Below are 56,145 nucleotides of genomic sequence, written 5' to 3'. Positions count from 1 at the left end.
ACCGCGAAGGCCTTCCCGAGCTGATCGGCTTTGCCGGACGGGCTCGGCGCGCTCACGCCAACATGATCGAGAACATGGTTCTGTTCGCCGCGCTGGTGTTGATCGCCGCGGTGGCGGGCAAAGCCAACACGACGACCGCACTGGGTGCGCTCATCTTCTTCTGGGGGCGTGTGGCTCATGCGATCATCTACTGGATCGGCATTCCGCGACTGCGCACCCTCGCCTGGCTGGTGTCCGTGGTCGGGATGATCGTCATCGCCACCCAGCTCTTCTGATCGACGCGCTGCCGCGGCGGGCGATGGTTCGCCGCCGCCGCAGTGCTTGGGCATTTTGTCCAATTTAATCTCCTGACCCTCCTCTCGACATTGCGCTCGCATCGAGCGGGGAGGGAGAGTGAGAGCGTTAGTACGTTGGCTGTGTGCCGAGCCGGTTCGAGGCACCGTTCTGAATGTCCTGATGCTGGTGCTGCTGCTGGCCCTTGTCGGTAGCCCGGTAATCTTTGCCGCGACGGGTGCGGCCACGGTCATTCTCTTCGCGCTGTACGGATTGGTGAATGCCGGCAAGGCGGCCTTGTCACGGCGAGGCCGCGGCAGCCGCTTGCTCGAGCAATTGCTGACCTGGCTTCCGGGAGCCGTGGCGCTCTGTCTTGCCATCCTGGGACTGGATCTGGTTGTCACCAGCGGCGAGGGAAGTCCGCTGCAACGGCTTGGATTGCTGCTGTTCGCCTTCGAACTGGTGGCGCTAGCCGTCGTTACGGCGGACCTTTCCGGCCTGGCGCGCGGGCGTGCCTACGGCGGAGCGCTGTAGATGGACTTCCCCGTCTTTCATCTCGATATCTTCGGCAATCGTGGCCTGATCGCGATGATCGCGATCCTGCACGTCTTGATCAATCACGGACTGGCGGTCGGCATGATGCCGCTGTTGGCTTGCTTCGAATGGTACGGTGTCAGGAAAGGGGACAAGAGGTGGGACGAGCTGGCCTATAAGATCCTGTTCGTCAGCTTCATCATCACGACCACCATCGGCGCGTTGAGCGGCGTTGGCATCTGGCTTTCGGTTTCCCTGGTCAATCCCTATTCGATCGGCAGCCTGATCCGCGTCTTCTTCTGGGCCTGGTTCGTCGAATGGCTGGTGTTCATCACCGAGGTCTGCCTGATCGTTGCCTACACGCTGACCTGGAAGAAGTGGCGCGACGGCGAGGCCAAGCGCCGGCATGTCAGATTGGGATTCGCTCTCGGCCTGTTCTCCTGGATCACGATGGCGATCATCGTCTCGATCCTTGGATTCATGATGGACCCAGGCAACTGGCTTGCCGACAGCACGCTCTGGTCCGGGTTTACCAACCCGATCTATCTGCCGCAGCTCGCGTTCCGCACGCCGCTGGCCGCGACGATGGCCGGCATCATCGCCCTGTTCCTGGTGCCGTTCTTCGTGCCCCGCATCGACCCGTTCCGCCACCAAGCCATGCGCGCCATCGCTCTCTGGACGCTCTTCTTCGCGCCGTTGGTCGCTGCTGGAGGCTGGTGGTACTACAGCGTCGTCCCCTCGCTCATGAAGGACAACCTCGCGGTTTCGGCGCTCACCCTGGCCTTCAGCGGCTGGCTCGACGAACTTCTGTGGATCGCCGTCTTCACGGTGGTCGCTGTCGTCGCGGTGGTGCAGGTGGCGATCTCACGGCCCAATCTGCTGCCGCGCGTCGCCCTGATCTTCCCCTTGGTGGCGATCCTCTGGATGACCGGGCACTTCGAGCGCGTCCGCGAGTTCATCCGCAAGCCTTATGTCATCGGACGATACATGTACGCCAATGGCGTGCGGGTCGATGACTACGCGCTGCTCCAGCGCGATGGCGTGCTGGCCTATGCGACCTATTCCACGCCCCTCACGGAGGCGGAGAAGGCATCGGTCCCGAGCCGCCTCGACGCCGCGGAGCGCGACGCTGCGCTGGATCGGCTGCAGAAGGGCAAGGACGTCTTCATGGATACCTGCTCGCGCTGCCACACCACGCACGGCGTGAACGCGGTCGCCGCGCATCTGCAGCGCCTGTTCGGCAACCAGCCCTGGAAGCCGGATCTGACGCTGGGCTACCTCGAGAATATGCACAACGCCCAACCCTTCATGCCTCCCTTCCCGGGAACGTCGCAGGAGCTCAGCTTGCTCGCCCTCTACCTCGAACAGCTTCAACACAACACGACGCCAACGAGCGGTGCGCAGCAGGTCGGCATTGTCGTCAATGCGGCAGGGGCACAACGTCAGGCCGCCGGCGACAAGGGCCAGGGTGTCGGGCGATGAACCAGATCCCCATTCCTCGCGACATACCGCTGCCGCTGCCGACGCCGGAACCCGTTCTCGTGATCGTGCTGGTGGTCTTCTTTCTGATGCACATCGCCTTCGTCAACTTCATGGTGGGCGGTGCGCTGCTGGCCTTCTATTACGAACTGCGCGGCCTGAAGGAGAAGCGCTACGATACGTTGGCCTACGAGATCGCCTCGACGATCACGGCCAACAAGAGCATTGCCGTCGTTCTCGGCGTCGGGCCGCTGCTCGCCATCAACACGCTGTATACGGTTTATTTCTATACGGCCAATGCGCTGACGGGAACGTTCTGGATCTCGATCATCCCCCTCGTGGTAACGGCCTTCCTGCTCACCTATGCGCACAAATACCTCTGGAAACGGATGGCGCGGAGGAAGCTGCTCCACCTGGCCCTTGCCTTCGCTGCCTGCCTGATCTTCCTGTTCATTCCGCTGATCTTCCTCGCCAACATCAACCTCATGCTGTTTCCGGAGAAGTGGGGAACCGTTCAGGGGTTCCTGTCGGCGCTCACCTTGCCGAACGTTTTCCCGCGCTATGCGCATTTCCTGCTTGCCTGTCCGGCGATGACCGGCTTGCTGCTGGTATGGCTGTTCCGCCGCAAGACCATGGAGGAAGCCAATGTCATTGGGTTCGAGCGCGCCGAGCTTATACGCAAGGGCTATTCCTGGGCATTCTGGCCGACCGTGGGACAGTTCGTCGTCGGACCCGTCGCCCTGCTGACGTTGCCGCATGTCAGCGGTTCGACCGGTCCGACCACGGCGGTCTTCGGGCTCTCGCTCCTCGCCTCGCTGTGGATGGCCCTCTTGATCTTTGTCGAGGTCGGACGGCCGGCGGAACGCATCGGCCGAAGCTTCGCGAGCATTTGCCTGCTCATGCTCTCGGTTCTGGTGCTCATGGGCGCAGGGCGCCACCTTTACCGCGAGGCATCGATTGCGCCCCATCGTGAGCTGGTGAAGGCCAAGACTGAGGATTACGTGCGGCGCGTCGGAGAAGCGAACCGGATGGCTCATCCGGCAGGAGATCAGCGGCGGCCATAGCGGGGGACGTCGCGATGTCCCCGATGCTGCGACATCGCCCGATCTGACAGACCTGTGTCCAATTCTGGCAAGATCGCACGACAAACGGAGGTTGGCCGATTTCGATTCAGGATGCGACGAACAAGAAAAACCTGCTGCTCCTGATCCAGCTCCGCTGGGTCGCGGTGGTAGGTCAGATCGCGACCATTCTGGTGGCGCAATTTGCGCTTGGTGTCGAGCTTCCGATTCCGGCCATGGCCTTTGTCGTGCTGTGCCTGGTCGGGCTGAACATCTTTGATCATTTCAGGCTGTGGCTTCAACCGGCGGTCACCAAGACGGAGATTTTCTTCGAACTCCTTCTGGATGTCGGCGCCTTGACCGTACAGCTCTACCTCAGCGGCGGTGCGGCGAACCCTTTCATCTCCCTTTATCTGCTGCAGGTCATCCTGGGGGCTGTTCTGCTCGAGACCTGGGCGACATGGACACTCGTTGCCGTCACCTCGGCCTGCTTCGTGTTCCTGACGGCCGTCAATGTCGAGCTTGCCGTCCCGCATCAGCATGAGATGAACTTCCTGAACCTGCACATCCAGGGGATGTTCATCTGTTTCGTCCTGGCCGCCATTCTGCTGGTCTTCTTCGTCACCCGCATCAACCGCAATCTCGTTGCCCGTGACACCGGCCTCGCAGCGCTCCGCCAGCAGTCGGCGGAAGAGGAACTCGTGGTCAGGATGGGGCTCCTCGCCTCCGGCGCGGCGCACGAACTGGGCACGCCGCTGACGACCGTGTCGGTGATCCTGAACGACTGGCAGAGGATGCCCGAGCTGCAGGCCAACCCGGAGATCTGCGAGGATATCGAGGAGATGCAGGGCCAGGTTCTGCGATGCAAGGAGATCCTGTCCAAGATCCTCGCTTCTTCGGGGGAGGCGAGGGGCGAGAGCGCCGCACCAACGACGGTGGTTCGCTTTTTCGATGGCATGGTGGCCGAATGGCAGGCGAATAGGATGCCGCCGGCAGTGAGCTACGCCAACGAGTTCGCCCCCGATCACGCCATCGCCTCGGACATCGTGCTGAAGCAGAGCCTCGTCAACGTGTTGGACAACGCAGCGGACGCCTCGCCGCACTGGGTCGGAATTACGGTTCGGCGGGACCAGGACGACATGGTCCTGATCGTCGACGATCGCGGCCCCGGCTTTCCCGAGGTGATGCTCGCGGTCGTTGGCAAGCCCTATCAGACGACGAAGACAGGGCCGGGTTCGGGGCTGGGGTTGTTTCTTCTGGCAAATGTGGTCCGCAAGCTGGGTGGCAGCGTCGCCGCGCGTAACCGAGCCGAAGGCGGTGCGAGTGTCATGGTCAGGTTGCCGATCGCGAGGCTGTCGGTGGAGCCGATCCGTGTCGGCTAGTCCGTATCTGCTGATCGTGGACGACGACGCGTCTTTCGTGCGGGCGATGCGCCGATCATTCGAGCGGCGCGGCTACGAGGTCGCGGTCTGCGGTCTCGTGAGCGCGGTGCCCGGGCTGTTGCAGGCCGTGTCCCCCCAGTTCGCCATCGTCGACCTGAAGCTGGGCGGAGAGTCCGGCCTGAACTGCGTGCGGCTCCTGAAAGAGCACGATCAGCTGATGCGTATCGTCGTCCTCACCGGTTTCGCAAGCATCGCGACGGCCGTCGAGGCGATCAAGCTCGGCGCCTGCCACTATCTCGCCAAGCCCGCAAACGCCGACGATATCGAGGCAGCCTTCGGCAAGACAGCCGGAGATGTCTCCGTGCCGCTTACCACGCGCAGGACGACGCTCAAGACTCTGGAGTGGGAGCGAATCCACGAGATGCTCGTGGAAACGGAATTCAATGTCTCCGAGACAGCGCGGCGCCTCGGAATGCACCGCCGCACCCTCGCGCGAAAGCTGGCGAAGCGGCAGGTCGTGTAGGGGCGCGTGAGATCCCGTCAACGCCCGAGGCCGGCACTGTCCTCCTCGTTCAGGGTCACCAACAGGGCGAGCACCAAGGCGATGAGCCCCACGCCGATCGCCAGCGGCGAGAAGGAAAGGCCGATCTGGTCGATCATGATGACGAGCAGAGCGGCGAGATTGGCCAACCCGAGGGGTGTCGCGATGACGCGGTACAGGTCGTCGAGCAGCAGGGCTAAGTAGTCCAGCACGATCGATCCGACGACCAGCGCCAGCACGGCAGGACCGTGCAGAAGCCGGGCGAGTTCGACAAACGGCGCGCTGATCGCCCGCAGCACGGGCGTCGCCGCGGAAATCGCCGCGTGGCCGATTTCCCGGGCGACGAAGCGAGGCAGGCCATCCGGTCGCGTGAGCCAACGGCCCACGCGATCGGCCAGGAAGGGCAGGAGTGCAATCGCGAGTCCCGCGACACATCCCGCTTGCAGGCCACGGAGTCCGGCAAGCAAGCTGCCCAGGGCAGCCGCCAGCAGGGCCATGCCGGCCAGAACGATTATCGAAGGAAAGATGGTCTGGCGCTCTTCCTTCATCGTGCCCTCCCGAGATCAGTGACCGGAGTGCATGGCGCCCATGCCCTCGACGGCGAGTTCGACATCGATCGAACCAGCCTTCTCGAACACCAGCGTTACCGGCACGTGCGTATCCTGCTTGAGGGGAGCTTTGAGTCCCATCAGCATCAGGTGGAATCCGCCCGGCGCCAGGGTCACGGTTGCTCCAGGCGCAATCTCGAGCCCGTGTTCGACCTCGCGCATCCGCATAACGTTGCCATCCATCTTCATTTCATGGATCTGCACCGTTTCGGCGGCCGGGCTACGGGCGGCGACGAGACGATCGGGCGTGGTTCCGGTGTTGGTGATGGTCAGGAAACCGCCGCCAGCGGGCGCGGTCGGAGCGGTCGCGCGAGACCATGGATGCCCGATGGTCAAAGCGCCGAGCTTGTAGTCGTGGGCGAGGGCTAGGCCCGGAAGCAGAGCCATAAGGACGGCGATCGCTGTCAGACGTAGAAAACGCATGTTGTCACCTCGTGGGTTGGGTAGGGATCAGGGCCGTGAGCTTGGATTGCTCATCCAGCCAGGCGCGGACTTTCGAAAGGTCGGCCACGCCTGGAAGAACATTGATGGTGCCGTTGCGGCCGATCATCACGGTCCGCGGCAACTCGCCGGACCAGGTCGGATCGATCTCGTAACGCAGCCGCTCGTAGAAGCGGTCGGTGAAGCTCCAGCTTTCGGCCGTGCCGAGGCCGGCTCGTCCGAGCGTGTTCTCGACCTGCTCGGGCGGCTGTGGCAACGGATCGGCCGCCAGCAGCACCAGGCGGAGGTCATTGCGTTCTGCCAAAAGCTTGCCCCAGTTCGGCAGCTCGACCAGGCAGGGGCCGCAGGTGAGCCCCCAGAAATGCACGATCGTCGGTTGGCCCGCATGAGCCGCGCGTAGTTTCGCCCAACTGCCACGCACGAACGGCAAGGGCTCGTTGGCATGCGCCGGGCCCGGCAAAACGAGGCCCATCAGCAGCGCGATCAGAACTGTCCGTCTCATGGCGCGTCCTCCAGTGGAATGAGGCGATATCCCTCGGTCTTGGTGAGCCAGGAGAGATAGGCTCGATCCTTGTAGGCGATAAGAAGGGGATGGTCGGAGGCGTCATCGGTGTCGGCGATCGAGTGCGCCGAACTCCAGGACCGGCCGCTATCGTGCGAGGCCTGGCCCAGGATGCGGGTCCGGTTGCCGTCGAATTCCTTCCAGACCAGATGGATGGTGTTCCCGATCGCCAGCAGGTAAGGCCGCGCCGGCTGCCGGTCAGGCGCCGAGAGAGCGCGCGGCTCGCTGAAGGCCGACGAGGCATCGTCGGCACGCGCATAGAATACGCCCTGCCGGGCATCGCCTCCGGTGAACCAGGCCGCATGGTAGGAACCGTCGGCAGCGATGGCGAGGCTGGGGCCATGATGGGGACAGGCATCGATGTTCCAATTGTCGACGCTCACCCGCCGTAACGGTCCGGGTGTGACCGCGTCTTTGAAGGTGACGACAGCATGGTCGCGCGTCGTGCCGCCGAAGACGTTGCGAAAGAGCACGGCGGGGCGTCCCGGGCCAGCGAACGCGATGCCCAGTCGGCAGCATTCGCAGGTATTGTCGAAGGCGACGGTGGTGTCACCGAAAGATCTGCCGTCGCTCGACCAGGCGAAGGCCAGGGCGGCACCGGGATAAGGTTTGCCGGCCGCGCGCGCGGCGGCCGCACCGCGCTTGTCGATCCAGGCGGCGAATACCCGACCATCCGGGTCGAGCGCCGTTTGCTGGAAGCGCTGGCTCGAGTTGTCCGCGGTGATGGAGCGGGGCTCGGCAAACGAAGCACCCTTGTCGTCCGAATAGGTGGCAAAGACGCGGCCGTTGAACTGCTTGTCCTTGAAGATGGCGTAGGTGACCACCAGCCTGCCAGAGGGAGTGACGAGGATCTGGGGACGCGAATCCGGCCCCCAATCCATGTTTATCGGCTCGGCTGTTACAGAAACCTGAGGGCCGAAGCTCTTGCCAAAGTCGGCCGACCGGGAGACGAGCACCCGGTCGGCCGTGCCGCGGACCACCCACAATGTCCCATCCGCGGCGAAAGTCGGCGTCGCCGTGAAGGCTTCGCGCGCATCCGCCGCGAAGGCTGTCATCGCCGGCATGTTGTGCTGTTGATGCTGGGCGACAGCGACCCCACCAGACAGAAGGGCGGCAACGCCAAGCAGAAGGGCTCGTCGCATGGTCTTGCCTCCGTGGGGTCCTGTCGTCATCAGAAGCGCGCCCTCAATCCGGCCGAAACAGTAAGCGGCATTCCCATAGCGGGAATCGAGGTGGCGCTGACGGTCGAGCCCTGGAACGAGGTCAAGGTATAGCCCTGCGCCAGGTACTGGGCGTTGGTGAGGTTCTGGATCATGCCGTAGAGCTCGACGGCTTCCTTCAAGCGGTAGGACGCGCCGAGATCGATCAGGGTGGTGCCCTCATTCAACTGGGTATGGCCAGTGTCGTTCCAGTAGGCCGGAAACGACTTCAGGTTGATGTTGAGGGCGAGTTCCGGCAGCGGTCGCCACTCGGCGCCGAGATTCAGCATCCATTGCGGCACCTGTCCGAGCTGAACCCCCGTACGCTCGAGGGTCGGATAGTACGAACTGGTCAGGACGGCATTGGTATACGTGAAGGACGCGGTGAACCTCACGGAATCGACCACCTGCCATCCGCCGATGAGCTCGAAGCCGTTGAAGTTGGCGTTGCCGACGTTGTTGTACTGCCTGACGCTCGTGAAGGACGAGCTGAGGCCCGCTGCGGCTATGTAGGGCGCCGCGCAGGTCGGGTTCGTGTTGCAGATCGTCACGTAGTCGATGAAGTTCTGCATGTTGTTGTTGAAGTAAGTGGCGGAGAAGTTGGCCCGCTTGCCGTTGATCTCGAAGCCGATCTCCTCGCCGGTGTTCGTCATCGGCTGCAGATTGGGGTTTGTCGCCGTATAGCTCGTGCCGCTGGCGAAGCTTCGGTACATCTGGTTCATGCCCGGCTCCGAGAAGTTGCGGTAGATCGCGCCGCGCACCGTCACTTCGTCGGTGACGTAGTACTTGAACCCGACGCGCGGATCGAAGCTGCCGGAACTCGAATTCGGAACGATATTGTTCGTATTCGAGTTTACCGTCAGCACGCTGGCATTCATCGCCTGATAGAAATCGCCGCGCAGGCCGACCGTCACATCGAGCGGAACGACATCGAACTTGAAGGTGCCTTGCGCGAACGCACCCTCCAGCCGGTGCTCGCCTTGCGAGATGAAGGACGTAGGCGCCGCGGAGGAACTCGCGAAGAGGTTGATGTAGTCGGTGATCTGCGTGCGTCGCAGGTCGAAGCCGACCTTGATGTCCTTCACGTGATCGGTGTCGAGCTGGTAGAAGACCGACCCGCCCTCGTTGTTGTTGGGCGCGGTCTCGCGCTGGCTGACATATTGGTTCAGCGCATAGATGTTATTCAGCGAGTAGGATCCGCTGCCGGCATTGATGGTGCTGAACACGCCACCGCCGGCCCAGGCGCTGAAATTGATCGACGACTTGTCGGCGAACTCGTAGGTCCCGCCCATCAGCAGCCGGTATGAGGACCAGCCGTTGTGCGCCAGAGACCAGACGAGGCCATCCTCATAGGCCTGATGGTAGTAGGCTTTGATGAAGAGCTTCAGCCTGTCATTCGGTTCGAGGTAGGTCGACAAGCCGATATTGTTTACTTGGGAAGCCGTCGGAACCAGGTTCGAGTTCTGATATTGTGCCGGCGTCAGGTTGTAGCCGGAACTCTGCTGGTGGCTGTAATTGACGCCTACCTTGAAGCGCGGTCCAGTGACCACCGAACCGTCCACATCGACCCCGGCAGTGTTGTAACTTCCGTAATTAGCGTCGATTCCGCCGCCCGTCCGTGTCGGCTGTTTGGTGATGATATTGATCACGCCGCCCATCGCCATGTTGCCCCACAGGCTGGTCGCGCCGCCGCCTCGAATGACCTCGATGCGGTCGATGGACGCTTTGGAGATGGTGCTCCAGTCGACGGTCCGGAAGTAGGGATCGTTTATGGGCACGCCATCGACCATGACCAGCGTGTTGATGGTGGTGCTGCTGCCGAAGCCGCGAATATTGACGGGTTGCCCGGTCGGATGGAGTTCGCCCGTCGGTATGGTCAGACTCCAGACGCCGGGGATCCGGTTGACGATCTGATCGATGCCGGTTTCCGGCATGGCCTGGATCTCCTTCTGCGTCATCACCGTCGTGCTGACATCGAGCTTTTCGATGTCGGAGCCACGCGCGGCCGTCACCGTTACCGGCGGCAGGTTGATCGGCGACTGCGCATTCGATGGATCGGATGATTGAGAGGGCGCGTTGGTAGCAGGAGCCGTCGATTGCGTATTTTGCGCATGAAGGACGGCCGGCGCGAACGCCAGGCCCGTAAAGGCGGCGATGGTCGCCGCTCGAACTGACAACATGAATTTCTCCCCACACAGACAGACGAACGCCACGCGCGACAGGGCGCGTGGCGGTTTCAAACGTCAGGTGAGGGAAGGAGGACCGCGCGGTCGGCTCGGTCCGTCACGAATGCCGACGGAGCCGGGATGATCAGAAGAAGGTAGGGGTGCCGCCTCGGCAACCACCAATCTTACGGCGACGAAGGTCGTCGGCGGAGGAACGATCGTGACGGCGTGGGCCAGCCCGAGACAGCATTCGTGGCTGTCGACCGCCATCGGAGCGGAATTCTTTTCGCCATCCGGATCAGCCGCCGAGGCATTGCAGAAGACCGTCCACAGACTGGACGGAGCGCCGTCGCGCAGGAGCATGCCATGGGCAAGCGGCTGCAGGAAATTGAGCGTGATCGCAAACAGCGCGACGGCAAGGGCCGACGCGCGCCAACCGGACTGATGGCGACTGCGATCCATGCGCAAACTATGCACCTGCGCCTTGTGTATCGAAAGCGTCAGCTTGTCGCTGAGCCTATGACGATTTCTCAGACCGCGGTCCAGCCGCCGTCGACCACCAGTTCTGCACCGGTCACGTAGGACGATTCGTCCGAGGCGAGGAACAGGATGGCGTAGGCGACCTCGTCGACCTCCCCGGCCCGTCCCAATGGCACGCCCTTGAGGGTCTTGGCGCGCATTTCCGGATCGGCCGTGCGCCCGGAGGTCCGCATCGGGGGCATCAGGCCGGGATGCACCGAATTGACGCGGATGCGGTCCTTTCCATGCTGGGCGGCGCCGGCCTTGGTGATGAGCCGCACGGCGCCTTTCGAGGCGTTGTAGCCGACATGGATATAGCCTTGGCCGGTGATGCCGGAGATCGACGATAGGTTGATCACGGAGCCGCCGCGCCCCGTCTTCTTCATCGCGGCGATTCCGTACTTCATGCCGAGGAAGACGCCGGTGGCATTGACCCCCATCAGCCGGTTCCAGGCTGCCGTATCGTAGAGGTCCTGCTCCGCGGAGCCACTGATGCCGGCGTTGTTCACGAGGACATCGAGGCCGCCCGCACCGGCTTCGACAGCGTCGATGGCTGCCTTCCACTGCGACTCGTTCGTGACATCGAGGGGCAGGAACGTCGCCTTGCCACCGTCCCGCCGGATCTCCTCGACGATGCCCGTGCCCTCCTTCTCTAGCAGATCGGCGACGAACACCTCCTTTGTTCCTTCCCGGGCAAAGAGCCGCGCCGTAGCGGCGCCCATGCCGCTGGCGCCCCCGCTGATCAGAGCGACCTTGTCCTTCAGGCGCATTCGTTCCTCCCTAGGCGAGCTTCAGTCCGATGATGCCGGCAACGACGAGGCCGATGGAGACAATGCGCAGCGCCGATGCCGAATCACCGAAGGCGAGGATGCCGATTATGAACGCACCGAAGGCGCCGATCCCGGTCCAAACGGCATAGGCGGTCCCCATCGGAATCGTCCGCTGTGCCCATAAAAGGAGCGCGCCGCTGGCAGCCATGGCGATCACGGCAAAGGCAATCCAGGCGGGACGTGGGCCAGCATCCGTCCAGCCGAGCTTCAATCCCACCGGCCAGCCGATCTCGCAAATGCCTGCCAAAAGAAGAGCGATCCACGCCATGCAATTTCTCCCCATCGAATGTGACTGGCGTTGACGATGTCCGCTTGGACGGTTCAGATTGAGCATTGCACGCATCTTGCAAGATAGCGAGAGCGTGGTCTGGGAAGGCTGAAGGATGGGGTGTTCAATGAACGAAGGTGAACTGCGGCGTTTGCTTGCCGAGGTGAAGGCGGGTGGGCTGTCGCGCCGCGTCTTCCTGCGCAGGATGGCGGCGGTGGGTCTGACGGCGCCGATGGCCACGCAGCTGCTGGCCTATTCCGGGGTCGCGATGGCGCAAAGCGCTTCGACCTACAAGCCGACCAAGCGCGGCGGCGGCGGTCTATTGAAAATCCTCTGGTGGCAGGGACCGACGCTTCTCAATCCGCATTTCGCCGTTGGCACGAAGGATCAGGACGGCAGCCGTATCTTCTACGAGCCGCTGGCAGGGTGGGACCCGGAGGGCAATCTCCAGCCGGTATTGGCGGCGGAAATCCCGAGTCGGGAAAACGGTGGCTTGGCCGCGGATGGCAAATCGGTCGTCTGGAAGCTCAAGCAAGGCGTGACCTGGCACGACGGTAAGCCATTCACCGCCGACGACGTCGTCTTCAACTGGCAGTACGCGACCGATCCCGCAACTGCCGCCGTCACGATCGGCTCGTACAAGGACGTCAAGGTCGAGAAGGTCGACGACTATACGGTCAAGCTGTTGTTCGACAAGCCGACGCCGTTCTGGGCCAATGCGTTCGTAGGCGCTCAGGGAATGATCATTCCCAAGCATCTGTTCGAACCCTATATCGGCGCCAAGTCCCGCGAGGCGCCGACCAATCTCAAGCCCGTCGGCACCGGTCCTTACAAGTTCAAGGACTTCAAGCCGGGCGATACGGTCTCGGGCGAGATCAATCCCAACTATCACATGCCGAACCGGCCCTATTTCGACGCGATCGAGATGAAGGGCGGAGGCGATGCCGTTTCCGCTGCCCGCGCCGTTCTGCAGACCGGTGAGTATGATTTCGCGTGGAATCTCCAGGTCGAGGATGAGGTCCTGAGCCGGCTGGAGAAGACCGGCAAGGGCAAGGTGGTGATCGCCGAGAGCGGCAATATCGAGCATATCCAGCTCAATTCGTGCGATCCCTGGACGGAGGTCGATGGCGAGCGCGCCAGCCTCAAGACGAAGCATCCGATCCTGTCCGATCCGGCGGTTCGCCAGGCGCTTGCCCTGCTCGTGGACAAGGGCTCGGTCGAGAAGTTCATCTACGGACGGACGGGCCCGGCCACGCCGAATTTCGTGAACAATCCCAAACGCTTCCGCTCGAGCAACATCAAGGATGAGTTCAACGTCGACAAGGCGGCTGAGCTGCTCGAGAAGGCCGGCTGGAAGAAGGGCGGCGACGGCATTCGCGAAAAGGATGGCAAGAAGCTGAAGTTTGTATTTCAGACGTCCATCAATCAGCCGCGCCAGAAGACGCAGGCCATCGTCAAGCAGGCCTGCCAGAAGGCCGGCATCGATATCGAGCTCAAGGCTGTCACGGCGTCCGTCTTCTTCTCCTCCGACGTTGCCAATCCCGATACCTATCCGCATTTCTATTGCGATCTGCAGATGTACACGACGACCCAGGGGCAGCCCGATCCAGGGTTGTTCATGAACCAGTTCTGCTCCTGGGAAGCGGCCACCAAGGCCAATAAGTGGCAAGGCCGCAACATCACGCGCTGGCAAAACGAGGAGTACGACAAGGTCTATCGCGAATCAGAGAACGAACTGGATCCCGTGAAGCGGGCGGCGCTCCTGATAAGGACGAACGATCTCGTGGTCAGCAATCAGGTAGTGATTCCAGTCGTGATGAGACCGGTCGTGGTGGCCCGGGCGAACAAGCTGCAAGCCTCCGTCAGCGGCTGGGACAACAATACGTGGGACCTGCAGAATTGGTTCAAAGAAGCCTGAGCTACCCGATCATGGTGGGCTGTAGCCGCGGGAATAGGGCATGTCCCGGCAGTATCTGATTCGTCGTCTGTTGATCGCGATCCCGAGCTTGCTCGGGATCAGCGTGGTGCTGTTCTGCGTCTTGGCGCTGGCCCCGGGCGACCCGTTTGGCGAACTGGTGACCAACCCCGCGATCCCGCCCGAGGTCGCGGCGGCGCTGCGGGCGAAGTTCGGTCTCGATGATCCGGTGTGGACGCGGTACGTCCATTGGCTGATGGCCATGTTGCAGGGTGACTGGGGCTTCTCCTTCGTCAGCCGCATGAACGTGGACAAGCTGATCCTGCAGCGGTTGCCGACGACCCTGGTTGTCATCGGCGCCGCGCAACTCCTCGCCATCGTCGTGGCGCTGCCGGTCGGCGTGCTGGCGGCAACCCGCCCTTATTCGGTTTTCGATCAGGTCGCCAATACGCTGGCGTTCATCGGCTTCTCGCTGCCGACCTTCTTCACGGGCTTGCTGTTGATCCTTGTGTTCAGCATCAAGCTGGATTGGCTGCCCTTCGTCTTTCGCGATGATATCAACGCCACCGGCCTGCAGTGGCTGTGGGAGCAGGTGAAGCAGTCCATCATGCCGGTCACGGTGCTTGGCCTGTTTCAGGGCGCATCGCTGGTGCGGTTCGTGCGGTCGGCCGTGCTCGACGTGGTGCGGCTCGACTATGTCACCACGGCGCGCTCCAAGGGGATCGGCGAAGGCAAGGTGGTGGTGAAGCACGTGGTGCGCACGGCGCTCATTCCGGTCGTGACCTTGGTGGCGCTACAGATGCCGATCGTGTTCGGCGGCGCCATCGTTACCGAGCAGATCTTTCGAATTCCAGGTATCGGATCGCTGCTGATTTCGTCGATCCTGGCCAACGATACCCCCGTGGTGATGGGGGTGACCTTCGTCTTCGCCTGCCTCGTCGTTCTCTTCAACCTCATTGCCGACGTCCTTTATGCCTGGCTCGACCCCCGCATCGCTTTCCGCTGAACTGCCGACGAGACCGGCAACGGCCGCTCCGGCCAAGACGCCGCGCTTCTCGCCGGGTCTCGAGGCGTGGCGGCGCTTCCGTCGCCACAAGCTCGCCGTCGCCAGCGCCGTCATTCTCCTGGTCATGATCGTGGCGATCGCGTTCGGGCCACTCGTGTGGCGCGTGCCCATCAACGAGATCGACTTCACCGCCAAGCTCGAAGGGCCGACGCTCGCCCATCCTTTCGGCACCGACGATCTCGGGCAGGATGTGTTGGCGCGATTGCTCTACGGCGGACGGATCTCGATGGCCGTGGGGCTGTGCGCCATGCTAGTGGCGGCCCTGGTCGGCGTCCTGGTAGGGGCCGTTGCCGGCATGTCGCGCGGCACGGTCGATGCGATCCTGATGTGGCTCGCGGATCTGTTCCTGTCGCTGCCTCAGCTGCCGTTGCTCCTGCTGGTCATCTATCTGTTCCGCGATGCGCTCAAGGCCGTGTTCGGACCCGAAGGCGGCATCTTCATCATGATCGTCATCGTGATCGGGGGACTGCGCTGGATGCCGGTGGCACGCCTGGTGCGAGCCCAGATTCTGTCGCTGCGGGAGAAGGAATTCGTCGAGGCGGCCCGAGCCTTGGGGGCCTCCAAGATGCGCCAGGTAGTGCGCCACATCCTGCCGAATGCGCTGGGACCGGTGATCGTCGCCGGAACGATCGATGTTGCCGCCGCGATCATTTCTGAATCCACCCTGTCGTTCCTGGGGCTCGGCTTCCCACCCGATGTTCCGACCTGGGGCCGCGTCCTGTTCGATGCCAAGGACTATCTCGACATTGCGCCGCACTGGGCGATGTTTCCGGGCGCCGCAATCTTTCTTGCCGTCCTTTCCATCAATTTTATCGGTGACGGCCTGCGCGATGCGCTCGATCCCCGCCGCGTGCTGTAGGTTTTGCGATGTCGGAAGCCCTTCTCGATATTCGTGACCTGAAGACCTGGTTCGCCACGGACGGTGGCGTCGTGCGAGCGGTCGATGGTGTGGATCTTCGGATCGAGCGCGGCGAGACGGTTGGTGTGGTTGGCGAATCCGGCTGCGGCAAGACCGTCACGGCGCGTTCGGTGTTGAAGCTGATCGACATGCCGCCCGGGCGCTTCGCCGGCGGGCAGATCCTGTGGCAGGGGCGCGACCTGATCCCGCTGCCGGCGACGGAGATGGACAAGATCCGCTCCAAGGAGATCGCCATCGTCTTCCAGGAGCCGATGACATCGCTGAACCCGGTGTACACGGTGGGAGACCAGATCGCCGAGGTACTGCGCGAGCATGAGAATCTCTCGCGCCGTCAGGCGATCGAGCGCGCGGTGGAGATGCTGGCGCTCGTGCACATCCCCAATCCGAAGAAGCGGGTGCACGATTATCCGCACCAGTTTTCGGGCGGCATGCGCCAGCGCGTGATGATCGCCATGGCCCTGTCCTGCCGGCCCAAGCTCCTGATCGCCGACGAGCCGACCACCGCGCTCGACGTCACCATCCAGGCGCAGATTCTCGAGCTGATGCAGGAGATGAAGGACAAGTTCGGCATGGCGATCATGCTGATCACCCACGCCATGGGCGTCGTGGCAGAGACGTGCCAGCGGGTCGTTGTCATGTATGCCGGCAAGGTGGTGGAAGAAGCGCCGGTGGAAGCGCTGTTCGGCAATCCGCGCCACCCCTATACGCAAGGGCTGATCCGCTCGATTCCGCGCGTCGATCGCGCCGCGGCGCACAAGGAGCGTCTGGAAGCGATTCCGGGGACTGTGCCGAGTCTCCTCGATCCCCCGCCGGGCTGTCGCTTCGCCCAGCGCTGCAAGTCGGCGCGGGACATCTGCACGCAGGGCATTCCCCCTCTCAAGGAGGTCACTCCCGGCCACTTCGTGCGGTGCGTGCTGTGAGCGCGGATACTCTCCTTTCGGTCAACAAGCTCCGCAAGCACTTCGCCGTCAAAGGGGGCGTCTTTTCGCGTGAAGTCGAGCGGGTGCATGCCGTCGACGGTGTCAGTTTCGATATCGGCAAGGGCGAGACGCTCGGCCTGGTCGGCGAATCGGGTTGCGGCAAGTCCACGACCGGCCGCTGCATCCTGCGGCTGATCGAGCCCAGCTCGGGCGAGGTCCTGTTCCAGGGCAAGGATGTCACCCGGCTCGGCCACGATGCATTGCGGGCGCTGCGGCGCGATATGCAGATCATCTTCCAGGATCCGTTTGCCTCGCTCAATCCGCGGCTGACCGTCGGAGCGATCATCGGCGAGGCCCTGCAGATCCATAAGCTCACCCGGTCGCGGCGCGAGCTCGAGGAGCGGGTGGTGGAGCTGCTGGAGACGGTTGGTCTGCGAGCCGACCACATGCGCCGTTTCCCGCATGAGTTCTCCGGCGGACAGAGACAGCGCATCGGTATCGCGCGCGCCCTCGCGGTCGAGCCGAAGCTCGTCATATGCGACGAGCCAGTCTCCGCGCTCGATGTGTCGATTCAGGCCCAAGTGGTCAATCTCCTGGAGGACCTGCAGGAGAAATTCGGGCTCACCTATCTCTTCATCGCGCACGATCTCAGCGTGGTGGAGCACATTTCCGACCGTGTCGCCGTGATGTATCTCGGCCGCGTAGTGGAGATCGCTCCGTCACGCGACCTCTACGACACGCCACTGCACCCCTATACCGAGGCGCTGCTATCGGCGGTGCCAATCCCCGACCCGACCGTGAAGCGCAAGCGCATCATGCTGCAGGGTGATGTCCCCAATCCCATTCATCCGCCCTCGGGCTGTCACTTCCATACGCGTTGCCCGATCGCTCGGCCTGACTGCTCGCAGCGCGATCCCGAGCTGCGACAAAGCCAGCCAGGCCATTGGGTCGCCTGCCACTATCGCGGTTAGGGACGTCGAGCTGAAACCGATCGGATGGATGTCGGGCGAAGCTCGTCCGCGGTTCAGATCTTCGGCGTGTACTGGCTCAGATCGTTGATGCCGATCTTCTTCTCGATCTGCTCGATCTTCTTGGCCGCCTTTTCGAAACCGTCACCGCCGAACTTGGCATTCTCTTCCTGTTCGAACGTCTCACCCAGGGCGTCGAACTGATTGGGCGTCACGAGGTGACGCAGGGTGGGGAACAGATCGGTGTCTTCGCGGGCGGCATGCGGACGGTACAGGACGATCGATGCCTGCATCGCCTCGATCATCGCCTTGCGTTGATCGCTGTTGTTCGGCGCCGTCGGGGCGAGTTGCAGGATGCGGTCCGTCAGTTTGCGGCCCGCCGCGTGCTGCGTCAGCAGCACATCGACAAGCTGCACCATCCGACCGGCCTTCTTGAAGATCGGGAAAAGGTGATCTTCTTCGAGCTTCTCATGGTAGTTGTGAATGAAGTCACGCATCGTCTCGGCGGTCTGGACGAAGACGATCGACTCCATGTCTTCGCCCTGTCCCAACCGTCGCGCGCCCGCTTCGTAGATCAGCAGGATCCGGCGCAGCACGCCATGCTCGCGCATCAGATCCTCGGTCGGCGTCACCGGAGCTTCGGCCTCGGCCTTCGTGCCCTTGCCCTGGGGGCGCTCGTCGGCCATGGCGAGAGGGGCCAGAGCAAGAGGACCGGGAACCAGGCCGCAAACGGCAGCCGCGCCGATCAACGATCGGCGGCCTAAAACGATACTCTTGCTCATGCTCGCTCCTTCGCCGGATGTCGCGACGGCGCTAGCAGACAAACGCGGACCTCGGTGGAGGGTTGCGAGGTCTGGCGGGCACTCCTTGCCAGCAGGAACCGACACGACCTCTGCGGATGTCCCTCCGCAGGATGGTGCCCCCGGCCGGACTCGAACCGGCACGATCCTTACGGATCAAGGGATTTTAAGGACCGTTGCCGTGGTGCCCCCGGCCGGACTCGAACCGGCACAGATCGTTGAAATCTCTGAGGTTTTAAGCCTCATGCGTCTACCATTTCCGCCACGGGGGCTAGGCGTTTGGTGCCTTTCGGGCACCGTCTCGGGCACCGTTTTACCGGCCCTTATTGTCCTCCAGGTACTTGTCCAGCTTGCTCGCCACGTTGTTACTCAGGATGCCGGCGAGGTGGGCGTAGCGCCACGTCTGCTTGGGCGTTGTATGGCCCGCCCAGTCCATCACCTCCGGCATCGTGTTCCCAGCGATGAATAGGCGAGTAAGGCAGGTGTGACGAAGGGAGTAGGGTACGAAGTCGGGATGATTGACCTTTAGCGTGAGGTTCATCCGTTGCCAGATATCGTAGATGTAATACTTATTGAGAGGGGTGCCGTGGAATAGCGTCTTGTCTTCCGGGACATAACGCTTGCGCCTCTCTATGATAGCTTTTGAGCGCTCCGTGAGGGAGATGAACCGCCCCTTGGTCGTCTTGGTTCTGCGATCAGCACGGAATATCGACACGTTAGGGGCCAACTCCAACACGCGTCCTCGAATGACTAGTTGGCGGCCCGTAACGTCAACATGGGGGTAGACGTGCAAGGTCTCAGAGTAGACACGCATTCCCGTATCGATGCAGAGCGTAAACCAGTCGAGCATTTCGGGGGAGCCGGCCCGGGCAGTGTCAGGGCAGAACCGGCCTAACCATTCAGCGCACCTTGCTTCAATCTCAGGAGAGAGGATGTATTCGCGGCCTTCAGCTTCGGGCTTCCGTCCGTACTGAGGCTTGTTCTCACCCTGTATCTTTCCCTGCTCGATAGCCAGTTTGAGCGCCTTACTTACCAGTGACGCCTTGCGGTTGATCGTACCACCCGAGTTCCCCCGGGCTAAACACGCAGCCTCCAAAGCCCTGTAGCCCTCTGCTCCTAACAGCTCGACGGCCGGATAGTTGGCCCCGAGATCAGCCACAAGGATTTTCATGTTCTTAAGCATCGTGTCCGCGCTAGGCATCTTCGCCCAGTGCTCCGTGTAGGCCCAATCAAGCAAGTCCTTCAGTCCCCATTCCGTGCTTTCCTCTTCGGATGGCATCGGAGGAAGCGGCTTGCCGACAAGGTGATTAGCCTTGGCTTGATATTCCCATGCCTTCGCGGCGGCCTCGGTGCGGAACCCTGAGGGGCGAAGGCGTTTACCGTCTAAGGTAACGTCAGCCTGAAAGCCGGAGTGACGAGGCTTAGCCATGGTGTGTGTCTCCCCGCGTTTTACTTGCCACCAAGGAGCTGGGCCATGTCCATCGCGACACGGCGACCCTTGGCGGTTAGACGGACGAGATGCCCTCGTGCGTCTTCGGCATCATCGTAGAGTTGCACTAAACCGAGTGGTGAGCCCCACCGCAGCGCGCGAGCCGCATCACCGTCGAGTTTCCCGAGCATTGTTGAAATGAACGTGCGGGTTCCGTTCGGATGGGTTTCTGTGAAGTCTCGCACAAGGTCCTTTTGAGGGACCGCCCCGGGATACGAAGCGATAGCGAGGAAGACTTCAATCGTGCCCAAACTCGCTTTCGGGTCCTCTTCCCGGAACCGCTGAATAGCGTGGCTCATGCGCACCAGTAGGTTCATCTGCGGGGGAACGTTCGGCACTGCCCTCAAATCGGGCTTGTCCTTGTCGGCCATAATCTGTCTCCCAAGTTATCTCTAGTCTACCCAACTGGAGCGAACCAATATCATAACGAAACTTAGAGATCACTAGCGAGCCGTACAGCCATTCACAGTGAAGATGAAACCCCAGGATATTAATGCGAAATATGTTTAACACCGTTCTCTCCGATAGTTTTTTAGTTTTCCCCAAGTCTTCATTCCCATTGCAACCGTATACAATCCCTCCCCACCACTGCAAGATAATCCGTGATCTATTACCAAATTTAATTACGCATACCTAAACTACCAGTAGGGGAATGCCCAAACCGCCCGCAATCAATGAGCGACAGAGGCATTCCCCGCTAAGTCATCCGGTCAAAAGCCGCCTTTAGGCACACATCGGGGCGCGAGGTATTCACCCCCGAGGGAGAAACCGAAGTACATCGCCTCTTGTTCCTGGGCTATCCGCAGGCGGTTCCGGCGGTCCCATTCGATGTATCGGGAGACGATGGAAGCATCGCCGGAGGTGGCCGCCGAGGTGAAAGCGTAGGTATCGACCTTGATAGGTGTTGCGATGGTCATGGTGGAATGTCCGGGTGCTAGTGGGTGATGATGCACGGGTGGCTATCGATCACCGTAAAGGTGATGGACGACGCACCAAGCCCGAGACTGGTGAGCAGCGGCCGGACAACCGCCCGGATGCTTTCGACGGATGAGAAATCGGCGGCGGGAATGTCACCGATGAGAGACGGCCCAGAGGCCGCCGCGAGGATCACCGGAACACGGCCCGGCTTGGTGAAGGCCCGGACAATCTCGGGGATAGTCGTTTGGGTTACTGGGGCGGTCATGGCTTAAGGCTCTCCATATCTGGTCCGATGGTGATGGTTAGGAGCTTGCGGTCGCGGAGGGCCGTGAGCAGGGTGTGGTGATCCTTGAGGAGATGTTCGAGAGCATCCGCCGGGACCTTGACCGTGGTGGACGACGCGCGCTTCCCGTGGTGCGTGGCCCACAGTCCGGATAGCTCAGTATCCGTTGTGAGGAGGGGCGAGGTGGTCACGGCTTTTCCTCCGTCACGCTTCCCGGGATCAGTTCAAAGAACCCCTTGGGAAGATCGAAGGTAGGGGGAGGGATCAGAGGAGCGAGGTAGCGGTCAAACGTGGGAACGGGCTTGGCGTCCATTTCACGGCGGACCTTATCCATCAGGGAAGCGGTAGCCGCGTCCACTTCTTTGGCGGGAGCTTCAGCGTTGTCGTCATCCTCCCGGTTCCAGCCGTAGAGTTCGCCCTCACACACAACGTTGTGGGCCAACACAGGGACACCAAATCTCCCTTGGTCAAAGCTGCCACGACTGCGGTCCGCGTACAGGAAGACCGCGCGGCATCGGGGCTCGGTGTCATACTGCTTTCCGGACCTGTAAGTGGCGTCAATCTTCCCCGTGATGTACCGAATGGTGTTCCCCGTTGCGATCAAGTCATCAAGGATCACGTAGTCCTGAAGTTCGCCATAGCCCGAGATGCACCCGGCATGGCTCTGCTCGCCTTCCTTGCGAACGACGCATACAGGTAGCCCAAGCTTGTAGCTGACGGGCCACGCGACGGCCTGCCCGGAGACGCCCGAGCAAACAATGTGTGTGATGCTTTCCTTGTTCGCCGCGATCCATGAGGCGATGTGCTCGGCGGTGTCGTCCACCACGCGGCGGAGGAAATCCGGTCGGACCCCCTGTGATAATCCTGTGCGAGCTTCAACTTGTGCCTGTCCTTTCCGATGAACTCCAGCCCGAAGAGCGCTGGCCTAGGCCCACCTCACCGAGACGAGTGTGGCGAAGCGGGCTAAGGTCAAGGCTCGATGGTGGGTGATCCCTAACAATCAAGACACACGAGTGGCGGTAGGAGAGATCGCGTCTTCCTCCGCTCGCTTGGCTTTCACGTAATCGACCAGCGCCGCAACGTGATCCAGTTCGGGAGCCTCGATTGCGCCAGCTTGGCGGGCAGCCCAGCGGATCGCGAAGTGGGGGACGTTATGGCAGCCGGCTTGAACCCAGCCAGCGGCCGATACACTGTCGATCCGGAAGTGACCAAGCCGCACCGTGCGGCCTACCCCGGAGAGTGTGGGAGCGTAAGCGATGGCCCGACCCTCTCTTACGGCGCGATCAATGAAGGGTAGAGCCTTCAATCCATGTTCCAAGGGGAAGTCAGCGCCGCGCGAGGTTTCCACCGTGGCGCCGTTGACGCGGAGCAGCGTAGGTGGAAGACCAAGCGGGCCGCCGGTTCTATATTGCAGTTCAATCGGATATCCGGCGCGCGTGTTTCCCAGCCAGTATGCGCCCAAGGCAATCTCGCCAAACGCATTAGCGAGGTTCCGCCACATCAGCTTTGGAGCATCGAAGTAGGCTCTGAAGAAGGCCCGAATGTTATCAAAGATAGCTTCGCCTTCAGAGGCTTTGAGAAGCCGCGAGAGGACTTCCGAGGGTTCTCCCGTGGGAAGCCCATAAGCTTTAGCCCATGTTTCGCCGGCCATGGCGTAGTGTGTGGCTTGGTTTAGCCACCAAGCGCGGTTAGAGCGAGCGCGCGCTGCTTTCTCCTTAGCCTCTTTGGCAGCGTTCATGATGAGTTCGAGGATAACCGCCGGCTTTTCGTTGGTGCCGAACCTCCATCCCCTGTTTGGGAGGTCCAAACTCACCTCAACGAACTCGGTCCCGTGCAATGCGCGGCGGCGGGCGTTGTAGTGCTTTGATGTGGTCGTGATCGAATAGCTATGAGTGGAGCAGATCACGAACCGCGTTCCGTCCGGAGCCGGCGGGAGAAACCGCGCAATCTCCGTCGAATAGGAGTAGAGCGACGGCCCCGCGAAGCTAAAGTTGCCGTTGCTTGAACGGGCCGAAGACTGGTCCGTGGTGCCCCTCGCGTGGGCAACCCAAAGGTGGGCAACTTGGGAGTTGGTGAGAGACATGGTGTTAGCCCTCCACACTCAGCGGCTTCGCGTTGGAGTACAACTCTTCAGCCCTCTCGGGGTCAGCTCCGGGAAGGTGCCAACCGAACATGGAGCCGACTTGCATAGCCGTCCGCATGGCAGGCGTTACGTTAAACAGTCCGTTGCGGCGTTCGGCTTCCTCAACGGTCATCCCATGTTCGGGCCAGTATCCTTCCTCGCCGCGCTTGATGAGTATTACCGCGCGTTTACGTCCCGGCAGGATCGCGTAACAGAATTCAGGATGTGCCTTAGTGGTCATGTCGTGTCACTCCTTTGCGTCGAAGTCGGTGCGCACTGTGAGCGATCACTAACAACCTGTCAACAACAAAATGTGAGTGATCACACATTTTATCCTCCCGGGCGCACCAAGGCGAACCCCACGGGACCATCTCGGCGGCCCCTGTGCGGCGAGCCCGAATAGAGACAGGCGGAGGCGAGCGGGGAGGCTTTAGGGGATAGCGTGGGATGTGGCGTGGTGGATCGCGGTGGGTTCGTCGTGGTGAGCCCGAGAGGCGCGCTAGGTCCTAGTGTGAGATGTGCTGGTGCTCAAAAGCACAGATTCCTAGCTTTATATTCGAGTGGGAATAACGCCGAAAAAAGGAGCCCTCACCCTCCCGGGCACCCCTCGGGACCAGCTCAGCCACCAACTAAGGGACGTGTAATCCCATTGCAGGCGAGCAAGTTCAATGGGTTAGCTCGGGACGGTGCCCGGAGGCGTGCCCGATGGCCCCGGGGTGGTGGGGTGGTGACCATCCAATAGGCGCGGCCGGGGGTAGAGGGGGGTCCGGCCACGCGGGAGGGGTCGCCAAGGGGCTTGAGAATATCCTAGGCTAACATTCTGACCCTGGAGGGGATTGGGTAGGGTAAGGATATAAGCCACATCTGACACTAGGATCGGAGGGGCTAGATGTAGGGTTGGGCTCTAGGTAATGATTAAACTTCGGGAGCCTCTAGGGATAGTGCCATAGAGCTGCCTCATTACATCTGACACTTCCTCTAGATAACCTCTAGGGAACACCAGGGGAGGCTCTCGGTGGTCCCCCGGATATAATATGCTGGAATCTGTAAGCTATTGTTATCATTGATGAATACCCTTAAAACCATCCTTATCCCATAACCATCCTTTAGTAGCCCTCATCCCCTAGTCCCCCTCCCATCAGGGGAAGCTCCCGAGGGAACACTTGAATACCCCACATAGAAAGCCATCAGGAGCCCGCTGAGAGGCTTCGAGAGGCCCAGATAGGTCACCCTACCTGAAAGCCCCCCGATCCTCTGTACGGCCAGATAAACCGGCCTAGCGAACGAATTGGTCAGTGATCCCTTATCAGAAGCCTTGGGTCATTGTGAGTGATCAGCAACTACCCAAACAGGAGAAGTTCCCGAGGAGGCCCGTGCCGAACTTGGAGCGGACTTCCTGGATGGCCTCCCAGTCAGCCCGGGAGACCCTATGGCCGGCGGGAGGGAACCATGCCTGCGTCTGCTCATCAAATCGATAGCCCTGGTACTTCCTTAGCCAGATCACGGCGCAGTCCACCGAGGTCATCATCAGGTATTTCTCAAAAGAAGAAAGGGCCGCAGGAGACTACCCCACGGCCCTCTCAAAGGTTGTTGGTTTGGCTTCTCTGTTACTGCTGCACGCACGTCACTTGCGGGGTGAACTGGGAAGCCGCACTGGAGCCCTTTAGGACCACCTGACGAGCCGCCTCACAAGCCTGCTGGGAGGTGAACTCAGGAACGCCAGTGACGTGGTATCCGCCCCCGACGCTTCCCGTGGACACCCACGCCACAACGATCAAAACCCACTTCATGGTTAATCCCCTCGGTTGCCCCTAGGGACGGATTCTAGAACTAGCCTTCCTCATCCTCAAGCTGGATTGCCTCACCATACCCTTCCCAGTTGAACACCCCGGCGGCTTCCAGACACCTCAACCGCTTCCGCGAACGGAGCAGCCGCTCATACTCAGCTTTGGTGATCTCGACAGTCTCGGGCTCGCCTTTGTTGCGCTCAATGATAGCCTCTAGGTGCATCATCGGATGCCTCCCGTGGTGGTAGTGGTGTAACTGTCGTTCCAGTTGGTGCTTGTGGGCCGATCCAGGCCAATGCTCTGAAGTCGCTCCACCGCCTCATCGAACTCCCGATCCCGGCGGTTGCTGTCCACGTCCTCACTGATCTTATCGAGCCAGTAGGCGGTAGACCCAGCAACCGTCTCGATGCGGTCGTCGTGCTTCAGAGAGTTGCGCTCCTTGGTGAGCCGCGTCATCTGGTAGAAGAGACGATAGAGGTGCTGCTTGTCCGGGGAGCGATCCATCACGCTCTCGTAGTCCTTCGTCACGAGGGCATCGTGCACCACGAGGCGATGCTGGTTCATAATCGGCTCAAGCGTATCGATGATCCTCTTTTCCTTCTGCCCGGTAGAGTGGACCTCTTCGATGATCGGAGCCGGCTTGTTGTGCTTCTCGGCGGTCTTCACGAGCACCGGACGGAAGAGCTTGGCGAACATCCCACCACCGAAGTTGTCTTCAATGGTGATCGTCCCGACCTCGTACTCGATGGCCCTCTCGGACAACCACACGAGATTGTTGTCGTCATAGCCGCCGAGGCGACCGTCGCAATCCAGCAAGCCGATCTTACCGCCGAGCTTTCCCGTGATGCTGTACGCGATCTCGTCCTGACCCTTGCCGGCTGGATCGATGAACATGTGCTTGGCATCCCACGGGTCCCAGAGGTCCTTCGTATACATCGCGGGCTTGTTGTAGCTGTCGCTCTTGAAGCCCACGTTGGGAAGGTCCGTGCGTCTGCTTTCGACACCACCGCTCCAGAGCACCGTGCGAGGCGCGTGGGTGGGTGTCAGGCTGAGGACGATCAAGTCCCTCAGGCGCAGCGGGTAGAGCAGCTCGGAGAGCAGCGTGGGCATGAGCATGAACTGGAGCGCGAAGTTGCTTCGGCCCATTTCCATCTCACGCTCTAGAAGCTCCTCCTCGGGGAACCTAGTGGGCTCCACGGGATCACCTGGGCGAGCCTTCCCGCTGTCCAGGGCATCCGCCACGAAGTCCGCGAGCGTGTCACCGTAGACCTTACGTTGCTCCGCGTCGGGATATCGAGCGGGCACCACGAACAACCTGTAGCCCTTCGCTGGCAGGTCCTTGTAGATCGATTCCTCAGACTGGTACGTCCCAAGGATCACGGTCTCACCGCCGGGCTTCAGGATCGAAGCGAACTCGGCCATGCCCTTGTGAAGCAGCTCTCGCTTGCCCACCGTGTCGGAGTTCTTCGGGATTTCCAGATCGTCACCGATGATGATATCGGCGCGGTTGCCTGGAAGCTGCCCCGTGATGCCTCGCGCACGCACGCTGGGCTGCACCGAGACCTTGCACCCGTTCACATCGAAGTTGACCGTGCTGGTCTTGTGGCCCTTCTTCTCATCGGGCATCAGGTGGCGAAGCCAGGGGACTTCGATGATGCACTTCAGGATGAAGCTGGTAACGGACTTCGCGTGATCGGCGCTCGCGCTCACCACGAGTATCTGAAGGAGCGGATTGCGGTGCAGCCGCCAGAGCACGTAAGCGCCCGTCAGCCAGGTCTTGGCGACACCTCGGAAGGCGAGCACCATGCGGCGCTTCGGGCCGTGCTGGAGGAAGTTCGCGATCTCGTACTGGACGCTTGTGGGATCAGGGAGCCCTAGCTCGTGCCAGAGGAGATAGACGAAGTTCCGGAAGTCGTTGAAGGCTAGCGGGTCTGAGCTTTCGTCATTCCCAACTGGCGACGCGATGTTGAGTGCTCTTTCGCGCGCCGCAATGCCTTCGATATCGTCTCCAATCTCGGTATTGAACGCTTCCTCGGAACTCGGCGGGAGCGAACGCTCATCCTTCACCGAACGCCACTTTGTAAGCGTAGGCGAGAGCTTGAACCCCGAGCGACACACAGAGGAATCCAGCCGAGAACAAAACCCAGTTGACCATGACTAGACGATCCCCCGGAGGAACATCTCGCGTTCCTTTGCTCGTCTCCGGATGAGACCGGGGAGGGGAGGGTTGGCCCACTTGGGGAACTCGTCAGCGGCTCCCTTATAGTCTCCCGCATTCAGCTTGCGGAGCATCGTGGAGTGGTAACCACTCCTCAGCCAAACGAAGCCGTCTCGCTGACCTGGGATGCCTTGACCGATGTTAAAGACAAAGGACACAAGGGCGTCAAACTGAGACTGTGTAAGCGGTACGGTAACGTGTCCGTTAACGATGGAACCGGCCACAGCCGCGTCATTGATCAGTGCTTCCCTGATCTGCTCATCCGTCCAAACGAGGCCGGGATACACATCCGCTCCGGTGTGGCCCACGCCAATGGTCCACGGATAACCGCTCGGACCAGGGTCGGGGTATGCTTTATATTCCTTGCCTTCTTCTTCAACGAGAAACTCCAGGCCCTCTTCACTTACGATCATCAGAGGACGAGGCCAGCTATCATAAGGGAAGCCCCAACTGCGCCGCCAACCAGCGCGTGCTTCAGAACGGATATGCGGTCTTCAGGATGGGCGTATCGTTCACCAGCGATGGCATAGGAGATTGAGAGGGCCAGAAGGGCCGTACCGATGGCGGTCACTTGTCCCCGTTGAAGAAGTAGACGAGAGCATCGTGTTTCGCTTCACAGATCAGATACTTCTCGACTGCATCGTTCCACGCGTTGGCTACTTCGTTGTCCGTGGGGTTGTCGCTCGGGGCAATCGGGCGTTCGCACTTCGTCAGAAGCGAAGCGTCAGGGTGTCTTCCCCCCAAGGAGGTGCCGCACGCTGTCAGCGGCATCACGCACAACAGGCCCGCAAGTCGCAGTAATTGGCGCATTCGCAATCCTTTGTTTGGCGGTCGCCGCTTCGGCTTCCACCTGTTTGATCCGTGCGTCCCTTGTTTCGAGTGCCTTAGCGCTCAGCGCGGCATCCTTCTTGAACTGCTCCAGTTGTGCGCTCGCTAGGGCTTCGTTCTGCCATGAGGTCTTCAACGCCCAGGCTCCGCCCGCGAGCACCACGAGAAGAATCCCGATGGCTGCTAGGGGAACCCACGACGGAAGGAAGCTGAGTAGCTTGTCCATTTCTATTGAGGGTCCTTCTCTCGTTTGCGGATGCTTTCCACGAGGCGCTCGTAGGCTTGGTTCTTCTCGTCGAGGTCCCGTTCCAGCCTATCGAGCTGACGGTTGACCAGCGACTTGATCCACATACCGAGGAACACCGTGGTAAAGCCAAGCGCCACCACAACGGAACCAACGATCCCGTACTGAGCCCAGGGAGTGAGGATCGCCGTGGTGGCTTGTGTAGGGTCCACCTAGTGCGCGGCCAACGGCCAGCGGAGTAGGCTGACCGCCAGGGTGCCCACAGTAGTCAGGAGTGCCCCGATCACGCCGAAGGCAACCCTCCAGAGGAGTTTCTTGATCTCCGACACGTCGCCCTCAAGGGTGGCGAGGCGGGCCTCCGCGATGATGAGCGCGGCGGGCTTGCGCGCCTTCTTCGGCGGCACCCTGTCCTTACGCATGGTCATTATTGAGACAACCTGACATAGACCGGCCCTCCGGTAACTCCGAGGATAGTTCCGATGCGGTATTGAACACCATCCTCGTGCTCCACGAAGGTTTCAGTGCCACCACCATCGGTGAACTCAATAAAGGAAAGCCAATTGGTGTAAGTTCCTGTGCTCTTCAGGAACCTCCGCTGCACCGAAATAGTGCCGGTCCACGTTCCAGCATCAGCGAACGCGTTAACTCTCCCTCGAAACGAAGAAGATGCGCTCCAGGAGTTGGCTCCATTGGCCGACCCCTCAATGAGAAGAGCTGCTGCCATTAGAGGTCACCTTCTCCCGGGTCCTCCGCGAATGGCAGGGAGTGCTTCTTCAAGGTCTTAACGCCCTCGTGCTTGTCGTCGTCAGCTTGGATGTTGTTCTCCTTGAGGAACTGGCGGACGACGTTGAGCGAGGCCGCATCCGGCACTGGCTTAGTCCCAGCGGCTCCCGGCTTAACCACGTCGATCAACCGATCAACGAAGTGGTCGAATAGTTCCTCGGTACGAGTGCGGTTAGACTTACCGCTCAAGTCAGTACCTCCGTCTTGTTGGTCTTGAGGATGTGCGCGATGATCCAGAGCAGGAGCTTGGGGTTGTCTCGAAGCAGATGCGCCCAGCCCAGCCCGAATGCCGTAACGGTCTTCTCCTCGCCCCAGCGCGGGTTAACCGACTTGAGGTGATAGAGGGCGTGCGTCAGTTCGTGTATGACGACTTCCACGGCGCGTAATCCGGAGATACCGGCATCGAGCACGATGCGCTTTCCGTTGGGATCGTAGTAGCCCCACACGCGAGCCTCATCAGCTTCCTGGGGGTGGATCAAGGCGAACCCTACTGTATGCCTGCCAATGCGAACCGGAGAAGGTAGCTCAATGCCATGGGAAGAGTTTACGGTAGGCATCAGGGGCCGATAGAGTTCCAACCTTGATATAGAGTGATGAATAGAGTGCCGTCTCCTCCAAGGCCGACGCTTATGGTGCATCCGCCTGGGGTTCCGCCTGGATAAGCTCCCGTGTTGATCGTCTGGACGTTGATCGAGCGGATGTTGAGCACACCTCCTGTAGCCAGTCCCGCAAGCGCTACGCCGGAACCCAGGTTAGCCACCGAGGCAACCCCTGACGGCCCAGCCGGACCAGCCGGTCCTTGAGCACCAGCCGGACCAGTAGCGCCAGCCGGACCAGCCGGACCAGTAGCGCCAGCCGGACCAGTAGCTCCCGGAGGACCCGCCGGACCCGGGACAGTCCACACTCCACCGAAGGCGAGCGCCTGCGCAATGAGCTGCGGAATGTCATAGGTGTTACCAAGTCGCCCGATCTCGTCTTGGTTCTCTTGCGTGGCGTAAAGCGTCTGAAGCTGAGATATTCGGTTCGTCTCGGCATCGTTGAGCGTAGTTGGGAGCCACGTAGCGAGCGGCGTCAGGGGCGTCTTCCGGAAGATATGAACGTTGCTTCCACTTGGCGGAGGGGTGGCTCCCGAAGGCAGCGCAATGCGGTTAGGGCCGACAAGAGACGTGCCAGCAACCACCACGCCGTCCACATCAACAAAGACGTGACTTTGGTCTAGATATTCAAACGTGAAGTCCCAGGCGGTGGTTAGTCCGTCGCCGGGGTGAGTGTCATAGGCGTAAGGCACACTTACTTGTTGTTGAGGAGGTCTTGGAGCGTGGGGTTAGTCGGCGTGGGAGCCCCCAGGGGGACCGCTCGTTGTGCTGCCGAGAACTGCGCCAGCGCACCGCGAAGGTTCTCAAAGCCGGGCTCAGAGAGCATCTGTGTGTGGGCCGCTTCGTAGTGACGTTGCAGCTCGTCCTTGATCATCTGAGCGGCGGGATGCTGGCGATAAATTGGATCTTCAACGCCGTTCTTCTTGGCGTTCTTGTAGGCGTCGCTTGACACCAGCGCGTTGATGGATTCCTCGGCGCTCTTCCGGTTGCCTCCCGGATTGCTCACGAGTTCCATCCACCGGTCATAAGCGGACTGACCTGTGCGAGGGTTCTTGAAGTCCCGCAGATCGATAGCGCCACCCACCGAAGGGCTCGGCATCATGAACCGCGTCTTGGTAGGTCCTTCGCCCCAGTAGGCCATCTCGCTACGTGCGGGGCTGGTCTTACCCTCCACCAGGGAGAACGGGTTGATCTCTCGCCACGGCCAACCCACCGGAGTGGTCATCTTGTCCCCGAGATTGTCCCGCATAGGATCGAGCTTGGAGGCCAACCCGGGGATGCGGTTCTCGATGGCATCGATCATGCCCCGGACTTGGTGCAGAGTGTCGTCCGTGTTGAAGCTGGAGATCGCCCGAGGGATGTATGAGGCCGCGCGACTGTTGAGGAACGATTGCACGGTGCTCGGTCCGTCTGCCTGCTGGGAAGACCGAAGAACTCCCATGAGGTCCGTCATGGACTGGAGGTAGCCCTTCGCATTCAAGTTGGCCGCCAGAGACAAGCCAATGGACATAGCGAGGCTGTTCTGAGTGCGCTCGTCAACGTGCGCCATGATGTAGGAGGCGTCCGCGATGATGCCCATGATGCCGGCCACCGGATCGAATCGCTGATACGGGATGAAGAGGTCCTGACCATTCTCCCCAGCTCCCCGCAAGCGGATGGAATACGGCTGGTTACCCGCCGCCCGCCACTGCTTGTTGAGCTGCGGATCGGTCGGTCCCTTGCCTGTGATGACGCCTTCCGCTACCAGCATTGAGACGCCAGCCGAGAACATCGAGCCGAGCGACAAGCGGCCGATGGCATCAGCACGCCGCTCTCCGCCTTGCTGCACGTCGTGCCAGAACTGGGCGCGAAGCGGAGCCGCCGGGCTCTCGTACATCATCTCTCGGAAGAGGTTGGTCGGAACCTTCGTGAAGGGAGCCACGACGTGGCGGAACCATGGCATCGAGTTCGCCGCGCCGTTGACGATCTCCCCAAGCGATTTGGTAGCACCGAACCAGTTGGCATCCTGCTTGAGCGGTTGGGTGAAGCGAGCCCTCCGGCTGTCGGCCATGGCTGCGGAGTTGAGCAGCTCTCCTTCGGCTCCGAACGCGGAACCGTTGGCAGGGTTGAACGCTTCCTCGAAGGCATCCTTGACGTACTGATCCACCGGAGAGACGAGCTTGACCTTCCCATCAATCGAGACTGGGATTGAAGGCTTGTCGCTCAGTCCGGTACGGAACGCCTCGGTACGAGCCCGAGCTTCCACGGATGCCCTATAGTTCAACTGGGCGAAGAACTCGTCAGAGGCCGTGAGGAACCGGGTAGGCATACCGATGGCCTTGCCCAGCCAGTTCACGCCCACACCAAAGATGTTGTCGTCCTGAAGCCCGAAGGTCCCGGCCCGTATCCATCCCGGGTGAGCCTCTACCTGCTGTCCCGCCGCATCGAGCACTGGGGCGTTGGAGACGAGCGCACGACGAGCCATCTCGAAGCTATCAAAGACGTGACTACGGAGCGCGGCGTATTGAGCCATGCCAACCTGGAGTGCTTGCTTGTCGGCCGTGAGTGCGCCGCCTGCCATCCGATAGAGCGGATACAGGAAGGTGTTACGCACGTTGCCGGCGAGGTTCACGACTTGAGTGGGCCAACCACTGAGTACGGAGTTGATCCAGAACTCGTTAGCCACGCCCATGATCTTCTGACCGAGCGTCGGCTCAAGGAGCTTGATAACGCTTCCCGGGTTGCCGTCCGTGAGGCCCAAGAGGTTTCCAATGAGCTTGAAGTTCTTGTCCCCAAGCTGGCCCCTGAGCGTTGCCGCGTCAGCCGCCTCCAGGCCGCTCCCCGTGGCGATCCTCCCGGCTGCTGTCGTGCGAGCCGCTGCTCGTTGAACGCTCTTGACGGTCCCCACGAGGTCCATAAGGACGTTCGTCATCTGGTCCATGTAAACCTTGTCGGCATCCGTCGCGAGACCGGCCGCGTCCATCTTGGCGATCTTCAAGATGTCGTTCGTGAGGGATTGCATCCAGGTCTTACCGGCAACGACAAGCGCCGGCATATTCTCGGACTGACCCGTGAGCTGCTGAAGGGAGCCCATAAGCACATCGGGCTTGGAGCCCACCCAGTCGGCCAGCTCTTGCACACGAGCAAACGTCTGCTTGGCTCCCCCGGATACCTCATCGATCTTCGGAGCCATCATCTCCGCGAGTTGCGAGAGGGAGAGCTTCACGGCGTCCGGGCTGTCCATGCGGCGGTAATTGAAGTAGTTGCCGAGCGTGTCTTCCAGGGCAGAGCCAGGAGCTTCCGCCTTGAGGGTCGCGTAGGGGACCGAAAGGGAAGTCTCCAGGGCTTTCTCAAAGTCGGCCTTCTGGGCATCGTCCAGCTTGAACGCGGGCTCGTACTTCGGCTTCGGAGCGGGAGGAACGAGGTCAGGGTTCTTTTCGAGCCACGCCTTCACCTCGGCTTGCGTCTCCGGAGAGAGCTTGTCGAAGTGCACGTCGCCACCTTCGGAAGCCGCCTTGATCTCCGACTTTGCGTTGTCGCTCAGGGGAAGCGGGGTGTCTCCGTTGTCGGGATGCTCGAAGCTGTCCCCGTTGGTCTTGACCTCTACGTTGTCGGGCTCTTCGGGAGGCGTCGGGCTCTTCGCCAGAGGTTCGCCTTCGGGGTGCTCCTTCGTTACCGCATCGAGCCCTTGCTGCAACTCCGGTTCGGCCTCGGTGACGGCCTTCTTGACCGCCTCAGCGTCACCCGTGAGCTGCGCCTGGACTACCTTCCGGAGCCCTCCCACGAGCTTGACGACACCTTCAATGGCAGCTCCCGCGAGCACACCTTCACCAGCCGCTTCGATCTTCCGTACCCAGCTATCACCTTCTCCAGAGCCCGCTTCCGCGAGGGCATCGAGCACCGGCCCTTTGAGTGCGGGTACGGTATCGAAGAAGTCCACGAGGCGCTGATCGTGGGCACCCGTGACAAGGAAGTCGCCAATACCGCCCGAGGCGATAGCGGTGCCGACACCTTCGGCCATCCCCAGTCCCTTCAGGACCGTGCCAGCCCCGAGGAAACCAACGATGAAGCGGCCGATGTCTCTCGCCGCGTTGACGGCCTGCCCATAGCCTGTGCTCTCGTCAGCACGCGGAACCTCGGGAAGCTCCAGCGAACCCTCCGGGAACTTCGGCCGTTGAGTTCCCATCATGCGGTCAAGCGGAGCGAACGGAGAGGGTGCGTCCTTTACCGTATCGATAGCGCCTTGGGCGGCATCCCGGACGGCACCCAAGGGGGCCAGCGCGGTAGCCATCATGCTACTTTGGAACGTGGGATCGGAGGTGACCTCGGTAGGCATCCCCTGAAACTCAGGGTTACCCATGCCTTGGCCTGGATCGATCGGTGGCTGAGCGTCGGGCTGAGAGGAGGCGGAGTTGTCCGGGGTTTGCTGCTGAGGCGGTGCGGCTATTGCCGCTTTCATCCGTTGAACGAGAGCGTCATCCACCTTTGGGGCCTATCACTTCTTTTTCGGTTTGGCGGTAGCAGGGGGATTGTTCGCATCCTCGATGATGGCAGCCGTGATGCCCGGCCTACCTAGCTGCTGATCTAGGTTAGTGATGAACTGCTGGAACGCCTGCGGTCCCTGGGCGTGCGCCTGCGCGGCCTCCCGGACGATCTGCGACTTGTCCGCCGGGGAGATGCGGCCAACCACTGCGGAGAGTTCCTCAGGCTTAGCCCCGGGGTTCCCACTGGCGGCCGACTGCGCTTTACGGCCCAGCTCATCCAGGGAGTTCGTGTTCCCAGATGGGACAAGCGTCGGCATCAGCGCGTTGATCGTCTTCTCAGCCTCAGCCCGTAGTTCAAGGGCCGTCGCATCCGGCTTCTTCTTGAGCAGTTCCATGGCCGAGTTGTTGATCGCGTCCGTCATCATCATGAAGTCGTTAGCTCCCTTGGCATCAAGCAGGCCGAAGGGGTTGTTCTCCTTCTTCGTCAGCATGGACTTCACCGAGGACTTCAGGTCGTTCATCTCGGGGGAGTTTATCTTGCGCACCAGGGACGGATCATAGGACGCCATGTGCTGAGCCATCGCGAAGAGGTCGTTGCTGGACCGCGCGTTGATCTTCTTGTTCGCTACCGCATCGTTGATGCTCTTCATCGCCTCAAGCTGCCCCAGGGGATTGCCCGCCGAGGAGATGATCTGGTTCCGAAGATCAGCGAGCACGGGAGCCTCAGCGCTGGCCGCCACTTCATTCGTCCCGTTGATGTACGAGGCAACGAAGGAGGTAGCCGAGGAGACCGCCGTGGGATCAACTTCAGCGAGCTTCTCCAGGAGCGGTCGGGTCGTTGCGTAGGCGGAGGCCGGATCGGAGATCGTGGCTGTCTGGATTTGCGTCAGGAGGGACAGGCCCTTCGTCTGACGGTCCCACGTTGCCGACTGGTGCGCCCAAGATTCCTGCTCGTGCTTGAACGCGGCTTCAGCTCGGGGACGTACAACTTCCATCTGGTAGCGATGGTTGTCAGCCGCCCAGGCAAACTCCTGGTCGCCCCTCGCCTTATCGATGAGCCACCGATTGGTAGACACACGGGCGTCCTGCACACGGGGATTGCTGGCGAGCGTAGCCGAGCTTCCTGGTCCGCCCGTCTTCACGTTGTCAAGGGCCGCGAGGTACGACGCGTTGCCGTCTCCTTTGGCCTTCGCGATGATTGCCTGGGCGGCCACGTTGGCGAACGACTGATCGGGCATACCTTCGAGGCGCATCTTCTCTCCGAGCGCGTTGATCCGCTCGGCGGCCACCTTGGGATCACCCGTGGTGTTCAAGATGGCGTTGATCTCGGCTCCCGTGTTTGTCTCCTGCTTCGCGATGACGGCTTGGGTGATGTTGTTCGCGTGTTCCCGCGCCATGCGCTCATCGGCCAGCCCTGAGCTTTGCCGGAAGCCGTCCCACCAGTCGGCCGTGCGGTCCGCCGGGAGGGTCGCCATGTACTGCTTCTTGAAGTCCTGCATGAACTTCTGGAAGACGGCGGGATCGTCGCTGCTCTTCGCGGGGCTCTGAAGGTACGCGGACTGCATCTGGTTGTAGTAGTCGTCCATGCCCGTGACGCGGCCATCCTGGTTCTGATAGCCCTTGATAAACCACGGGTTGGCCCCTTGCGGGATGATGCCCTTCGCCTGAGCGTCCGCGAACTTCTCTTGGCTCTCCTGGGCTTTCATCTGCCCAAGCTTGAACTCTTCCTCGCGGCTATCCTTCAGGTATTCCTTGCCGAACCCGTCCAGGTTCCCCGCACCGATGTCGAGCGCGCGTAGCAATGCCTGAGAGGCCGAGGTGTCCGGGTTGACGACACCGGGGAGAGCGACTGGAACCGGCCGAGCGGATACACCCGGAGCGGGACCGAGGCCCACACCTGGGATGTTGACCTCTTGGCGCTGGCCGGGAGCGATACCGCGTTGTGTGTCAGCCATTAGCCGAAGCTCCTACCGAAGATGCCGCGACCCGGGGTGCTCGTGGTGTCCGCCATGTAATCCTTGGCGATCCCCAAGCCAGCCGCGATGAAGTTGCCCACGATGGCATTCGAGGGATTGTCGGGCAGCCCTTCAGCGATGTTGAGTATTTGGTTCTGGGCGCTCATCTGCTGGCCCTTCTTCTGGGCCTCGCCTTGCGCGATCTGCCCTTCGGCATCCGAGCGAATGTTTGAGATGTCCTTGCCGGTAGCGACCGCGTAGGTGCGGAAGAGTTCCTGCACGCTGTTCCCGGTTACGCCTCCCGACGCGGCGGCCCCTGCGGCTTCGCCCGTGGCTGCATCGAGCTTCGTCCTCGCTTGGCCTTCCTTGATCTGCGCTTGGTTCTGCACCTGGATTTCCTGGAGGCCGTCCATGGCATACTGGAAGACGGTGCTCTTATCGATTGCGTCCGCCGCCGCGTTGGCCGCGTTGACCTTCTTGTTGTAAGCGGACATTTGCTGCCCCGAGCTGGCGAGAGCGCCGCCTAGGGAGAATAGAACCTGTGCTCCGAAGAGCGCGCCTGCATCACAGATGGTTCGGCCTATCGATGAAGAAGGGAAGGGCTAATGCCCCGTTGTGCTCCGTTGGGACTGGAGTGTTAGAGAACCGTGCACCGCAACTCTTCTTCAGCCAGTTGATGATCTTCGTTCCCTCGGGGGTAACGCCGTTGTAAAGCGTCTTCACCTCGGGGCCAGCCAGGGCGAAGCAGTGCTCAATGAACCAGCGGCACATCCGCTTGTCTGCCAGCATTCGCCCGTGGTGCTCCACCGCGTACTGCGAGGGAAGGAACCAGATGAACCCGTGCTCGTTCACCCCGAAGATCGCGAGGGCAACTCGGGGAGCCTTGGAGGCCACCACGACGAACACCCGGCCCATATCCACTTGTCGATAGGTGGGCTCAAAGTCGTTGATGCCCAGCCGAACGCGCTCCTCTTCTTCTACCTCTGAGAGGTCCGTGAGTACCGTGATTGCGTCCCCTATCTCCGCCGGCCACACCATGTATCTACCGCAATGGCTAATTCTACTCATTAGCCAAGCGGGACATTCGATAAGCAAGCGCCATAGATGAACCGGGAGGATGGTATCCACCATACTGGTCAATTACGCCGCCTCGTTCGTTCACCGGGTCTCTACCTTCGGAGAGATCATAGTCCGGGTCCTCTGACCACCTGCACGTAGGGCAGCCCCAAGGCCCAAAGATTCTCCCAACTCCTACGTCTACGCTGTCCCTCCAACATTCACTGTCTCCACACTTTGGGCACTGCATTACAGCGGCCTTGCGGTGAGGTTCATATCGCCCACCCACTCGAAGCTCCCGATACGCATGGGCATGGGGCTCTCGCCGGATGAGAATTGTATCTTCACGCGGTCGTTGATCTGCCCAACGGGGAAGTCCTGAGAACCTCCCAGGAGGTCCAGCGGGCTTTGGTATCCGCCATCACCGAAGAGAGGCACCCCTACGAGTTCCTGGAACGGATCGGCGCGGTCCGTGTGGATGACGTTGATGAAGAATGGACCGCTCTCCGCGTAGCTCACCTTGCCTCGGAGGATTTGCAGAACGCCGTTGGTGACGTTCTCGATGCCACCTCCCATGATGTACTTGCGCCAGTACAAGGTGCCTACGGTGGCGAAGCTCGGAGCACCCACGCCAACCACTCCAGGCCCACTGAAGAGGCCCGGGAAGGTGGCGCTGTTTGGTCCCTTGGCAGATGCCTTGAAGACGGCGCCAGCTTGAGGACCTTGCGTGGGAACGTAGTAAACATCCTCACCTAGCGTAGCGGTCCATGGCAGCGTCACGGTCGTTGATCCGCCTACTGCCGTGAATGCGTCAGTGGTTAGGGCCACCCGGCGATCAAGGTAGATCGGCCAAGTGATCTGATCGCGCTCGAACGGACGAAGCGAGTAGCGTTCCATTGTGTAGACGTTGTTGCTGTCCCGGAGGACCACATAGAAGTCCGCATCAATGAACGTGCCCGCTATTGGCGTCCGGTTGATGAACCGCCACGGTATCCACGCAGATTGGATCACCTTGCCGCTGTCGGTGCTCTCCTTGTAGACGTAGAGGCGGTTGGAATCGCCATCCACCTTGATCACCACCACGTTCTCCGTGGAGCTTCCCGCAATCCATTCGACATTCCCCGGGAGCAGCGTGGGGACCTCTGCCGATGCCTCATCGAACACCATCGAGGCCAGCGACCCGGTAGGCGCGAGGAACGACTGGAGGCCCGTCGAGTTGGTCCGCTTGAGCGCACACACGATGCGGTCCTGCTGAAGCGGGAGGAGACCGTTCTGGACTTGGAGGTTGTAGGCCGACAGTGGTTTGGTGGCCACGGTGAGAGGCCCGAACGTGCCTCCGTCCGTCACAAGGAACTGCACCTCGTCGGCCAGTAATACGAGACCAGCCTGGAACTCCGCGGCCCCCTTCAAGACGAAGCTCTTGGGGTAATCCGGGGCGATATCGATAGGGTCGCCGTCCGTGAGCTGCTGGGCACTCTTGATCCAGAAGTTGAACTCGTCATCCGGGCGTGAGCAAACCATGGTTCCAACCGAGGTCAGCAGCCCAAGGCGGCCCTTGATGGCCCTGATATCGGTGATCTGAGCACCCACAAACGAGGGCTTGGGATCGTTGGTCTCGTCGCCGGCGACCCGCGTTCCCCACGTTGCCTTTCGGAAGGTGAACGTACCATCCGCGTTGAAGGTGAGGACGTGGGGCATCGTGCTTGCATCGAAGGTCGTTGACGTTCCCGGCTTAGCGCTCTCTTGCCATCCGCCGGGCTGAAGTCCAGTTCCCGTTGGGCTCGTGGGCACGAACCGCGCATACCAGTCGTCAATATCGGACGTGAGGTCACCCTTGATGGTGACGTGCTGGCCCACGAGAGCAATCGTCGGGAGGTCTGTGGTCTTCTCCACTGATGACCGCACGGCGACGATATCCTGCCCGGTGGCGTTGTCGCTGACTGTCACAATGAAGTCCTGCTGGTCCGCGCGATTGATAAGCAGGGAGTTGTTGACGTACCCCTTGCTGAACCCGGCGGGGAGCGAGAGGCTTCCGTAAAGCTGGGAGATGATGCTCGTCAGCTTGATCGTCCCGCTATCCGTAGCGCTCGTAATATAGCTGGCCGAATACCACGTAGGAGCATTTGCTGGATAGCCTACGTTCACCGTGTATTGCGTGTTGTAGTTGCCCTGCCTCAGCCAAACCACGGCGGCGGAGTTCTCCTGGGGCTCCACATCGGTTGTCATCTGGACGGTCTTCCCGCGATCCCAAATGAACGTGTAGTCCTTGATCGTGACGAAGCCGAGGGACGACGCTCCGGAGATGTAGTCCCAACCGTCAGGCGCAGTGACAGTCCGCAGCGAGCCGTTGAAGTCCCATATCTTTAGCTGACCACCATCCACGACGATCTTGAAGCGGTTGTTGGCGTCTCGCAGGAACCAGTGATGTGCCACTGGATTGGTCAACCCTGCAAACGTCGTTACGTGGTCACCACCGGGACGCCTCGAAAGGCCCTCAATGATGGTGCCGTACATGTTCTCCGCGTCATCCAGGTAACCCGGCTGGCGCAGTGAAGGAACTTGTTGGGAGATACCCTGGATAAGAGAGGGGACTGAGCCCCTGACAATCATGGCCTAAAGGAACCTATGATCGGAGTTTTCCAACTCAGCGTCGATGAGTGCATCCCACGTCAGGGTAAGCAGTGGTTGCAGACGTTTGTCCACGTCGGGGGAGCGCAGAGTGCCCCCATTGAGATACGAAGCGGCAAGTACCTGGAGGTAGCGTCGGGCTTCCTCGGGCATATCCTCGAAGTTGATCGCCTCGCGCATCAGGATCGTGAGCGGGCGGGTCCACACGTAGGTCTGGTTGATGACCGAGAAGACCTTACCTTGCCGCATCACGGGGCGCAGGCGAAGCCAGTCGTCCCTCATTCCCGGGTCAGGGAATAAGCCCTCGCGCCACAGATCGTGCCAGTTCGGAGAGGCGATGCTGAGGCAGTTGCCCGGGAGATTGAGGTAGCCGTTATCATCGGGCACCAGGGAGACGTGGCGGCGGCAGAACCAGAACCCCTTGAGGCACAGTTCGCGCGTAGCATCCGCCAGCCAGGTAAGGGCCGCTGAAGCATCTCGCCCGATGACCCCCGAGAGGGAGTTGATGGGAGGAAACCCGTTGGCCCGCAACGACCAGTTAACGGCGTCGAGCTGCGTGGTAGGTGTTGAGAGGTCTAGGGCGTCAGCCATAGGGAAAAAGAGAGGAAGGGGATTTCTCCCCCTCCTCCCGAGAAGTGTTGATCCGCTGGTTACGGAGTGGCCAGTTCGACCGCGCAAGCGCCCCGCAGCGGAGCCTTGCCGTGCATCATGCGGCCCACCAGCAACGTACCCTGGGAATCCACACGGGTTTCCATCTGCGTTTCCAGCTCCCAGCGGCGGACGCAACCGGCGGCTTCACCGTGGAACACGATGCCCACCGACTTGGTGAAGTCACCCGTGTAGTCGTTGCGAGCGCCGGTCGGATTGGTCGTGATGTTGGTTCCGTTCGGCAGATGCAGCGACTTGTGGATAGGCGTGCCGTTGACTTCCTTCACGACACCAGAGGCGTAGGTGCCGTTGCTCATGTCCGGCTTGTTGTACTGGCGGTCGATAGCCTTGCCGTTCTTGACGACGAGGGCGTACTGGACCGGAGGAAGGGCAGCGTGCCGATCCGAGGCGGGAACCGACTTCACATCCATATCGATACCGGCATCGAAGATCGCGTCGGCCAGAACACCGCCATCCGTGTTCATGTTCGAGACGGCGATCTGCGTGCCGCCCGGGAGCGTACCCGTCAGGTCGGTCGAGAGGCGCGCCGCCTTGTAGAGCACAATAGCCGTGTCCTTGTCGTCGCCGTTGGCGAGAGCTTCCCCAAGCTGATGAGCGTAGCGAGAGCGCAGCTCGTAGTGGATCATCGCATCCTCGAAATCCAGGATGAACAGGTCCGAGATCAGCGGGTAGTCCACGTTGATGAGCTGCTGGCCCATGGCGATCTGGCCCTGACCCGTCAGTCGCTCACCGGGGCTGAAGTACCGCGAGCTGGCGCGACCGATGGCCGGGAACTCGGCACCCTTGCCCATGGTGATGGTCCGGGTGAACACCAGCGGCGAGAGGATGCGGAGCTGGTCATAGGCTTCCAGGACTTCGCCCGGGAATACGGTACGGTACAGCTCGTAAGGATCGGAGCCACCGTTGCGAAGGCCGGGATTGGAAGGCGTATAGATGTTGGATTCGGACATAGGTTCCTATTGATTGAAGTGGTTGAACTACCGCTTGCCCTTCGAGCGGGCGCGGCGAGAGGACTGGGGAGCGGCCTTCTTGGTGCGGCGCTGGGAGCCCTTCACGGAGAAGGACCGAATGCTCTTCTGAGTGACTTCCTCGCGGTACTTGGCATCGGTCTTGTAGCGAGGATCACGCATCGCCTTGGCCTGCTCAGCCCGGGACGTGAACACGTCAGCCGCCGGAGCGCCGCCGCCGCCTGCCGTCCTGGTGGGGGCCGCACCGTTCTCCTTGGTGAAGCGCGCCTGGAGGCCAATGAGATACGTCTTGGCCGTCTCCGGGGATGATCCCGAGAGCATCTTGACGGCTTCCGCCTTCTCGGTGTCCGTGAGGGCCGTCTTGCCCCAGTTGAGGATGGCGTTGTAGTTCTCCACGCCTCCCACGGTCTCCGCGAGATTCGTCAAGCGCGTCGTCACGTCAGCCTGGACACCCCGGATGTAGGTATCCACGACTTCCCGATTGAAGCCGCCCTCTTCGAGAGCCTTGTAGCTCTCATCGCTCAGCTTGCCGTTGGCCTGGAACTCCTCAGCGAACTTCGTGAGGTCCCGCCCGGTGACCTTCTCGGCGCGAAGCTGCTCTTCCGTCTTGGTGTTCCCGAGGGGCTTCTCCTCGGGCTTCGTCAGCTCAGATGGGTTAGCGGGCGCAGCTTGGCCCTTATCGCCATCACTGGGAGCGCCAGGAGCAGCACCGTTAGCGGGAGCAGCCCCATCATTGCCAGGAGCAGCACCACCAGGAGCAGGAGACTGCGCGCCAGCTCCGCCAGGAGCCGCACCACCGTTCTCCGTGCCTGTCGCAGCCGGAGCTTTACCGGAGCCATCGAGAGGCACACTTGCGGTGATGATTTCAGCCATGTGAACGCGGCTTGATGTAGACGTTGCGCTTCTTCAGGAAGCGAACCGCGAACGAGCCGCTCGGAAGACGCTCGATGTTCTTGGCCTTCGGATAACGGGCCAGGAGGGCTTTCACCTGGGGATCGGTGGCCTCGGTGTTGATGAGTTCCGGACCCTTCTTCGCGGTCACGCGGGGATTGAGGTCCTCATCGGTCTTGGAAACGGTCACGTTCCAGTTGTTCCTTTGTAATGGTGGTAATGGTTACTGTGGAGGAGCTGGCTCAGGGGATTGGCCCTGCTGTTGTGCCTGCTCGATAGCCGCGCCTTGTCGCTGGAGAGCACCGCCCACGAGACCCTTAGCGATCTCCGGGGTGGCCCCTTGGACCATCTGCGCTTGCATCCGCTGCTGTTGATTGGCCTGTACCTGCTCATCCGAGGGAATGAGGCCATCCGGCTTCACGCCGAGGTTTGCAGCGGAGCGGCGGAGGTACTCCCGATGGATGATCATGTCCTCGGGAACTTGGCTGATCTTCGAGGCAGCCTCGGCAAGCGTCTCAAGGCTCTGCTGATCGGAGCCACGTCCCAGGGCATCGATACCCGTGGTGATGGCGATCTTGATCGCGCTCTTCTGGAGCTGAGGGATCACTCCCCGGCGGCGGAGCTGGGCAGTCTTCGCGTTGAAGTAGGGGAGCTGGAACTCCCGGCCGATGATCGTGTACTCGTTGGCGTAGGCCGCCTGGAGCATACGGGCCATGTACTCAACCTCGAACTTCGTCACGCGATCACCGCCGCGTTGGATCGAAGTGCCATCCAGGAATATCTTGGAGAGCATAGCGCCGAGCGCTTCCTTCTCCTTGATGGCCACCTGGAGGTCTACCGCCTTCTCTTGCTGGAGCGCCTTGACGCTCGCCGCGTCGCCCACCACGAAGTCACCGGACTGAGCCTTGGAGAGCTTGTTCGCAAGGGCTTGGGAGCCGCCACCGCCGAGCATCCAGATGAGCTTAGCGGCGTTCTTCGAGGCATCCCCGATGGCCTTGCTCAGGTGATCGAAGCGCTCAACATCTTTGTAGATGCCTTCGATGAGCCCTCGGCCGTAGTCCTCGCCAGAGACGTAGGACCATCGCAGCGGCAACCACGGCACGGCATCCTCGGGGTAGTTCCCTTCGGTGCCTTCAAGGATTTGCCCCTTGGCCTCCTGGTACTCGTAGTAGCGGTTGTCATCGGCATCCCAGAAGACGTGCGTGTAAACGTCAATGATCTCATCCGAGAAGGCGAGGTCATCGTTGGTTCCACACACCTGAAGCTGATGGTCGCGATCCAGAGAGGAAACCCGGGTGGCTTCCACGAGGACGCTTTCGAGCATCTTCCCAGTTGGCCCACGACGCACGACGTACTGGTTGAGGCCGAAGGACCGCACTCCGCCCTTGGGCAGAAGGTGAAGCAGCACGTTGCCCGTGATGGGCAGGTGAAGGAACCCGGACGAGATGCCGGCTCTATCACCATCCTCCTCGATAGCCTCAACGAAGCTCATCTCGTATTTCGAGAGAGCCGAGACGACGCTACCGAGCTGGTCTCCCTGAGCTGCGATCAGCTCCGCTTCCACGCTGGGCTGAAGGCTTACCTTGAAGAACGGCATCCCGGGAGGCAGGAGAACGCCGAGGAAGGTCCCCACGAGGTTGTCCAGCCCACGGAACGCGAGGCCCTGGTTAGGCTTCGGGAGGTTTACGTGAGGCGTCCTGTAGGTGTACGGAGGGCACACCCAAGGAATCGTTATCGCCGCGTTGTATCGGCCTTGCTGGAGGAAGGGCCAGCGGTCCCGTTCCATGTGCTTGTAGCGCTCAGCCGCTCGGCCGGGCGTGTACTCATCCCTTAGGGACATTCAACCATCACGCGCCTGGGACGCTCCGGGAGACCGGAGAGATAGCCGTGCGCGGGATGATGAGAGAGCCGTATCCCACCGCGTTGGGGTTGGCAGACTGGCGGGTCTCAGGGCTCTTGGTAGGATTGGCAGTTGGGGTAGCGGCTGGGGCGGTCGGCGGCGGAGTAGGAGCTGGAACCGTCTGGTTCACAACCGTGCTGCTCGGCGTGGCCGCGCCCCCGCCAAAGAAACACATCTTAGGTGTTCTCCGGGTCTTGGGCCTCAGTTAGCAGTCGTTCAAAGTGGGCAACCATTTCAGCTTTGCCGTCACGCACACCCAGGGCGTAGTTGAAGTACGCGCTGCTGCTCTCCCGGTCTGCTTCCGGACGAGGACCTAGTGAACGACGGCGGAGGAACTCCACCATCTCAGGTGTGATCCGCTTGCGGATGTGCGCTTCCAGCTTCTCATCGGATACAGCATCCATGGCCGACTTGACCCAGCCTCCTAGGAACAACATCAGGCGAGGTCCACCCAGGATTTGATGCGGTCGCGCCAAAGGTCACCGATGAGCTTCTCCAGGACCTCTTGCGGGACCAGCCCCTTGGCCGGCACCTGAGCATCGAAGTCACAGTTGTTGAGGAGCCCGTCCACCATCTCCGCAGGGACACCGCTGAGGGGAACCGGGTGTGTCGTCACAAGGCGGATCAGGAACGCCCCTCGCTCCTTCAGCTTGGCGTACTCGCCGGGGAAGCGGAGATCATCGATCACCACCACACCGCCGAAGCACGTCTGGTCGATCTCCTCCAGCAAGCGGTCCGCCCACAGGTCATCCCGAACGGAACGCCGTACGGTGTTGCCGATGATCTTCAGGAGGTCCCGGCCGGATCGTCCCCCGAGTTCCCCGAGAGGCGCGTCCTTCTTATCCCCGCTTAGGTGCTCGCGGACCTTTTCGGTGCTCCACGATGCCGGGAGGACTTGGCGCGCGGCGCGGCGGATGGGGTACGCGAACGAGACCACGGTTGCAGCGAGGGGCTCCGCCGAGGCGAGCCGGATGAGTTCCCGAGCCGCTGTCGATTTCCCCGCGCGCGGAGCATCACTGTAGAGGGCGATGATGTGGGGCTTGTTGAGTTCAACGGCGTCCATAGACGGACCTTCTTCTCCTTCAGGTCATAGTCCCCGTGGCGCAAGATGCGCGCGAGGCGGGCGGATACGATTGCGTCGTCTTCGGTGTGGCCGGCTTTGAGGAACGTCTTCAGCACTGCGTGCCACATGACTTCGAGGTGTCCCGGTTCCGGAACAAGATCGATAGCTGCTTCGACGATCCGCTTGGCCCTCACGAGGCCAACGTTCTTGCACCCCGGATAACCGTCTGCGGTATCTCCGGAGAGGGCTTGGGCCATCCACATGAGATCGGCGTGGAGTTCGTCTCGCTCCTCCACCTCGTCTGTCCCAGGAACCCAGAAGCGGCCAGGAACGGCGCGCATATCCTTGTCCCAGGATACGATGATCCCGTCTTCCTTGTGCTTCCTCGGGTCGGTCATCCAGAGGCCCATGAGGTCGTCCGCTTCGAGGCCCGGGAGGACCACGCCCTTGTGGTTGTCCACGAGGTACTGGCGAACCTGCTTCAGGCCGAGCGGCTTGCGGACCTCTTTGCGATGCGCCTTGTAGGGCTTGTAAACGTCCATGCGGAACGTCCACGGCTGATCGCTCAGCGCCACCCTGATAGACTTCGCATCGAGCTTCTCCTTCCAGGTGCGGAGGTGCAGCTCAACGCCTTCGTATGCGGCGGGTAACGAGGTGGAAAGAGTTATCTCGCCAGGAGCCCACTCGGTCTCCCGCTCGGTGGCTGCCGCGACGCGGTAAGCGAGAGCGTCGCCGTCCACGAGCAGCGTTGGCCTTACGTTCGTTGTGATCGTGGTTTGCCTTCTCTAAGAGGGAGATAGCGACTGAGCTGCGCTTGGCCTTGAACCACTCACTCCGTCGAGAGTGCCGAGGCACACGATTGAGGGCAATCCGTTCGAGGCCTCTAGGGTCATCCGTGAGGACGTAGGCGAGGACCTCGTAAGATCGATGAGGATCGCCAGTCTGGTAAGTGTTGAGCCGATCAGAAAGCCGATCCGCCTTGCCCACCTTGAACCACCCCGGCCACACCGGATTGGTGATGAGGTAGACAACGGGACGGGAGTTAGTGTGTTTCCGCCCACGAGTGTCCCGGCTTGCTGGCCGATCCCACGAGGGGACAGCGGAACTTGAGGACTTCGCCCGCTTTCGCGATGGCACCTGTCCCGAGCTTCCTAACATCTTCCGTGATTTCCGGCCGGTGGGCGATCTGCCATTCGTCATGTACGTTCAACATGAACTCGTAATCGACACCCGGCACGTATCCGGCGGCTTGCAGATCACCGTCTAGGATGACGAGGGCCACCTTCATCGGGATAGCACCGCCGCTTTGAAAGAGCGTGTTGAGAGCCGCGTTGCGGGAGCGGGGATAGAGGCGTCGTCCGTCAATGCCGATGAGGTACTTGCGAATGCTCCAAGTTTTCTGGACGCTCTCGCGGAGCGCCTTCAGAGCAGGGAAGTTATCAAGGAGCTTTCGCTCGGCCTCGGAGCCCGCCGCCTTGGCTGTCGTATCGACCACCCGACCACGTATCTTTTCCTTCGGTCCGGTTACGCCAAGGATCACCCCGAGCTGCTCCCCACCTGCGCCGTAGATCAGCGCGTAGAAGAACTCCTTGAGAGTATCTCGGCCGGGCAACATGGTGCCTCCCCGGAGGTACTTGCCCTTCGGGTCTCGGCCGATACGCGCACAATTGAGCGAGTGGAGGTCGGAACCGTCTTCCTTCTTGCCTTCGAGGATCGTCTTCAGGAACTCGCCGCCATCAAGCGGACTGAGATAGTGAGCCATCACGCGGCCCTCTAGGGCGTCCGCGTCGATACCCGTCATGAGCCACCCGGGAGGAGGCTCGAATAGTTCCCTGCACTCGTGGCCGTAAGGAACGTCGTTGCTTGGGACCTGCCCGAGGTTCGGCTTTGAGTGCGTCATCCGGAAGGTGTGGGCACCGACGCTATCGACGCCACCATGTATCCGCCCTTCACTCGTGACGTGACGGAGCCACGCCTCCTTGCCGTTGGCCACATAGCCCAGGAGCTTGGAGAGCACCAAGTAGCGGACCACGAGCTTTGCTTCGGGATACGGCAGGAGGTTGAGCGTCTCTTCGTCGGTCTTCGCCGTACCGTCCTCGTTGAACTCGGTGGGTTCCCAGCCTAGGTGCTCTCGAAACGCCCGCTCGATGTGGAACCGATTGCTGGCCGAGAACTCCGTCACGGTTATCTTCGTGAACGGAACGCCCTTCTCGTATCCCATCTTCTTGTTGTTGACCTTGGGAACGAAGACCTCTTCATCGTGCCACGCGGGGAACCTCTCCTGAAGCTGCTGGCCGAGTTCCGCGCGTTCCGCCGTGAGTTTCGCCGCGAGGGCCTGAGCCTTCTCCACGTTGAAGCAGACACCGAACTGCTCTTGCCTGAAGATGATCTCCGCTACGTTGTGCTCCAGGTCGATCACGTCGGCCGGCACAAGGGAGAGCTTCGTCTTGATCTTGTTCCAGAAGGCGAGCGTGGTCTTGTAGTCCTGCCGCATATAGGCGTGCATGGTTGGGTTCCACGCTTCCCACTTGCGGGCCTTGCGCTCCTTCAGGTTCTCAATCGAAGGGTCGCCCTCGTACTCGTCCTTGAGTTCACCAAGGCGAAGCCCCCAGGCTTCCAGTCGGTGAGCCCCGATGATCTGTCCTGGTATCTTTCCAGCGCGCCAGTTGGGGAAGTCCAGGTCCTTCAGGTTCGGCCAGATCACCTTGGAATAGATGATCGTGTCCCGGACTTTGCCCTTGGGGTTCCACCACGGGTACAGCTTCTTCAGCGCTGGGATATCAAAGCGGATGATATTGTGGCCGATGATCTCGTCAGCTTCTTCGAGGGCCTTGAGAGCTTCCGTGAAGTCTGCCTCGGGGCCGCCGGGATCGAAGAGAATGTTTCCCTCTTCATCGCCGATGACCAAGCAGTGCATCTTTGTCAGGTCACGGAGCAGGCCATTCGTTTCGATATCGAAGAGAAGCCGCCTCACGTAAACTCTTCTAGGATCATCGGGAGAACCTCAAAGAGTGTTCTCACTTCATCTTCGGTAAGGCGTACTAGGTTGTCCCCCTTCCGAATAGCTAGCTCTGCCGGAAGCTCCTTGAAGGAATGCAGGAGAGATACAGTGGCTCCCGTCTTCTTCATGTGAGCCAAAAGCTCCGCGTCACGCATAGTGGAACGAAGTGCTAGGGCAAATCGAGAGAAGGCCCTGCTGGATGTTCATCCCGTCGGCTCTCGGGATACCATCACGGGTCTCCCTGTCGGCCACCGCGAAAGCCGCCGCTAGGTCTCGAATATTCTCCCGGCTGAGGTACGCGCCTTTGAACGTGATCGCGGCGAGCTGGGGATCGCTTCTAGTAGTCGTTGGGGGCGGCGTGCCGCTGGAATCCCTCAGCGCTCGGAGCGGGGGCTTTGTCGGTTTCATTCTGTCGTCCGGTCTCCGGGTCGTACTTGAAGAAGAGCACCTCACCAGTAGCTAGTCCGTATTCGCGGCACTTCAGGCAACGGAGCGTGGTGGTGAGCTTCGTGTCCTGATCCTCAGCCTGTTGATTGCGCTCAAGGCCGAAGCCAGTGTGTGACCAGAACTGGATCGCACGAGAGCCCCGGAAGTGGCGGAACGAGATACGTCCACCTTCCTCGTGGGGCTTCCCCTCGGGCGTGGCGAGATGGGAGATGTAATGGAAGATGAAACCCATTTCTTGGGCGAGGCCCGCGATCTGAGCCATGATCCGGCCAAGCTCCTTGTTCTCATCCTCCGCGTCCGCTGAGAGAGCCGTGAGGTGATCAAGGTAGATGTGCTTACACCCTAGTGACTTCACCATGTAGATGATCCTCGCCTTGATCGTCTCCCAGTCCATCTGACCGAAGTGATCGAAGAAGTAGAGCGGGAGGTCTTTCGCTAACCGTGAGGCGGTGGCTAGGTCTTCCTTCGATGCCTTTCCGGGAATGTGGAGCATCTTTGAGAGATGCTTTCCCATGATGCGCCGAATAGAGACCTCAGGAGGTTGCTCCAAGAAGAGGATGCCGGTCGGAACCTTCAACGTGCAAACGTCGAACTCGATTTGCTCTGAGAAGAAGTCGGTCTTGCCGCCGCCGGTTCCTCCACCGAAGCCGATGATCTCTCCCGGCCGCCGTCCATAGGTGAGCTTGGTGAGACTGTCCCACTTCCACGGGGTTCCCATCTTCGGCTCGTCCATGATCGTCGCGGCAATATCAGCAGCGGCTACAATGCCATCGAGCTTGAATGCCTCGGCGTTCCACAGGGACGAAGAGAGCGCTTCCACCTTGCCCGTGGTCCAGGCTTCGTTGGCGTCCTTCGCGGGCAGCTTGGCGATCCTCACCTTGCCGAGCGGGAGGACCTCGGCACACTTCTTGGCCGCCGCTTGGCCGGGCTCGTCCATGTCAAAGGCGAGCACCACGGTCTCGAAGGACAGGAGCCAGTCCATATCCTTCTTGATGGCCTTGACGGCTGTTTGAGCGCCGTGAGGAAGAGACACCACGGGCCACTTGTTGTCCTGAAGCTGGGAGACCGTGAGGGCATCGATCTCGCCCTCGGTGACGATCACCCTCTTACCCCCCTTGGGCCACAACCACTTGCCATAGAGGCCCACCTCTTGGCCGCCCACTTTCCAGAACATGGTCTTGTCCGGGAGGCGCACCTTCTGGTCAATGAGTGTCACCCCATCGTCCGCGAAGTAGTTGGCGACCTGGGCAGCGCCGTTAACCCCGTACTTCCATTTGCGCGTGGTCTCGGCGGAGAGCTTGCGCTTGGTAAGTGGGACGTACTCGATATTCTCCAGGGGGATCGCCGCTTGGGGTTCCGTGCGGTGATCGGGAGGGACGTTCTGTGCTATCTCCGAATCCTTCGTGACGGTCCCGCACTTGAAGCAGTAGGTGTGTCCGTCCGAGTAAACCCCGAGGGACCTCTTACCACCGCAGTCCGGACAATCTAGCTTGGCCGTCTGCTCGCTATCAGTCACGACTTGGAAGTTGGCCTGTCTACTTATGGTTGCTCCCTTAATAAAAGGGGGATTGAACAAGGTGCACGCGAGTGGCAAGATTTAACCATGACAAACAATCCCGCCGTTCAAGACATTTGCCTTGGCACTTCCCCAACCCCGCAAGCCGCTGTCGATTGCATCTCGGACTGGACAAGCCAGTTCCCGGCCCATTTCAAGGCGAGCGGTGGCGGTGCGGCGCTGTTTGAGGACGCACGCGTAAGCTGGGCACTCCAGCGCCTTGGTGGAGTCAAAGGAAAGCGAGTGCTGGAACTCGGTCCGCTTGAAGGCGGCCACACCTATATGCTGGAGCGAGCAGGGGCGGCTCAAGTCACAGCCATAGAAGCCAACCGCCGCTGCTTCATGAAATGCCTGATTACCAAGGAAATCGCTGGCCTCACCAGAAGCCGCTTCCTGCTCGGCGACTTTCTGCCGTGGCTGGAGGATAGTAACCGACAATTCGACGTGATCGTGGCGGCGGGCGTCCTTTACCACATGATGGAACCGCTGAAGCTTCTCACGCTGCTTGGGCGCGCCACTGATCGGCTCTACATCTACACGCATTACATCCCGGATGATCTCCGACCGAACGAAGAATGGGCTTCCTCTATCGTCTCCACAGAGGTTCGTGACGGCGTTAAGCACTACATCAAGTCCTACGGCGGTATGGGGACGAAGGCCGTCTACTGCGGTGGCGTCTATGAGAGCTGCGCTTGGCTGACCAAACGGGATATCTTCAACCACCTATGCCAGATGGGATTCATCTACATTGACCAGAGCATGGACGTTCGCGACCATCCCAACGGGCCGTGCATCAACATGGTCGCATCGCGCCACAAACTGGTAATCTGAAGTTCTCAGACTTCAGCGTCCCAGTGGATATTGCAGGCGATGCTATTTGACCAAGTGACGGTGAAACTGGTGCCTCCAATCGCGGAGACAAAGAACGCTCCGGTATTCCCTTCGGGGGAAACACGTACACATGAAGGGGTCGTGAATAGCCCGTGGTTGATCGTGACTGAAGTAGCGGCGGAGGACACCACTGCCTTGCCTCGATTTCTCCCCACAATCCCGGTATCATTACCGAAGCGGTACGAACTAGTGGGGTCGAAAGCGGCAAGGCCGTTCGTACTCCAGTTGCTGTTGTCGAAGGTGTACTTGCCGGGTCCATAAGTCGCGAGCGTCACCCAAGAACCATTCGCGGAGCTGGAAGTGTCCTTGTTCCCCGTAATCGTCGCGCCGAGCACAGAATCAAGCTGCAATGCACTTTCGGCGCATCCCGCAAACTGATTCCCATGTATCCCGACTGAGGAGACGCGCGAGCTAGCTGTTGCAAGAGCCGCCAAGCCGATCCCGCAGGGTCCGAAAGTATTTCCGGATACTTCTACTTGAGAGGTGGTCTCGTGCAACGTTACGGCGATATTTGCTGTACCTTGTAGGCCAAACCAATTGCCCTCAAGTGTCGTCTGGTACGCCAGCGCTAGATCAACTGCTGTCGTCAACGCCTGATCACAAATATTCTTGGCGATCACTATCTCTTCGGCCGCACAATCAATCTTGATGTTGTAAGCCGCCCCGAAGCTGACGATCTTATTCCCGAGGATGTCTATGCCTTGAGGCGCAACGTCGGAACCACTCTTTGAGATATGGACGCCGGGACCGGCACCCATGATGTCGTTGCCCTCAACAATGTTGTTGAGGTTCCACATATCCATGTGGAGAGCCACCGTGTTGGGACTATTCGGCCCGAACGTACAGCCCTTGATCGAAAGAAGGTTTCCGGCGCTATAGAACAAGGCGCCGGGTAAGTCGCCGTATAGCCACAGCCGCTCGAACCGTAACGGCCGCGTCCCTGAAACGGTGTTCGTCGCAAGCGCCACGTTGATGCACTGCGTGGTCGTTCCGGAAGTGTCGATCTTGATGTCAGAGATGCTTGTTGCTTCAAGCGCAGTGCCGGACAACGTGAATACGGCCGTAAAATTTCCCGCCGCGAATATGGTTGTCAGACCTCCGGGGGCGCCGCCTAGAGAGGCACCAGAAGTCGTGACCGGGATCGGAGCAGAGACCTTGTACCGTCCCGCCGGTGCGAGCCACTGGCGGCCTAGAGATTGAGCCGCTGCTGCCGCTGCCTGGAGCGCCGCCGTGTCATCCGCCACACCGTCACCGATTGCCCCGAAGTCCTTGACGTTGATCTCTTCGGCAAAGCGGTCCGTGAGCCGTCGGGGGGTGGTGGTCCCCGACGCCGTTACGAATGACGAAACTGGGGACGGCCTAGAGTGCAGGACACTCATTTTTAGGTTGCTTCCTGCACAACCAACGACTGGCCGCTAGCGCAGATGAACGTAACCGCCCCAACGGGGCAGTCCTCGAAGGTGTAGGTATCGCTCTCGCCACCATAGAGAGGTGCCCCTCCGTTGGCCACGGCTGTACCTCCGGACAGGTCATAATCAGCGCGGCTGTTTCCATCCGGAGATATGATTTTGAGAGCACGCCTTGTCGGGTTAGCGGCAACCAGAAGCTTCGACGTGCCGGTATTAGAGACCGCAACAGGAGAACCCCACACGAGGGGCATCTTGGCGCGGCCCTTATAGTCCACCTGTTTGACGAACTTGTACGGAACGCGGGAATGCTCATCAGACCGCCCGATGAACACCGTTGCGGCCCCCGAGGTGTAACCGCCCGTGTCACCCGTGACGGTGTCATCCCAGGAAACCTTGTAGAGCGTGTTGGGGCGGGACGTGCGCTGCCTCGGGATAACCGCAGGGGCTTCCAAAGTGATCAGCGAAGTCCAAGTCGTCCCCGCGTCATAGCTCACGAGCAACTGCGCGCGGCCCACGAAGGTGCCAGTGATGTGGACCTCAAAGGGGCGGCGGGATGCGCTCGAAGTCGGATCGAAGGGCTGGAAGATATCGGTGGTCTTGTGCGTGCCGTCGAGAGTGAAAAGGATGTCGTTGGTGGTGGTTGTCACCTACGCTAGGTTCCCTTGGGAAATATCTTGAAGTTAGCGGTCGGCGTCGTCGCGGAGGTGCCCTAGCATCAGATCCATTTTGGTCCCCGGTTTGATCCCGGCGGCATCCCGGAGATTGGCCCAGAGTTCCGCTTGGTGGGGAACGTCACGATCCGGTTCCCACATTGCAGCGGTGTAGAGCGCGAGCACCGCTTTCTTGAGGCGGCGATACTTGCGTCGGTAGCGGTCCCGTTCACTCATGCGTTCAACCTTTCTCTTCTGATGTTGCCGGCCGGGGGTTGGGCAGGGAAACGAAGTGTGGCCCCGACAAAGGAGCCACCAATGAGACGGCCACGAGGAGCAAACAAGAGAGCACCCCGGCACACGCCCCAAGGAGGAACCAAAGGAGCATCGGCGGACTACCGTCCATGATCAGCCCCCCGCGCTCACCTGGGGCTCCTCTTTGAGCACATAGTGGGCGTACCTCTTGCCGGCCCATCCCTTCTTGAACTCGGTCACGATCTTGTGGCCGTGCTCCTTGAGGTCTTTGATACGCCTCGGGAGGTGCTCGATGCCGAGTTCCTCGCGAGCCTTGATGGGGGTGATGTCGCGGTGCCGGCGGAGATAGCCGAGGAGTTCCTTGGAGGCAGGGCAGAGGGGCTTGGGAGACTTCGGGAAGGCGGTTGCCTTGGCCTCCTTGAGGGCGTTGATCACGGCGTCAACGTCCTTCTCTTGCGTCCATTCAACTTGGCCCACTTGAGGGCCGAACTTGGAGCTGAACAAACGGATCATCACGAACGGCTTCCCGCCGAGGTCCGGTTCGTAATATGCGCGCACCTGTGCCCCTCTAACGGGCTCCAGCATGAGCGGGGCCATCTCAGGCGATCTCCTTGATTGTCTCATAGAGGCTCCCAGCGAAGGCGTATGCCTTGGCTTCGCCCTCCCGCAGTTTCCTCTTGCGTGCCTTCTTCGCCATCGATAGACGGGCCAGCCAGAGGTTCCATCGGAGGAACTCAACTTCCTCTCGGGACAGGCCAATACAGACTTCCCACGGGTGGGGAGGCGGTGGAACGTTCTGCCCGATGCTTACCGTGGGCATCGTTAGAGGACCTCCCGGAGCTGATCGTAGAGCTTCTTCTGGAATTCCAAGCTTTGGGCACTCCAGTCGTCCTTCCACTTCTTGGATTCCAACATGCACTTGGAACTCCAGAGGGCGGAGCGAAGGAACCTCACCTCTTTTGCGTCGAACGTAATCGTTACGTTCTTCAGGGGAGTCGGAGCCGGCTCTTCGCGTTCAACGGTGATCGTAGCCATCGTTAAGTGTCCTTCTCAAACGGTGTCGGAACTTTCTCTGATAGCTCCGACACCAGCTCCCTACCGAGCTTCTCGGCGGATACTAGGTATATGGTGTCATGGCGCCGCCGCCTGCGCCGCGTCACGCTGTTCCAAATGAGTGTCCGGAGCTGACGCGCCTCGGCTTCTGTCAGGACCACCACCACGTCTTTGATCGCCGGCGGATCGGGGCAAACTCGGATAACCCTAACTTCAGGCATCGTTAGAGAACTCCCCTATAAGATTCCAGCGCAGTGATCAGTTCGCTCACATCGCTCTTATCCAAGAGCACAGAGAGTGAGCATAGGTGCAGCTTCAGCATGGTTCGGCGTTGCGGAGCGTGAACGAATGAGAAGCGAATGGGTCCCGCGCCTACGAGACTTTCGGGGGAGCGGCCGGAGCCACTCTTCAGGTACTCGCCCTTCGGCCCATTGGAACCCGTGTTGTTCTGCCCAGTCTGCATAGGTTGTCTCACTTTCCTTCGAGAGCTTGTTTGATGCACGTTGAAAGAGGAGGCGAAGGTCCAGCTCGGGATGCGCCTCCTTGACGGCCAGGAGCTTCGAGCGGTCAGCGCTCGTGAAGTATCCCTTGGCCTCAATCACTACGGAGCCGGAAGAGAAGTCCGGCTTGTAGGTGTGCTCCGTCACGTAGCGGAGCTTCAGGGCTTCGTAATCGAACGACACTCCCCTCGCAGTCAGATCAGCGGCGATGGCCACCTCAAACTTGCTGCGATAGGGAGTGCCGTCGATTGTCTTGGGCTTAGTAGTCCGCGCCCACCGTCTGCGCGCCATCCGTGCCCTGGGGCTGGTAGTCGGATTGGTCGCTGTCGTCGCCCGTGGCTTCGTACTTCTGGAAGCCCGAGGCATCCGGAGTGCGGGCCTTTGGCAGCGAGACGAGTTGCACGCTCTCCAGGAGCCGCTTGATGCCCGCTCGGTTGTCCGAGGAGAAGTACACCGGCCACGTCGCCATCTTCACCACGACAATCGATCGGTTGGGGATCACGAGGCCCGAGACAATCTCCGCCTGGGCGTTCACGGTGGCCGGTGGCGAGTTCCGAACCTTCATCTTCGTGGCCCGGTCGGTCTTCCACGCGGGGCGCTTGAACACGATCTCGATTTCGCCCGTGGGTTCGCCCGTCTCCTTGCTCAGCACTTCGCGCCACGGCATCTCGTATTCCATGGCCTCGGCCTTCTTGACCTTCACCATGTCGGAGCCGGCGGCGGCGATGAGTTCGGCCTTCTTGATTTCGAGGGCCTCCAGCGGAAGCGGGCCGAGCAGCCGCTCAACTTCCTTGCGGGCCTCACCCTCCCACACTACACGGATGGACCAGTTGGGGTTGGTCGGGTCCCACTTGTTTTCGGCGCGGTCGGGATGCGTGACGGCGAACCATGCGGTACCAGCCGGAAGGATCAGGGTCTTGCTCGGGATACGGGGACGATTCTGGGATGCCATGGCGAGAGATTGTTCCTGTGGGTGTGAGTGTGTGGGTTGATCAGGTGTTGGGCTTCGTGCGGAACACGTCCGCATCGAGATACGAGCGAGCGGCATCGAACTCTGACCGGCCACGGTCGTC

Annotated in this window: 59 protein-coding genes, 1 tRNA gene and 1 pseudogene (2 of these 61 only partly in view); 12 read left to right on the top strand and 49 right to left on the bottom strand. The window is 60.9% G+C overall.

Annotated features, from left to right (window positions below; all coding sequences use genetic code 11):
- The 6 genes from B5D62_RS20110 to B5D62_RS20085 form a co-directional block, all read left to right on the top strand.
- Positions 1–275: the 3' portion of an MAPEG family protein gene (locus B5D62_RS20110; protein WP_085935715.1), read on the top strand. Its footprint begins 112 nt before the window's first position; 275 of the gene's 387 nt are visible here — the last part of the coding sequence; its start codon lies beyond the left edge, outside the window; its stop codon occupies positions 273–275.
- 118 nt (positions 276–393) lie between these two features.
- Positions 394–807 carry a hypothetical protein gene (locus B5D62_RS20105; RefSeq protein WP_139373985.1) on the top strand — a complete coding sequence of 138 codons (414 nt, stop codon included), beginning with the start codon at positions 394–396 and terminating at the stop codon, positions 805–807.
- Positions 808–2,289 carry a cytochrome c gene (locus tag B5D62_RS20100; RefSeq protein ID WP_139373984.1) on the top strand — a complete coding sequence of 494 codons (1,482 nt, stop codon included), beginning with the start codon at positions 808–810 and terminating at the stop codon, positions 2,287–2,289. It abuts the gene before it with no gap.
- Positions 2,286–3,350: a hypothetical protein gene (locus B5D62_RS20095; protein WP_085935713.1), complete on the top strand. Its 1,065-nt coding sequence runs from the start codon at positions 2,286–2,288 to the stop codon at positions 3,348–3,350. The genes B5D62_RS20100 and B5D62_RS20095 overlap by 4 nt, the downstream gene beginning before the upstream one ends.
- A gap of 164 nt (positions 3,351–3,514) precedes the next feature.
- Positions 3,515–4,729 (top strand): ATP-binding protein, encoded by a 1,215-nt coding sequence (locus B5D62_RS20090; RefSeq protein ID WP_231714878.1) that lies wholly within the window; start codon positions 3,515–3,517, stop codon positions 4,727–4,729.
- Positions 4,719–5,252 carry a response regulator transcription factor gene (locus tag B5D62_RS20085; RefSeq protein WP_269435111.1) on the top strand — a complete coding sequence of 178 codons (534 nt, stop codon included), beginning with the start codon at positions 4,719–4,721 and terminating at the stop codon, positions 5,250–5,252. The genes B5D62_RS20090 and B5D62_RS20085 overlap by 11 nt, the downstream gene beginning before the upstream one ends.
- Before the next feature lie 17 nt (positions 5,253–5,269).
- Here the strand turns inward: B5D62_RS20085 and B5D62_RS20080 are convergent, their stop codons facing one another.
- The 8 genes from B5D62_RS20080 to B5D62_RS20045 form a co-directional block, all read right to left on the bottom strand.
- Positions 5,270–5,818, bottom strand: coding sequence for a hypothetical protein (locus B5D62_RS20080; protein ID WP_085935710.1), 549 nt, complete (start codon positions 5,816–5,818; stop codon positions 5,270–5,272).
- Between the two features lie 15 nt (positions 5,819–5,833).
- Positions 5,834–6,301 carry a copper chaperone PCu(A)C gene (locus B5D62_RS20075; RefSeq protein WP_085935709.1) on the bottom strand — a complete coding sequence of 156 codons (468 nt, stop codon included), beginning with the start codon at positions 6,299–6,301 and terminating at the stop codon, positions 5,834–5,836.
- A gap of 4 nt (positions 6,302–6,305) precedes the next feature.
- Positions 6,306–6,821, bottom strand: a complete 516-nt coding sequence (locus B5D62_RS20070) for a TlpA family protein disulfide reductase (protein WP_085935708.1) — start codon at positions 6,819–6,821, stop codon at positions 6,306–6,308.
- Positions 6,818–8,023, bottom strand: a complete 1,206-nt coding sequence (locus B5D62_RS20065; protein WP_085935707.1) for a sialidase family protein — start codon at positions 8,021–8,023, stop codon at positions 6,818–6,820. The genes B5D62_RS20070 and B5D62_RS20065 overlap by 4 nt, the downstream gene beginning before the upstream one ends.
- Before the next feature lie 29 nt (positions 8,024–8,052).
- Positions 8,053–10,260, bottom strand: a complete 2,208-nt coding sequence (locus tag B5D62_RS20060) for a TonB-dependent receptor (RefSeq protein WP_085935706.1) — start codon at positions 10,258–10,260, stop codon at positions 8,053–8,055.
- Between the two features lie 63 nt (positions 10,261–10,323).
- Positions 10,324–10,707 carry a DUF2946 family protein gene (locus B5D62_RS20055; protein WP_085935705.1) on the bottom strand — a complete coding sequence of 128 codons (384 nt, stop codon included), beginning with the start codon at positions 10,705–10,707 and terminating at the stop codon, positions 10,324–10,326.
- Positions 10,708–10,775: 68 nt separating this feature from the next.
- Positions 10,776–11,534, bottom strand: a complete 759-nt coding sequence (locus B5D62_RS20050; RefSeq protein WP_085935704.1) for an SDR family oxidoreductase — start codon at positions 11,532–11,534, stop codon at positions 10,776–10,778.
- Between the two features lie 10 nt (positions 11,535–11,544).
- Entirely contained in the window at positions 11,545–11,862 is a 318-nt protein-coding gene (locus tag B5D62_RS20045) for a DMT family transporter (protein ID WP_085935703.1), read from the bottom strand.
- Positions 11,863–11,989: 127 nt separating this feature from the next.
- Here B5D62_RS20045 and B5D62_RS20040 point away from each other — a divergent pair, with 127 nt between their 5' ends.
- From B5D62_RS20040 to B5D62_RS20020, 5 genes are read left to right on the top strand one after another with little or no spacing between them, the layout of a single operon-like run.
- Positions 11,990–13,780: a peptide ABC transporter substrate-binding protein gene (locus B5D62_RS20040; protein WP_085935702.1), complete on the top strand. Its 1,791-nt coding sequence runs from the start codon at positions 11,990–11,992 to the stop codon at positions 13,778–13,780.
- A 40-nt stretch (positions 13,781–13,820) separates the two neighbouring features.
- Positions 13,821–14,783: an ABC transporter permease gene (locus B5D62_RS20035; RefSeq protein ID WP_085935701.1), complete on the top strand. Its 963-nt coding sequence runs from the start codon at positions 13,821–13,823 to the stop codon at positions 14,781–14,783.
- Positions 14,749–15,702 (top strand): ABC transporter permease, encoded by a 954-nt coding sequence (locus B5D62_RS20030; protein WP_085935700.1) that lies wholly within the window; start codon positions 14,749–14,751, stop codon positions 15,700–15,702. The genes B5D62_RS20035 and B5D62_RS20030 overlap by 35 nt, the downstream gene beginning before the upstream one ends.
- Before the next feature lie 8 nt (positions 15,703–15,710).
- Positions 15,711–16,682, top strand: a complete 972-nt coding sequence (locus B5D62_RS20025) for an ABC transporter ATP-binding protein (protein ID WP_085935699.1) — start codon at positions 15,711–15,713, stop codon at positions 16,680–16,682.
- Positions 16,679–17,653: an ABC transporter ATP-binding protein gene (locus B5D62_RS20020; protein WP_170921036.1), complete on the top strand. Its 975-nt coding sequence runs from the start codon at positions 16,679–16,681 to the stop codon at positions 17,651–17,653. Before B5D62_RS20025 ends, B5D62_RS20020 begins: the two co-directional genes overlap by 4 nt.
- A 53-nt stretch (positions 17,654–17,706) precedes the next feature.
- On the opposite strand, the gene B5D62_RS20015 is transcribed toward B5D62_RS20020, so the two are convergent.
- The 34 genes and pseudogenes from B5D62_RS20015 to B5D62_RS19830 form a co-directional block, all read right to left on the bottom strand.
- Positions 17,707–18,432 (bottom strand): hemerythrin domain-containing protein, encoded by a 726-nt coding sequence (locus B5D62_RS20015; protein WP_085935697.1) that lies wholly within the window; start codon positions 18,430–18,432, stop codon positions 17,707–17,709.
- A gap of 200 nt (positions 18,433–18,632) precedes the next feature.
- A tRNA-Leu gene (locus tag B5D62_RS20010) sits at positions 18,633–18,722 on the bottom strand.
- Between the two features lie 41 nt (positions 18,723–18,763).
- The gene (locus B5D62_RS20005; RefSeq protein ID WP_085935696.1) at positions 18,764–19,879 is read right to left on the bottom strand and encodes a tyrosine-type recombinase/integrase; all 1,116 of its coding nucleotides are present in this window, start codon (positions 19,877–19,879) and stop codon (positions 18,764–18,766) included.
- A gap of 20 nt (positions 19,880–19,899) precedes the next feature.
- Positions 19,900–20,310, bottom strand: coding sequence for a hypothetical protein (locus B5D62_RS20000; protein ID WP_085935695.1), 411 nt, complete (start codon positions 20,308–20,310; stop codon positions 19,900–19,902).
- Between the two features lie 339 nt (positions 20,311–20,649).
- Positions 20,650–20,856 carry a hypothetical protein gene (locus tag B5D62_RS19995; RefSeq protein ID WP_085935694.1) on the bottom strand — a complete coding sequence of 69 codons (207 nt, stop codon included), beginning with the start codon at positions 20,854–20,856 and terminating at the stop codon, positions 20,650–20,652.
- Between the two features lie 17 nt (positions 20,857–20,873).
- On the bottom strand, positions 20,874–21,122 hold the full coding sequence (locus B5D62_RS19990; protein ID WP_085935693.1) for a hypothetical protein: 249 nt from the start codon (positions 21,120–21,122) through the stop codon (positions 20,874–20,876).
- A gap of 205 nt (positions 21,123–21,327) precedes the next feature.
- Positions 21,328–21,966, bottom strand: a complete 639-nt coding sequence (locus B5D62_RS19980; RefSeq protein ID WP_085935691.1) for a phosphoribosyltransferase — start codon at positions 21,964–21,966, stop codon at positions 21,328–21,330.
- 174 nt (positions 21,967–22,140) lie between these two features.
- Positions 22,141–23,223: a hypothetical protein gene (locus B5D62_RS19975; RefSeq protein ID WP_085935690.1), complete on the bottom strand. Its 1,083-nt coding sequence runs from the start codon at positions 23,221–23,223 to the stop codon at positions 22,141–22,143.
- 4 nt (positions 23,224–23,227) lie between these two features.
- Positions 23,228–23,503 (bottom strand): hypothetical protein, encoded by a 276-nt coding sequence (locus B5D62_RS32975; protein WP_139373983.1) that lies wholly within the window; start codon positions 23,501–23,503, stop codon positions 23,228–23,230.
- A 1,589-nt stretch (positions 23,504–25,092) separates the two neighbouring features.
- Positions 25,093–25,275 (bottom strand): hypothetical protein, encoded by a 183-nt coding sequence (locus B5D62_RS19960; protein WP_085935687.1) that lies wholly within the window; start codon positions 25,273–25,275, stop codon positions 25,093–25,095.
- On the bottom strand, positions 25,272–27,116 hold the full coding sequence (terL, locus tag B5D62_RS19955; protein WP_085935686.1) for a phage terminase large subunit: 1,845 nt from the start codon (positions 27,114–27,116) through the stop codon (positions 25,272–25,274). The genes B5D62_RS19960 and terL overlap by 4 nt, the downstream gene beginning before the upstream one ends.
- 90 nt (positions 27,117–27,206) lie before the next feature.
- Positions 27,207–27,680 (bottom strand): lysozyme, encoded by a 474-nt coding sequence (locus B5D62_RS19950; RefSeq protein ID WP_085935685.1) that lies wholly within the window; start codon positions 27,678–27,680, stop codon positions 27,207–27,209.
- A gap of 311 nt (positions 27,681–27,991) precedes the next feature.
- A complete protein-coding gene (locus B5D62_RS19945) occupies positions 27,992–28,321 on the bottom strand; it encodes a hypothetical protein (RefSeq protein ID WP_085935684.1) in 330 nt (109 codons plus the stop codon).
- A 2-nt stretch (positions 28,322–28,323) separates the two neighbouring features.
- Positions 28,324–28,551, bottom strand: a complete 228-nt coding sequence (locus tag B5D62_RS19940; RefSeq protein WP_085935683.1) for a hypothetical protein — start codon at positions 28,549–28,551, stop codon at positions 28,324–28,326.
- Positions 28,552–28,764 carry a hypothetical protein gene (locus B5D62_RS19935; protein ID WP_085935682.1) on the bottom strand — a complete coding sequence of 71 codons (213 nt, stop codon included), beginning with the start codon at positions 28,762–28,764 and terminating at the stop codon, positions 28,552–28,554.
- A 298-nt stretch (positions 28,765–29,062) separates the two neighbouring features.
- Complete coding sequence (locus tag B5D62_RS19925) at positions 29,063–29,311, bottom strand: hypothetical protein (protein WP_085935680.1); 249 nt, start codon at positions 29,309–29,311, stop codon at positions 29,063–29,065.
- Positions 29,308–29,601: a hypothetical protein gene (locus B5D62_RS19920; protein WP_139373982.1), complete on the bottom strand. Its 294-nt coding sequence runs from the start codon at positions 29,599–29,601 to the stop codon at positions 29,308–29,310. The genes B5D62_RS19925 and B5D62_RS19920 overlap by 4 nt, the downstream gene beginning before the upstream one ends.
- A gap of 77 nt (positions 29,602–29,678) precedes the next feature.
- On the bottom strand, positions 29,679–30,410 hold the full coding sequence (locus B5D62_RS34380) for a phage tail fiber domain-containing protein (RefSeq protein WP_085935678.1): 732 nt from the start codon (positions 30,408–30,410) through the stop codon (positions 29,679–29,681).
- A gap of 2 nt (positions 30,411–30,412) precedes the next feature.
- Positions 30,413–34,033: a hypothetical protein gene (locus B5D62_RS19910; RefSeq protein WP_139373981.1), complete on the bottom strand. Its 3,621-nt coding sequence runs from the start codon at positions 34,031–34,033 to the stop codon at positions 30,413–30,415.
- Positions 34,034–34,192: 159 nt separating this feature from the next.
- A complete protein-coding gene (locus B5D62_RS19905) occupies positions 34,193–36,136 on the bottom strand; it encodes a hypothetical protein (RefSeq protein WP_085935676.1) in 1,944 nt (647 codons plus the stop codon).
- Positions 36,136–36,708 carry a virion core protein, T7 gp14 family gene (locus tag B5D62_RS19900; protein WP_419188797.1) on the bottom strand — a complete coding sequence of 191 codons (573 nt, stop codon included), beginning with the start codon at positions 36,706–36,708 and terminating at the stop codon, positions 36,136–36,138. Before B5D62_RS19900 ends, B5D62_RS19905 begins: the two co-directional genes overlap by 1 nt.
- Positions 36,701–37,174: a hypothetical protein gene (locus tag B5D62_RS19895; RefSeq protein WP_085935674.1), complete on the bottom strand. Its 474-nt coding sequence runs from the start codon at positions 37,172–37,174 to the stop codon at positions 36,701–36,703. Before B5D62_RS19895 ends, B5D62_RS19900 begins: the two co-directional genes overlap by 8 nt.
- A 267-nt stretch (positions 37,175–37,441) precedes the next feature.
- Positions 37,442–39,802: a phage nozzle protein gene (locus B5D62_RS19890; protein WP_085935673.1), complete on the bottom strand. Its 2,361-nt coding sequence runs from the start codon at positions 39,800–39,802 to the stop codon at positions 37,442–37,444.
- A 3-nt stretch (positions 39,803–39,805) separates the two neighbouring features.
- Positions 39,806–40,411 (bottom strand): hypothetical protein, encoded by a 606-nt coding sequence (locus B5D62_RS19885; protein ID WP_085935672.1) that lies wholly within the window; start codon positions 40,409–40,411, stop codon positions 39,806–39,808.
- A gap of 59 nt (positions 40,412–40,470) precedes the next feature.
- A complete protein-coding gene (locus B5D62_RS19880) occupies positions 40,471–41,439 on the bottom strand; it encodes a major capsid protein (RefSeq protein WP_085935671.1) in 969 nt (322 codons plus the stop codon).
- Between the two features lie 27 nt (positions 41,440–41,466).
- Positions 41,467–42,330, bottom strand: coding sequence for a capsid assembly protein (locus tag B5D62_RS32970; protein ID WP_139373979.1), 864 nt, complete (start codon positions 42,328–42,330; stop codon positions 41,467–41,469).
- Positions 42,323–42,538, bottom strand: coding sequence for a hypothetical protein (locus B5D62_RS19870; RefSeq protein ID WP_085935669.1), 216 nt, complete (start codon positions 42,536–42,538; stop codon positions 42,323–42,325). Before B5D62_RS19870 ends, B5D62_RS32970 begins: the two co-directional genes overlap by 8 nt.
- A 33-nt stretch (positions 42,539–42,571) precedes the next feature.
- On the bottom strand, positions 42,572–44,188 hold the full coding sequence (locus tag B5D62_RS19865) for a portal protein (protein ID WP_085935668.1): 1,617 nt from the start codon (positions 44,186–44,188) through the stop codon (positions 42,572–42,574).
- 236 nt (positions 44,189–44,424) lie between these two features.
- Complete coding sequence (locus tag B5D62_RS19860) at positions 44,425–44,652, bottom strand: hypothetical protein (protein WP_139373978.1); 228 nt, start codon at positions 44,650–44,652, stop codon at positions 44,425–44,427.
- Between the two features lie 32 nt (positions 44,653–44,684).
- A complete protein-coding gene (locus B5D62_RS34025) occupies positions 44,685–45,311 on the bottom strand; it encodes a hypothetical protein (RefSeq protein WP_231714877.1) in 627 nt (208 codons plus the stop codon).
- A gap of 395 nt (positions 45,312–45,706) precedes the next feature.
- Positions 45,707–46,051, bottom strand: a pseudogene (locus B5D62_RS34375) (hypothetical protein); the annotation flags it as partial.
- Positions 45,936–46,469: a GIY-YIG nuclease family protein gene (locus tag B5D62_RS34370; RefSeq protein WP_085935664.1), complete on the bottom strand. Its 534-nt coding sequence runs from the start codon at positions 46,467–46,469 to the stop codon at positions 45,936–45,938. The pseudogene B5D62_RS34375 and the gene B5D62_RS34370, both read right to left, overlap by 116 nt.
- Positions 46,354–48,285, bottom strand: coding sequence for a DNA polymerase (locus B5D62_RS19840; RefSeq protein WP_085935663.1), 1,932 nt, complete (start codon positions 48,283–48,285; stop codon positions 46,354–46,356). Before B5D62_RS19840 ends, B5D62_RS34370 begins: the two co-directional genes overlap by 116 nt.
- Positions 48,286–48,649: 364 nt before the next feature.
- Entirely contained in the window at positions 48,650–50,275 is a 1,626-nt protein-coding gene (locus B5D62_RS19830) for a toprim domain-containing protein (protein ID WP_218191162.1), read from the bottom strand.
- A gap of 87 nt (positions 50,276–50,362) precedes the next feature.
- Here B5D62_RS19830 and B5D62_RS19825 point away from each other — a divergent pair, with 87 nt between their 5' ends.
- The gene (locus tag B5D62_RS19825) at positions 50,363–51,145 is read left to right on the top strand and encodes a class I SAM-dependent methyltransferase (protein WP_139373977.1); all 783 of its coding nucleotides are present in this window, start codon (positions 50,363–50,365) and stop codon (positions 51,143–51,145) included.
- A gap of 5 nt (positions 51,146–51,150) precedes the next feature.
- Here B5D62_RS19825 and B5D62_RS19820 read toward each other — a convergent pair whose 3' ends face one another.
- From B5D62_RS19820 to B5D62_RS19775, 7 genes are all read right to left on the bottom strand, one after another.
- Positions 51,151–52,584: a glycosyl hydrolase family 28-related protein gene (locus B5D62_RS19820; protein WP_085935660.1), complete on the bottom strand. Its 1,434-nt coding sequence runs from the start codon at positions 52,582–52,584 to the stop codon at positions 51,151–51,153.
- Positions 52,585–52,586: 2 nt separating this feature from the next.
- Complete coding sequence (locus B5D62_RS19815) at positions 52,587–53,261, bottom strand: hypothetical protein (protein WP_085935659.1); 675 nt, start codon at positions 53,259–53,261, stop codon at positions 52,587–52,589.
- A gap of 33 nt (positions 53,262–53,294) precedes the next feature.
- On the bottom strand, positions 53,295–53,501 hold the full coding sequence (locus B5D62_RS19810; RefSeq protein WP_085935658.1) for a hypothetical protein: 207 nt from the start codon (positions 53,499–53,501) through the stop codon (positions 53,295–53,297).
- A gap of 171 nt (positions 53,502–53,672) precedes the next feature.
- Positions 53,673–54,116 (bottom strand): helix-turn-helix domain-containing protein, encoded by a 444-nt coding sequence (locus tag B5D62_RS19805; RefSeq protein ID WP_170921033.1) that lies wholly within the window; start codon positions 54,114–54,116, stop codon positions 53,673–53,675.
- A 734-nt stretch (positions 54,117–54,850) separates the two neighbouring features.
- Positions 54,851–55,363: a PDDEXK family nuclease gene (locus B5D62_RS34365; RefSeq protein WP_085935653.1), complete on the bottom strand. Its 513-nt coding sequence runs from the start codon at positions 55,361–55,363 to the stop codon at positions 54,851–54,853.
- Complete coding sequence (locus B5D62_RS19780; protein WP_085935652.1) at positions 55,332–56,024, bottom strand: hypothetical protein; 693 nt, start codon at positions 56,022–56,024, stop codon at positions 55,332–55,334. The genes B5D62_RS34365 and B5D62_RS19780 overlap by 32 nt, the downstream gene beginning before the upstream one ends.
- Before the next feature lie 40 nt (positions 56,025–56,064).
- Positions 56,065–56,145: the 3' end of a hypothetical protein gene (locus B5D62_RS19775; RefSeq protein ID WP_085935651.1), read on the bottom strand. The gene runs 216 nt beyond the window's last position; the window shows 81 of its 297 coding nt (coding positions 217–297); its start codon lies off the right edge, out of view; its stop codon occupies positions 56,065–56,067.

Origin of the sequence: Enhydrobacter aerosaccus (assembly GCF_900167455.1) — a bacterium.
Lineage (GTDB): Bacteria > Pseudomonadota > Alphaproteobacteria > Reyranellales > Reyranellaceae > Reyranella > Reyranella aerosaccus.
The sequence above is the reverse complement of the archived record's forward strand: the minus strand, read 5'-3'. Positions and strand labels throughout refer to the sequence as shown.

What these genes read in the sequence shown, in the direction of transcription:
- B5D62_RS20005 (WP_085935696.1), bottom strand. Translation starts at nt 19,879, where the DNA reads ATGGCTAAGCCTCGTCACTCCGGCTTTCAGGCTGACGTTACCTTAGAC.
- B5D62_RS20060 (WP_085935706.1), bottom strand. Translation starts at nt 10,260, where the DNA reads ATGTTGTCAGTTCGAGCGGCGACCATCGCCGCCTTTACGGGCCTGGCG.
- B5D62_RS19825 (WP_139373977.1), top strand. Translation starts at nt 50,363, where the DNA reads ATGACAAACAATCCCGCCGTTCAAGACATTTGCCTTGGCACTTCCCCA.
- B5D62_RS19905 (WP_085935676.1), bottom strand. Translation starts at nt 36,136, where the DNA reads ATGGCTGACACACAACGCGGTATCGCTCCCGGCCAGCGCCAAGAGGTC.
- B5D62_RS19945 (WP_085935684.1), bottom strand. Translation starts at nt 28,321, where the DNA reads ATGGACAAGCTACTCAGCTTCCTTCCGTCGTGGGTTCCCCTAGCAGCC.
- B5D62_RS19885 (WP_085935672.1), bottom strand. Translation starts at nt 40,411, where the DNA reads ATGGCTGACGCCCTAGACCTCTCAACACCTACCACGCAGCTCGACGCC.
- B5D62_RS19960 (WP_085935687.1), bottom strand. Translation starts at nt 25,275, where the DNA reads ATGATGCACCTAGAGGCTATCATTGAGCGCAACAAAGGCGAGCCCGAG.
- B5D62_RS19810 (WP_085935658.1), bottom strand. Translation starts at nt 53,501, where the DNA reads ATGAGTGAACGGGACCGCTACCGACGCAAGTATCGCCGCCTCAAGAAA.
- B5D62_RS20045 (WP_085935703.1), bottom strand. Translation starts at nt 11,862, where the DNA reads ATGGCGTGGATCGCTCTTCTTTTGGCAGGCATTTGCGAGATCGGCTGG.
- B5D62_RS20050 (WP_085935704.1), bottom strand. Translation starts at nt 11,534, where the DNA reads ATGCGCCTGAAGGACAAGGTCGCTCTGATCAGCGGGGGCGCCAGCGGC.
- B5D62_RS20015 (WP_085935697.1), bottom strand. Translation starts at nt 18,432, where the DNA reads ATGAGCAAGAGTATCGTTTTAGGCCGCCGATCGTTGATCGGCGCGGCT.
- B5D62_RS20065 (WP_085935707.1), bottom strand. Translation starts at nt 8,023, where the DNA reads ATGCGACGAGCCCTTCTGCTTGGCGTTGCCGCCCTTCTGTCTGGTGGG.
- B5D62_RS34025 (WP_231714877.1), bottom strand. Translation starts at nt 45,311, where the DNA reads ATGGACGCCGTTGAACTCAACAAGCCCCACATCATCGCCCTCTACAGT.
- B5D62_RS19975 (WP_085935690.1), bottom strand. Translation starts at nt 23,223, where the DNA reads ATGTCTCTCACCAACTCCCAAGTTGCCCACCTTTGGGTTGCCCACGCG.
- B5D62_RS19990 (WP_085935693.1), bottom strand. Translation starts at nt 21,122, where the DNA reads ATGACCGCCCCAGTAACCCAAACGACTATCCCCGAGATTGTCCGGGCC.
- B5D62_RS20095 (WP_085935713.1), top strand. Translation starts at nt 2,286, where the DNA reads ATGAACCAGATCCCCATTCCTCGCGACATACCGCTGCCGCTGCCGACG.
- B5D62_RS32970 (WP_139373979.1), bottom strand. Translation starts at nt 42,330, where the DNA reads ATGGCTGAAATCATCACCGCAAGTGTGCCTCTCGATGGCTCCGGTAAA.
- B5D62_RS19890 (WP_085935673.1), bottom strand. Translation starts at nt 39,802, where the DNA reads ATGATTGTCAGGGGCTCAGTCCCCTCTCTTATCCAGGGTATCTCCCAA.
- B5D62_RS20000 (WP_085935695.1), bottom strand. Translation starts at nt 20,310, where the DNA reads ATGGCCGACAAGGACAAGCCCGATTTGAGGGCAGTGCCGAACGTTCCC.
- B5D62_RS20080 (WP_085935710.1), bottom strand. Translation starts at nt 5,818, where the DNA reads ATGAAGGAAGAGCGCCAGACCATCTTTCCTTCGATAATCGTTCTGGCC.
- B5D62_RS19860 (WP_139373978.1), bottom strand. Translation starts at nt 44,652, where the DNA reads ATGGATGCTGTATCCGATGAGAAGCTGGAAGCGCACATCCGCAAGCGG.
- B5D62_RS32975 (WP_139373983.1), bottom strand. Translation starts at nt 23,503, where the DNA reads ATGACCACTAAGGCACATCCTGAATTCTGTTACGCGATCCTGCCGGGA.
- B5D62_RS20035 (WP_085935701.1), top strand. Translation starts at nt 13,821, where the DNA reads ATGTCCCGGCAGTATCTGATTCGTCGTCTGTTGATCGCGATCCCGAGC.
- B5D62_RS20040 (WP_085935702.1), top strand. Translation starts at nt 11,990, where the DNA reads ATGAACGAAGGTGAACTGCGGCGTTTGCTTGCCGAGGTGAAGGCGGGT.
- B5D62_RS34370 (WP_085935664.1), bottom strand. Translation starts at nt 46,469, where the DNA reads ATGTTAGGAAGCTCGGGACAGGTGCCATCGCGAAAGCGGGCGAAGTCC.
- B5D62_RS19950 (WP_085935685.1), bottom strand. Translation starts at nt 27,680, where the DNA reads ATGATCGTAAGTGAAGAGGGCCTGGAGTTTCTCGTTGAAGAAGAAGGC.
- B5D62_RS19880 (WP_085935671.1), bottom strand. Translation starts at nt 41,439, where the DNA reads ATGTCCGAATCCAACATCTATACGCCTTCCAATCCCGGCCTTCGCAAC.
- B5D62_RS19780 (WP_085935652.1), bottom strand. Translation starts at nt 56,024, where the DNA reads ATGGCATCCCAGAATCGTCCCCGTATCCCGAGCAAGACCCTGATCCTT.
- B5D62_RS19895 (WP_085935674.1), bottom strand. Translation starts at nt 37,174, where the DNA reads ATGGTGTGGCCGGCGGAGATAGGGGACGCAATCACGGTACTCACGGAC.
- B5D62_RS19805 (WP_170921033.1), bottom strand. Translation starts at nt 54,116, where the DNA reads ATGGCCCCGCTCATGCTGGAGCCCGTTAGAGGGGCACAGGTGCGCGCA.
- B5D62_RS34365 (WP_085935653.1), bottom strand. Translation starts at nt 55,363, where the DNA reads ATGGCGCGCAGACGGTGGGCGCGGACTACTAAGCCCAAGACAATCGAC.
- B5D62_RS19820 (WP_085935660.1), bottom strand. Translation starts at nt 52,584, where the DNA reads ATGAGTGTCCTGCACTCTAGGCCGTCCCCAGTTTCGTCATTCGTAACG.
- B5D62_RS20030 (WP_085935700.1), top strand. Translation starts at nt 14,749, where the DNA reads ATGCCTGGCTCGACCCCCGCATCGCTTTCCGCTGAACTGCCGACGAGA.
- B5D62_RS20075 (WP_085935709.1), bottom strand. Translation starts at nt 6,301, where the DNA reads ATGCGTTTTCTACGTCTGACAGCGATCGCCGTCCTTATGGCTCTGCTT.
- B5D62_RS20070 (WP_085935708.1), bottom strand. Translation starts at nt 6,821, where the DNA reads ATGAGACGGACAGTTCTGATCGCGCTGCTGATGGGCCTCGTTTTGCCG.
- B5D62_RS19995 (WP_085935694.1), bottom strand. Translation starts at nt 20,856, where the DNA reads ATGACCATCGCAACACCTATCAAGGTCGATACCTACGCTTTCACCTCG.
- B5D62_RS19865 (WP_085935668.1), bottom strand. Translation starts at nt 44,188, where the DNA reads ATGTCCCTAAGGGATGAGTACACGCCCGGCCGAGCGGCTGAGCGCTAC.
- B5D62_RS20100 (WP_139373984.1), top strand. Translation starts at nt 808, where the DNA reads ATGGACTTCCCCGTCTTTCATCTCGATATCTTCGGCAATCGTGGCCTG.
- B5D62_RS20025 (WP_085935699.1), top strand. Translation starts at nt 15,711, where the DNA reads ATGTCGGAAGCCCTTCTCGATATTCGTGACCTGAAGACCTGGTTCGCC.
- B5D62_RS19935 (WP_085935682.1), bottom strand. Translation starts at nt 28,764, where the DNA reads ATGACCATGCGTAAGGACAGGGTGCCGCCGAAGAAGGCGCGCAAGCCC.
- B5D62_RS19910 (WP_139373981.1), bottom strand. Translation starts at nt 34,033, where the DNA reads ATGCCTACCGAGGTCACCTCCGATCCCACGTTCCAAAGTAGCATGATG.
- B5D62_RS20055 (WP_085935705.1), bottom strand. Translation starts at nt 10,707, where the DNA reads ATGGATCGCAGTCGCCATCAGTCCGGTTGGCGCGCGTCGGCCCTTGCC.